The 57,671-nt window shown below is 40.5% G+C and carries 48 protein-coding genes (2 of these 48 cut by a window edge); 33 read left to right on the top strand and 15 right to left on the bottom strand.

Features of this window, described 5'->3' with window-relative positions; all coding sequences use genetic code 11:
* Together ABIS04_RS13720 and ABIS04_RS13715 are read left to right on the top strand one after the other, a co-directional pair.
* Positions 1–150 carry the 3' end of an SRPBCC family protein gene (locus ABIS04_RS13720; protein ID WP_137226401.1) on the top strand. Its footprint begins 288 nt before the window's first position, so 150 of the gene's 438 nt are visible here — the last part of the coding sequence; the start codon falls outside the window, past its left edge; its stop codon occupies positions 148–150.
* Positions 140–475 (top strand): RnfH family protein, encoded by a 336-nt coding sequence (locus tag ABIS04_RS13715; protein ID WP_140234810.1) that lies wholly within the window; start codon positions 140–142, stop codon positions 473–475. Before ABIS04_RS13720 ends, ABIS04_RS13715 begins: the two co-directional genes overlap by 11 nt.
* A gap of 113 nt (positions 476–588) precedes the next feature.
* Here the strand turns inward: ABIS04_RS13715 and ABIS04_RS13710 are convergent, their stop codons facing one another.
* Positions 589–1,092: an outer membrane protein assembly factor BamE gene (locus tag ABIS04_RS13710; protein ID WP_137226403.1), complete on the bottom strand. Its 504-nt coding sequence runs from the start codon at positions 1,090–1,092 to the stop codon at positions 589–591.
* 334 nt (positions 1,093–1,426) lie between these two features.
* Between ABIS04_RS13710 and ABIS04_RS13705 the strand changes: the two genes are divergently transcribed.
* The 5 genes from ABIS04_RS13705 (at position 1,427) to aceA (ending at position 8,768) form a co-directional block, all read left to right on the top strand.
* Positions 1,427–2,263, top strand: coding sequence for an SAM-dependent methyltransferase (locus tag ABIS04_RS13705; RefSeq protein WP_350431428.1), 837 nt, complete (start codon positions 1,427–1,429; stop codon positions 2,261–2,263).
* A 309-nt stretch (positions 2,264–2,572) separates the two neighbouring features.
* Entirely contained in the window at positions 2,573–2,785 is a 213-nt protein-coding gene (locus ABIS04_RS13700; protein ID WP_350431427.1) for a hypothetical protein, read from the top strand.
* 5 nt (positions 2,786–2,790) lie between these two features.
* Positions 2,791–4,533, top strand: a complete 1,743-nt coding sequence (locus ABIS04_RS13695) for a diguanylate cyclase (RefSeq protein ID WP_350431426.1) — start codon at positions 2,791–2,793, stop codon at positions 4,531–4,533.
* Between the two features lie 1,170 nt (positions 4,534–5,703).
* Positions 5,704–7,359: a malate synthase A gene (gene aceB, locus ABIS04_RS13690; RefSeq protein ID WP_350431425.1), complete on the top strand. Its 1,656-nt coding sequence runs from the start codon at positions 5,704–5,706 to the stop codon at positions 7,357–7,359.
* 92 nt (positions 7,360–7,451) lie between these two features.
* On the top strand, positions 7,452–8,768 hold the full coding sequence (gene aceA / locus ABIS04_RS13685; RefSeq protein WP_137226408.1) for an isocitrate lyase: 1,317 nt from the start codon (positions 7,452–7,454) through the stop codon (positions 8,766–8,768).
* An 814-nt stretch (positions 8,769–9,582) separates the two neighbouring features.
* Here the strand turns inward: aceA and ABIS04_RS13680 are convergent.
* Together ABIS04_RS13680 and ABIS04_RS13675 are read right to left on the bottom strand one after the other, a co-directional pair.
* Positions 9,583–10,173: a nuclear transport factor 2 family protein gene (locus ABIS04_RS13680; RefSeq protein WP_140234804.1), complete on the bottom strand. Its 591-nt coding sequence runs from the start codon at positions 10,171–10,173 to the stop codon at positions 9,583–9,585.
* A 57-nt stretch (positions 10,174–10,230) separates the two neighbouring features.
* A complete protein-coding gene (locus tag ABIS04_RS13675) occupies positions 10,231–11,055 on the bottom strand; it encodes a M90 family metallopeptidase (RefSeq protein ID WP_140234803.1) in 825 nt (274 codons plus the stop codon).
* 319 nt (positions 11,056–11,374) lie between these two features.
* On the opposite strand from ABIS04_RS13675, the gene ABIS04_RS13670 reads away from it, so the two are divergent.
* Positions 11,375–11,587 carry a DUF3820 family protein gene (locus tag ABIS04_RS13670; RefSeq protein WP_041413444.1) on the top strand — a complete coding sequence of 71 codons (213 nt, stop codon included), beginning with the start codon at positions 11,375–11,377 and terminating at the stop codon, positions 11,585–11,587.
* Between the two features lie 179 nt (positions 11,588–11,766).
* Here the strand turns inward: ABIS04_RS13670 and ABIS04_RS13665 are convergent, their stop codons facing one another.
* The 3 genes from ABIS04_RS13665 to ABIS04_RS13655 all read right to left on the bottom strand — a co-directional run bounded on the left by ABIS04_RS13665 (position 11,767) and on the right by ABIS04_RS13655 (position 14,545).
* Entirely contained in the window at positions 11,767–12,270 is a 504-nt protein-coding gene (locus tag ABIS04_RS13665) for a GNAT family N-acetyltransferase (protein ID WP_350431424.1), read from the bottom strand.
* 59 nt (positions 12,271–12,329) lie between these two features.
* Positions 12,330–12,632 (bottom strand): NrfJ, encoded by a 303-nt coding sequence (locus ABIS04_RS13660; RefSeq protein ID WP_137226415.1) that lies wholly within the window; start codon positions 12,630–12,632, stop codon positions 12,330–12,332.
* Between the two features lie 176 nt (positions 12,633–12,808).
* Positions 12,809–14,545 carry a bifunctional UDP-sugar hydrolase/5'-nucleotidase gene (locus ABIS04_RS13655; protein ID WP_140234801.1) on the bottom strand — a complete coding sequence of 579 codons (1,737 nt, stop codon included), beginning with the start codon at positions 14,543–14,545 and terminating at the stop codon, positions 12,809–12,811.
* A gap of 186 nt (positions 14,546–14,731) precedes the next feature.
* On the opposite strand from ABIS04_RS13655, the gene ABIS04_RS13650 reads away from it, so the two are divergent.
* The 9 genes from ABIS04_RS13650 (at position 14,732) to ABIS04_RS13610 (ending at position 23,993) form a co-directional block, all read left to right on the top strand.
* On the top strand, positions 14,732–15,853 hold the full coding sequence (locus ABIS04_RS13650) for a bifunctional tRNA (adenosine(37)-C2)-methyltransferase TrmG/ribosomal RNA large subunit methyltransferase RlmN (protein ID WP_350431423.1): 1,122 nt from the start codon (positions 14,732–14,734) through the stop codon (positions 15,851–15,853).
* 31 nt (positions 15,854–15,884) lie between these two features.
* Positions 15,885–16,670, top strand: a complete 786-nt coding sequence (pilW, locus tag ABIS04_RS13645) for a type IV pilus biogenesis/stability protein PilW (RefSeq protein ID WP_350431422.1) — start codon at positions 15,885–15,887, stop codon at positions 16,668–16,670.
* Positions 16,670–17,641, top strand: a complete 972-nt coding sequence (locus tag ABIS04_RS13640) for a RodZ domain-containing protein (protein WP_350431421.1) — start codon at positions 16,670–16,672, stop codon at positions 17,639–17,641. The genes pilW and ABIS04_RS13640 overlap by 1 nt, the downstream gene beginning before the upstream one ends.
* Positions 17,642–17,672: 31 nt before the next feature.
* Complete coding sequence (gene ispG / locus ABIS04_RS13635; RefSeq protein ID WP_350431420.1) at positions 17,673–18,788, top strand: flavodoxin-dependent (E)-4-hydroxy-3-methylbut-2-enyl-diphosphate synthase; 1,116 nt, start codon at positions 17,673–17,675, stop codon at positions 18,786–18,788.
* Positions 18,789–18,886: 98 nt separating this feature from the next.
* Positions 18,887–20,161 (top strand): histidine--tRNA ligase, encoded by a 1,275-nt coding sequence (hisS, locus tag ABIS04_RS13630; RefSeq protein ID WP_350431419.1) that lies wholly within the window; start codon positions 18,887–18,889, stop codon positions 20,159–20,161.
* 26 nt (positions 20,162–20,187) lie between these two features.
* Positions 20,188–20,808 (top strand): tetratricopeptide repeat protein, encoded by a 621-nt coding sequence (locus ABIS04_RS13625; protein WP_350431418.1) that lies wholly within the window; start codon positions 20,188–20,190, stop codon positions 20,806–20,808.
* Between the two features lie 12 nt (positions 20,809–20,820).
* Positions 20,821–22,056, top strand: a complete 1,236-nt coding sequence (bamB, locus tag ABIS04_RS13620) for an outer membrane protein assembly factor BamB (RefSeq protein ID WP_350431417.1) — start codon at positions 20,821–20,823, stop codon at positions 22,054–22,056.
* A 103-nt stretch (positions 22,057–22,159) separates the two neighbouring features.
* A complete protein-coding gene (der, locus tag ABIS04_RS13615) occupies positions 22,160–23,626 on the top strand; it encodes a ribosome biogenesis GTPase Der (RefSeq protein WP_350431416.1) in 1,467 nt (488 codons plus the stop codon).
* 157 nt (positions 23,627–23,783) lie between these two features.
* Positions 23,784–23,993, top strand: coding sequence for a DUF3565 domain-containing protein (locus tag ABIS04_RS13610; protein ID WP_140234794.1), 210 nt, complete (start codon positions 23,784–23,786; stop codon positions 23,991–23,993).
* Between the two features lie 16 nt (positions 23,994–24,009).
* Here ABIS04_RS13610 and ABIS04_RS13605 read toward each other — a convergent pair whose 3' ends face one another.
* The gene (locus ABIS04_RS13605; RefSeq protein ID WP_350431415.1) at positions 24,010–24,411 is read right to left on the bottom strand and encodes a hypothetical protein; all 402 of its coding nucleotides are present in this window, start codon (positions 24,409–24,411) and stop codon (positions 24,010–24,012) included.
* 136 nt (positions 24,412–24,547) lie between these two features.
* Here ABIS04_RS13605 and ABIS04_RS13600 point away from each other — a divergent pair, with 136 nt between their 5' ends.
* The 7 genes from ABIS04_RS13600 (at position 24,548) to ABIS04_RS13570 (ending at position 30,389) form a co-directional block, all read left to right on the top strand.
* The gene (locus ABIS04_RS13600; protein WP_350431414.1) at positions 24,548–25,114 is read left to right on the top strand and encodes a cytochrome b/b6 domain-containing protein; all 567 of its coding nucleotides are present in this window, start codon (positions 24,548–24,550) and stop codon (positions 25,112–25,114) included.
* A 131-nt stretch (positions 25,115–25,245) separates the two neighbouring features.
* Positions 25,246–25,755, top strand: coding sequence for a TlpA disulfide reductase family protein (locus tag ABIS04_RS13595; RefSeq protein ID WP_350431413.1), 510 nt, complete (start codon positions 25,246–25,248; stop codon positions 25,753–25,755).
* A gap of 4 nt (positions 25,756–25,759) precedes the next feature.
* Entirely contained in the window at positions 25,760–25,999 is a 240-nt protein-coding gene (locus ABIS04_RS13590; RefSeq protein ID WP_167496033.1) for a DUF4266 domain-containing protein, read from the top strand.
* Positions 25,990–27,288 carry a DUF3570 domain-containing protein gene (locus tag ABIS04_RS13585; protein ID WP_350431412.1) on the top strand — a complete coding sequence of 433 codons (1,299 nt, stop codon included), beginning with the start codon at positions 25,990–25,992 and terminating at the stop codon, positions 27,286–27,288. Before ABIS04_RS13590 ends, ABIS04_RS13585 begins: the two co-directional genes overlap by 10 nt.
* 56 nt (positions 27,289–27,344) lie before the next feature.
* Positions 27,345–28,241, top strand: a complete 897-nt coding sequence (locus tag ABIS04_RS13580) for an FAD:protein FMN transferase (RefSeq protein WP_350431411.1) — start codon at positions 27,345–27,347, stop codon at positions 28,239–28,241.
* A gap of 16 nt (positions 28,242–28,257) precedes the next feature.
* Positions 28,258–28,917, top strand: a complete 660-nt coding sequence (locus tag ABIS04_RS13575; RefSeq protein WP_350431410.1) for a response regulator transcription factor — start codon at positions 28,258–28,260, stop codon at positions 28,915–28,917.
* A gap of 68 nt (positions 28,918–28,985) precedes the next feature.
* Entirely contained in the window at positions 28,986–30,389 is a 1,404-nt protein-coding gene (locus ABIS04_RS13570; protein ID WP_140234789.1) for an ATP-binding protein, read from the top strand.
* A gap of 73 nt (positions 30,390–30,462) precedes the next feature.
* Here the strand turns inward: ABIS04_RS13570 and ABIS04_RS13565 are convergent, their stop codons facing one another.
* The 4 genes from ABIS04_RS13565 to ABIS04_RS13550 form a co-directional block, all read right to left on the bottom strand.
* Positions 30,463–31,884, bottom strand: coding sequence for a DUF3300 domain-containing protein (locus tag ABIS04_RS13565; protein ID WP_350431409.1), 1,422 nt, complete (start codon positions 31,882–31,884; stop codon positions 30,463–30,465).
* A gap of 179 nt (positions 31,885–32,063) precedes the next feature.
* Positions 32,064–33,389, bottom strand: coding sequence for an ATP-binding protein (locus ABIS04_RS13560; protein WP_350431408.1), 1,326 nt, complete (start codon positions 33,387–33,389; stop codon positions 32,064–32,066).
* Complete coding sequence (locus ABIS04_RS13555; protein WP_140234787.1) at positions 33,382–34,065, bottom strand: response regulator transcription factor; 684 nt, start codon at positions 34,063–34,065, stop codon at positions 33,382–33,384. The genes ABIS04_RS13560 and ABIS04_RS13555 overlap by 8 nt, the downstream gene beginning before the upstream one ends.
* 3 nt (positions 34,066–34,068) lie before the next feature.
* Entirely contained in the window at positions 34,069–34,410 is a 342-nt protein-coding gene (locus ABIS04_RS13550) for a PepSY domain-containing protein (RefSeq protein ID WP_350431407.1), read from the bottom strand.
* 304 nt (positions 34,411–34,714) lie between these two features.
* On the opposite strand from ABIS04_RS13550, the gene ABIS04_RS13545 reads away from it, so the two are divergent.
* Entirely contained in the window at positions 34,715–35,596 is an 882-nt protein-coding gene (locus ABIS04_RS13545) for a choice-of-anchor H family protein (protein ID WP_140234786.1), read from the top strand.
* A gap of 125 nt (positions 35,597–35,721) precedes the next feature.
* Positions 35,722–36,399 (top strand): OmpA family protein, encoded by a 678-nt coding sequence (locus ABIS04_RS13540; RefSeq protein WP_350431406.1) that lies wholly within the window; start codon positions 35,722–35,724, stop codon positions 36,397–36,399.
* A 118-nt stretch (positions 36,400–36,517) separates the two neighbouring features.
* Here ABIS04_RS13540 and xseA read toward each other — a convergent pair whose 3' ends face one another.
* Entirely contained in the window at positions 36,518–37,846 is a 1,329-nt protein-coding gene (gene xseA, locus ABIS04_RS13535; RefSeq protein WP_350431405.1) for an exodeoxyribonuclease VII large subunit, read from the bottom strand.
* 118 nt (positions 37,847–37,964) lie between these two features.
* Between xseA and guaB the strand changes: the two genes are divergently transcribed.
* The 3 genes from guaB (at position 37,965) to tadA (ending at position 41,801) form a co-directional block, all read left to right on the top strand.
* Entirely contained in the window at positions 37,965–39,431 is a 1,467-nt protein-coding gene (gene guaB / locus ABIS04_RS13530; protein WP_140234784.1) for an IMP dehydrogenase, read from the top strand.
* A gap of 104 nt (positions 39,432–39,535) precedes the next feature.
* On the top strand, positions 39,536–41,113 hold the full coding sequence (gene guaA / locus ABIS04_RS13525) for a glutamine-hydrolyzing GMP synthase (protein ID WP_140234783.1): 1,578 nt from the start codon (positions 39,536–39,538) through the stop codon (positions 41,111–41,113).
* 199 nt (positions 41,114–41,312) lie between these two features.
* The gene (tadA, locus tag ABIS04_RS13520) at positions 41,313–41,801 is read left to right on the top strand and encodes a tRNA adenosine(34) deaminase TadA (protein WP_350433438.1); all 489 of its coding nucleotides are present in this window, start codon (positions 41,313–41,315) and stop codon (positions 41,799–41,801) included.
* A 326-nt stretch (positions 41,802–42,127) separates the two neighbouring features.
* Here the strand turns inward: tadA and mltF are convergent, their stop codons facing one another.
* Positions 42,128–43,555, bottom strand: coding sequence for a membrane-bound lytic murein transglycosylase MltF (gene mltF, locus ABIS04_RS13515; protein ID WP_350431404.1), 1,428 nt, complete (start codon positions 43,553–43,555; stop codon positions 42,128–42,130).
* 355 nt (positions 43,556–43,910) lie between these two features.
* On the opposite strand from mltF, the gene purL reads away from it, so the two are divergent.
* The 4 genes from purL to cydX all read left to right on the top strand — a co-directional run bounded on the left by purL (position 43,911) and on the right by cydX (position 51,909).
* Positions 43,911–47,792, top strand: a complete 3,882-nt coding sequence (purL, locus tag ABIS04_RS13510; RefSeq protein ID WP_350431403.1) for a phosphoribosylformylglycinamidine synthase — start codon at positions 43,911–43,913, stop codon at positions 47,790–47,792.
* A gap of 1,277 nt (positions 47,793–49,069) precedes the next feature.
* The gene (locus ABIS04_RS13505) at positions 49,070–50,626 is read left to right on the top strand and encodes a cytochrome ubiquinol oxidase subunit I (RefSeq protein WP_350431402.1); all 1,557 of its coding nucleotides are present in this window, start codon (positions 49,070–49,072) and stop codon (positions 50,624–50,626) included.
* A 15-nt stretch (positions 50,627–50,641) separates the two neighbouring features.
* Positions 50,642–51,781, top strand: coding sequence for a cytochrome d ubiquinol oxidase subunit II (gene cydB, locus ABIS04_RS13500; protein ID WP_137226445.1), 1,140 nt, complete (start codon positions 50,642–50,644; stop codon positions 51,779–51,781).
* Positions 51,782–51,798: 17 nt separating this feature from the next.
* The gene (gene cydX, locus ABIS04_RS13495) at positions 51,799–51,909 is read left to right on the top strand and encodes a cytochrome bd-I oxidase subunit CydX (protein ID WP_137226446.1); all 111 of its coding nucleotides are present in this window, start codon (positions 51,799–51,801) and stop codon (positions 51,907–51,909) included.
* A gap of 556 nt (positions 51,910–52,465) precedes the next feature.
* Here cydX and ABIS04_RS13490 read toward each other — a convergent pair.
* Together ABIS04_RS13490 and ABIS04_RS13485 are read right to left on the bottom strand one after the other, a co-directional pair.
* On the bottom strand, positions 52,466–54,490 hold the full coding sequence (locus ABIS04_RS13490) for a methyl-accepting chemotaxis protein (RefSeq protein WP_350431401.1): 2,025 nt from the start codon (positions 54,488–54,490) through the stop codon (positions 52,466–52,468).
* A 177-nt stretch (positions 54,491–54,667) separates the two neighbouring features.
* Positions 54,668–57,671 carry the 3' portion of an efflux RND transporter permease subunit gene (locus ABIS04_RS13485; protein ID WP_350431400.1) on the bottom strand. Its footprint extends 68 nt past the window's final position, so the window shows 3,004 of its 3,072 coding nt (coding positions 69–3,072); the start codon falls outside the window, past its right edge; its stop codon occupies positions 54,668–54,670.

The following is a 57,671-nucleotide window of genomic DNA, read 5'->3' as shown; positions in this document are numbered from 1 at the left end:
GAAGATGCTTGTAAAGTTGAATTTGATTTAGATTTTGAATTTTCAAACGTGCTCGTTGATATGGCGTTTGGTAAAGTATTTAGAGAGTTAATGTCGTCGATGGTGATGGCATTTACTGACAGAGCAAAGGTGATTTATCGTGACGAATGAAACAGAAAAATTCTCGGTAGATGTCATTTACGCATTGCCTAAACAGCAAAAGATTATTTCGGTGATGGTGTCGCCGGGAACCACATTTATTGAAGCGGTTAAGCAAAGTGATATGGTTAAGTTTTTTCCTGAGATTAATCTTGAAAAGGTTAAGCTTGGGGTATTTAGCCGTCAGGTTAAACATGATGAGGTTCTTGTACCTGGGCAACGAGTTGAAATTTATCGACCGTTAATTGCCGACCCTAAAGATGTGCGTCGCAAGCGTGCTGAAAAAGCCAAAGATGAAGGCCGCATTAATAAAATTACTGGTGCTAAAGTTAATTAACCTCAATTCGTAAGACGAAAGGTTAAGTTTTTGGTGGTTATATAGCAAAAAAGCAGGATTCTCGTGAGAGGTCCTGCTTTTTTATTCACATAAATCACATGTTATTGTGTGATTTATGTTGATTCATTATTTTGTTCAGCTTGAATGTTTAACTCTGGACGTAACTCTTCAACCAAAGGTTTACTGTCGGGGCGAATTTCAGGTAAAAGCGGTTTAACTTCAGGCTCGTTCACCGATGGTAATGAACTTTCTTCAAGTGGAGTATTAAATTCCGGGCTGAGATCATAATCTCCAACAACACTCGAAATTTTGTCTCCATCAAAGTGAATGATCAATTCTTTATGCGTAATACTGGCATCTCGACCACTTTTGAAATGGTATACATAGTACCAAGTGTCATCTGAGAAGCTGTCGCGCAATACTGGGCGGCCTAAAATATATTCAGCTTGTTCTTTGGTCATGTCTATACGAAGTTTGTCGACTTGCTGTGTTTCCATGTAATTGCCTTGCGGCACATCTGGCTTGTAAATCAACCAATCAAAAACACTGCATCCGCTAAGAGATAATGTAAGCGCTACTGCGCTTACAAGGGTAAGACGTTGTTTTTTGTTTATCATTGTCTGCGCTAGTTCCTAAATTCTGTCGGTCATCATACCCAAGCTGTCCCCATTCTGACAAGGGGCTATGAGAATATGTTGTGATTTTGAGTCAATTTAACGTGCTAAGTTCCATTTTAGTGTGACAAATATATTTATCGAAAACTTTGAACTTTATTCAACCTTGTATAAATAATGTTGGTATGATGTTGTTCAAATGTGATGATATTCAATTGTTTGATTTAAACACTCGAACTAAAACTTATAAATATCAAGTACTAAATGGCGTAAGCTTTTGATTATTTGAACATATGCTTTATTTTAAACAGTAATGATTACAACATAAGAAACCACGATGACGATTGAGCAATCACAGAACACAATATTAACTAGCCCAAAGAAAGGCAATCTTGTTTGTGTTGGCACTGGATTACAACTTGCCGGACAAGTCGGTGCATTGAGTTTGAGTTATATTGAGCATGCTGATGTGGTTTTTTCACTTGTTCCAGATGGTTTTTGTGAGCGTTGGCTTAAGTCTCTCAATATAGATGTCCGTTCGCTTCAACCTTATTATGCTCAAAAAAGTGAGGTCAAAAATCGTCGTGATACTTATGCTGAAATGGTGGATGCGATCTTAGACGAAGTTCGCCTCGGTAAGTTAGTTGTATGCGCTTTATATGGTCATCCTGGTGTATTTGCTTGTGTAGGGCATTTATCCATTAAACAAGCTCGCTGTGAGGGTTTTAACGCTAGTATGTTACCGGGGATTTCTGCAGAAGCTTGTTTGTGGGCGGATTTAGGCATTGACCCCGGAAATAGTGGCCATCAAAGCTTTGAAGCTACGCAGTTAATGCTTTATAACCATGTGCCAGATCCTACTACGCACCTTTTACTATGGCAGATAGCTCTTGCAGGTGAACATACCTTGACTCAATTTGGTACGACTACAGATAAATTGCAGATTTTGGTTGAACACTTAAATCAGTGGTATCCGCTTAGTCATGAAGTGATTATATATGAAGCAGCAAATTTGCCATTTCAATCACCTGTTATTGAGCGTATGACGCTATCCATGTTACCAGATGCTAAATTAACGATGATTAGCACATTATTGATCCCCCCCGCTAGTAAGATGAGTCTTAACCACGAAATGCTGGCCAAATTAGGCATAACAGATTTAGATATTGGTTAAGTATCTTGATGGCTGCTCACTAATGATGTAATAAAAACATAGTATGCTTAAAAGGACAGCTTTTTATCCATAAGCTAAGGATGGATATTACTGAGGAACATTATTCAATATTAGCTTAATAGGCATTGTTTTTATGGATAAAAATATTTTTTAGGGTGTGTTGTGTCTGTAGTGACGATAAAGTAAATGGTTATAATTTTTTTGTCGACGGAGCGACTCAGTAAAGTTAAGGTTGTTACTAAGAATAATTACATTAATGTAAATTTTGGTCGTTAATTAAAAATATAATTTAGAATTTAAGGTTACGATATGTCGAACATGAATACATTTTTCACCAAGCTTGGAACTGACGCTCTTTTATTGGAATCATATAAGCTTGATCCTCGTGGCATTATGAAGGCGAATGGATTAACAAAAGAAGAAATTGAAGCTGTAATGTCTGGAGATAAAGCAAAAGTTAGCAAGTTGTCAGGTGATAAAGAAATGTCCATGTATTTGCTTGTAGTAAACCCCACGGAATAATGAAGTTGTCCTCAAAAATATTGTACTCTGTTATCATCGCACTGTTTTTAAGCTTTGCGGTGAATGCTGATAGCACCGATTATGATAGCGAATTAGATTCTATTGAACGGTCATTGCAGACAGATATCAATATTGCCATTGATAAAATTGATACTATATTATCCTCAGAATTATCATTAACCCCACAACAACATAGTCGTCTCTATGGGTTAATAAGTGCCAAATATATTTATTTAGGTGACTTTGCTAAAGCGGATGAAGTGTTAAATAAAGCGTTGTCGTTCAATCCTAGAGGGGAGCTGTTGACAAATATTTATTTATTTAAAATTACCGCAAATATAGGACTGAATAACTATCAAGAAGCCTTTTTTCTTTTAGAAAAAAATCTTGCTCGTATCGATAATTACCAAGATCCTAGAATAAAAATACAGTCATACAGTCGTTTAATGAATGTGTATTTAGAGCTTGGTGCTTATGATGAGATACTACGGATTGCACAATTATCATTGAATTTAAATCAAGGCAAAGACCCTAAATATCAATGTTATTTGATGTTGTACCACGCCGTGGCTCATTTAAAGTTAACTCATTTTGACCAAGCAGAAACATTATTCAAAGATACACAACTTTATTGTAAAGATAATGGTTTTCCATTGATAGAAATTATGTCTATCAAAGGACATGGTAATGTGCTGTTTGATAAAGGGTTATACGCTGAAGCTGAACCATTTTATCTTGTTGCTTTAGAACGCTATCAAAAGTTTAAATTTGAAGTCGAAATTAACGAAATACAATCTTATTTGAGCGTTATTTATTTTCATTTAGATGATTTTCAGCAAGCTGAAATGTTTGCGCAATTGGTTAATGCTTTACCTAATAAACCCAGTAATATGCAGGTAAAAAAGCGTGTTAATGAAGTGCTTTCTTTAATTGCAGGTAAGCGAGGTCAGTTTGATAAAGCATATCAGTTTCAAGTTGTTGCTTCTGCACTTGATAAGCAATTACTTGATGAACAAAAAGTAAAAGAAAATGCCTATCAAATGGCTCGCTTTGATAGCGTTGAAAAAAATCGTGAAAATACCAGCTTAATTCAAGATCATGAGCTGCTAATGAAGCAAAAAGATTTATTTATGAAAGAGAAAAGTTCGTCAGTCATGTTCTCTACCTTGCTTGTAGGTTTGTCTGTTGGATTATTGTTGTTACTGATATCTGCTTGGTTACAACGTAATCAATTCATGAAACAAGCTCAACGTGATGGATTAACTGGTATTCTTAATCGACGTGCAGGGCAAGAAATTGCCGAGAATCAGTTTGTTCAAACCCAAACTCTTGATGAACCATTTTCGGTATTATTATTAGACTTAGACTTGTTTAAACATATTAATGATCAATACGGTCATGCAACGGGTGATTGGGTATTAAAGAAAGTGACTAATATGATCAGTGACATGCTGAACCCGACTGATATTTTTACCAGAATGGGTGGGGAAGAATTTGCTATTTTTATGCCTAAGCAAACAGAGTGTGTTGCAACTGAATTTGCTGAATATGTTCGTAATGCTGTCGCCAACATTAATACTCGTTTTTCTGGACATGAGTTTACCATTACCGTCAGTATTGGTGTCAGTAGCGTTGGTAAAGATGATTTAAGCCTCGATCCTTTAATTCATCGTGCTGATATGGCCTTATATCATGCTAAGGCTATAGGGCGTAACTGCGTTGCTTGTTATACCGATGAGTTAAAATAATTCCCTTCATTGTCTGTGTTGAGTTAATGCTTAACTGGCATGACAAGCCTAAGCATTCGCGTGTTTAGGCTTTTTTATTATATAAAGGCTCATAAGCATGATTTTATCAAATGTTCTGTTTAGGCTAGAGCTTTAAAATTATTCATCCACATTTTTTCCGTAACATTGCTGGTCGCTTCTATGATAAAGCCAATGCTAGCTTACAAGCGCACACTTAAAAAATTGCTAACACCGCCTTTATCTGTGCGAGTATTTAGTTCGTTAACCCTTGCTCTGTCGGCTTAGCGTTGTCCTTCATTACCCTTATCTCATTTATCATAACTAACCGCTTAACATTCCTGCACGACTCACTCGTCCTAGCCTCTGGGTTGCTAATGCTAAAAACCTTCTTGGCGCATTTATTGTCGGTCTTTATGACATTTATTGGTTTATTTGAAAAATAATTTAATTATTTTTTCAAATAAACCAATTTACATGACCTTGTTGATCGGCCTACGTAACTCGTATTTTAATCATTAAAACACTCGATATTTTTAACGTTTACGTAAACGTAATAATTAAACGGTTGTTTGAATATTGCCATGTGGTGGGATTGCTTAATCTACTGTTTATTATGATGTTTTATTGATTACGTGCAGGTTAACTCAAAACGTTATTAAATTGTTTAATTCAATAATATAGACCAAAGTTTAGTAAACTTATGGTTACAATATGTTTTTTTATTACAACTGTTTTTACCATTTTAATGTGTTGGTAAATTGGTAAGATGAATTTAAGTTATCGTTTTTTTATAATAAGGTGTTTCATATTTTATTGTTATTTTACAATTGCCTATGGTTTTATCCTTATCTTGGTACGACCAATTTATGTGATCGTCATCAATGGTGTTTGAGTCATTTGGTAAACTGATAACTGTTGCAATTACAAACGTTTTTGGTTAGTTTTTAGTACGAAACAGACATTTGAAAGTTTTAGGTGATAACCGTTAACTTCACTTGAGTATCAATCGTTAACTGATTATTTGAACTCATTAAACGCATTCATTGTTTAAGCAGAGACATTAAGCTTTACGGATAAATGAGAGTGAGACGAATAGTAATTGATAACAAAATTCATTAATGAAGCAAGACAATTAGCATCAAAACAGACAGCATTAAGGGAGCCATTATTATGACGGCAGAACAATTGGTAGCTCAATACAGTAAGTCCACAGCAAATGCTGATGATTCGGTTAAAACCGATCTTACCTTTATCGGCCCCGCTATTAATGGGCAAGATGAAGTGTTTAACGATGGCGCAGTGGCTTTCCTTGATTCTTTATGTGCCAAGTTTGCAGATGAGGTGCCTAAGCTGTTAAAGCAGCGTAAGCAAAAGCAAGCTCGTATTGATAATGGTGAATTACCTGATTTTTTACCTGAAACCCGCGCTATACGAGATGGTAATTGGACCATTCGAGGTATACCTGCGGATTTAACTGACAGACGTGTTGAAATTACCGGTCCAGTGGATCGCAAAATGATTATCAATGCATTAAATGCCAACGTAAAAGTCTTTATGGCTGATTTTGAAGACTCTTTGGCGCCGAGTTGGCAGAAAATTGTCGAAGGACAAATTAACCTTCGTGATGCAGTGCGCGGTGATATTGATTTTACAGCGCCAGAAACAGGTAAGCATTATTCACTTAACCCTGATCCTGCAGTATTAATTGCTCGTGTTCGTGGTTTGCATCTCATTGAAAAGCACATCGAATACAAAGGTCAACCGATCCCTGGGGGTTTAGTTGATTTCGCAATGTATTTTTATCATAACTATCGCCAATTGTTAGTTAAGAATTCAGGACCTTATTTTTATATTCCTAAGTTAGAAAGCCATCTAGAAGCGCGTTGGTGGGCAAAAGTATTTGCTTTTGCTGAAGAGCGTTTTTGTTTGGAGCCCGGCACAATTAAATGTACCTGTTTAATTGAAACCTTGCCTGCAGTATTTGAAATGGAAGAAATCTTATATGAGCTTCGTTCAAATATTGTCGCATTGAACTGTGGCCGTTGGGATTATATTTTCAGCTACATCAAAACCTTAAAGAACTATCCAGATCGCGTGTTACCTGATCGTCAGGCAGTGACCATGGATACCAAGTTTTTAAGCGCCTATTCTCGCTTACTGATTAAGACTTGTCATAAACGTGGTGCATTAGCTATGGGTGGCATGGCGGCATTTATTCCTGCTAAAGATGAAGCCACTAACGAGCTAGTATTGCAAAAGGTGCGTGGCGATAAAGAGTTGGAAGCTCGCAATGGCCACGATGGTACTTGGGTTGCTCATCCTGGTTTAGCTGATACTGCAATGAAAATCTTTAATGATTACATTGGCGGCGGCAGAACAAATCAATTGCATATTACTCGTGATGTTGATGCACCTATTTTAGCCAGTGAGTTACTTGAGCCTTGTGAGGGTGAGCGAACTGAAGAAGGCATGCGTTTGAATATCCGTATTGCTTTGCAATACATCGAAGCGTGGATCCAAGGTAATGGTTGCGTACCGATTTACGGATTGATGGAAGATGCTGCTACGGCAGAAATATCTCGCACTTCTATTTGGCAGTGGATCAAACATGGCAAGAGCTTATCAAATGGCAAACTTGTCACTAAAGAATTATTTAAACAGATGTTAAAAGAAGAAACGGCCAACGTAAAAAAAGAGCTCGGTACTGAGCGTTTTGAAGCTGGCCAATTCACTAAAGCGGCAGCGTTATTTGAACAAATTACTACCTCAGATGAGTTAGTCGATTTCTTAACATTACCAGGTTATGAATTGTTGACCGCTGAATAGCAAGTTAACTATATATTTATTATAGAAAAATATATTTGGTAAGGTTAATCACTTTTACTTTGCCAACTTATTAATCTGGAAGGAGTAATACTATGACTACACAACTAACTCGTCAGCAACAGGTTGATGCAATTAAGAAAGATTGGGCTGAAAATCCACGTTGGAAAGGTGTTAAACGTCCATTTACTGCTGAAGAAGTTGTGGCATTACGTGGTTCTGTTGTACCTGAAAACACAATTGCGAAGCTTGGGGCTGCAAGATTGTGGAAATTGGTTAATGGCGGAGCTAAAAAAGGCTACGTTAACTCACTTGGCGCATTGACTGGTGGTCAAGCTGTACAGCAAGCAAAAGCGGGTATTGAAGCTATTTACTTATCAGGCTGGCAGGTTGCTGCAGACGCTAACCTAGCGGGCACTATGTATCCAGACCAATCTCTTTATCCTGCTAACTCAGTACCAGCCGTCGTGAGCCGTATTAATAACTCTTTCCGCCGTGCTGACCAGATCCAATGGGGTAAAGAAGTTAATCCTGGTGATGACAATTATACTGACTATTTCCTACCAATCGTTGCAGATGCTGAAGCTGGTTTTGGTGGTGTATTGAATGCCTTTGAACTGATGAAGTCGATGATTGATGCTGGTGCTGCTGGTGTTCACTTTGAAGATCAATTAGCGTCTGTTAAAAAGTGTGGTCACATGGGCGGTAAAGTTCTAGTACCAACTCAAGAAGCAGTACAAAAGTTAGTCGCTGCACGTTTAGCTGCCGATGTAAGCGGTGTTGATACCTTGGTTATTGCACGTACCGATGCTAATGCTGCAGATTTGATGACTTCAGATTGTGATGAATATGACCGTGAGTTTGTTACTGGTGAACGTACTAACGAAGGTTTCTATCGTGTTAACGCAGGTATTGACCAAGCTATTTCACGTGGCCTTGCTTATGCCCCTTATGCAGACTTGATTTGGTGTGAAACAGCTAAGCCTTGTCTCGAAGAAGCGAAGGTATTTGCTGATGCAATTCATGCACAGTACCCAGACCAACTGTTAGCGTACAACTGTTCTCCTTCGTTTAACTGGAAGAAGAATTTGGATGACGCTACGATTGCTAAGTTCCAACAAGAGCTATCTAACATGGGCTATAAGTACCAGTTCATCACGTTAGCGGGCATTCATAACATGTGGTACAACATGTTTGATTTAGCCTATGACTATGCTCGTGGTGAAGGTATGAAGCACTATGTTGAGAAAGTACAGGAACTTGAATTTGCTGCAGCTAAGAAAGGTTATACTTTCGTGTCGCATCAGCAAGAAGTGGGTACTGGTTACTTCGATCAAGTAACAACGTGTATTCAAGGTGGTAAATCGTCAGTAACAGCACTAACGGGTTCTACTGAAGAAGAACAGTTTTAGTCGTTAGCTCAACCGTTTTAAAAAGTTCGGTCACTTTGTGACTGTTGTCACCCGTACGGCTCACCTACAGGTCGTGCGGGTTTTTTATCCAAATATAATTGATTATAAGTAATGCTTAGTAGTTGATCTTGATTATTTGGGTACTTCCTGCCCGTAAGCTTTTACAACCACAAATTTGTGATTGCGGCTCTTGTGAGCCGTTTTTTTTTCGTTTAAATTTGAGCGAAACATGCTTAACACAGCAACTATTATTCATAATAAATTTATTTTATATTATGAGTTCTGGCATTGCGGTGAATGTTCATTTAAAAGGAAGATTAACGATATTAAATCGGAACTTTATGGCGATGGTTACAACATCGATCCATAAATGATTACAGCTAAGTATTTTTGATGGTCAATGGAGTTTGGCTATCAAACCAAACTTTGTTGATTTAACTTGATAGTTCTCTATTGATTTACTTATTGGACAAAAAGAGTTTTTGCAACAATACACCGCATAATTTATGCAAAACTCCTGTTTTAGACTCTTTTTACAAATGAAATTTTATTATTTCCACACTCAGTAAACTATAAATTATTAGGGTTGTTCTATGTCAGGTAGATAAAGTTCTGGTTTTATTTAAATAGGATAATTGATATCGTTTGACTCACTTAAATGAGCTCACCAATGTGTGTGTTAGATGGATAAAGTAGGGATGCTACTGAACAAGATGTAATGATGGTTAATCTTAGCAACAATGGTTAGTGGTTCGATCTTCAAAAAAGGGTAGCCATTATATATCGGCAATGGCTACCTTATATCCGTTAACCACTATTGCATAATTAAACTGGTAATTCGCTTCGCTTTATCGTTAGGAATTGGGAAGCTTAAATGATACTGAGCAATTTTCCAGCCATCAACTGTATGCACTAAAGCGCCCGTTCCTCGACTAACACCATAAGAAGGGCTATAAAGTTGTTCGTCAAACACGATAGTATCGTCAATTTGTAACAAGTGACGTGATTTCACATCGTAATGCCAACCCTTGGTGGGTTTAGCGTAGCCCTCAAACTCAACCATGTTCCAACGTTCTGATTGATCTGTGCCAATAAATACCGCTTGAGGGTGGTAAAGGCTAAAATAAGTGGTCCAGTCAGCGGCGGCAGCGCTTTCGTGTAATTGGTTTAATAATGCATTGACGGCTTGGCTGTCAGCTTCAGATAAGCCTTGGTTGTCAATTAACTCACTTTTCTGACTGATGTCTTTAATCACCGCTTCACTTTCGGAGCTGACTTGTTGACTCACTTGTTTGTTATTTTGCTCAGTTGTTGATTCTTCAGCTTCGATTGCGTGCAAGTCAAAGGCTGCCACAGTCGTCATTAACACGGCAATAAACCCGAGTCGGTGAATAATTGATTGCATAATATCCTTTTTAACATAATGTTCGATTGTTTTAATTTGATTATTTTACTTAGTATTTTAATGCCAATTTATGGGGTCTAGCTGATAAAATTGGCTCAATTCTTTATATAATTGTTGGTGCTGTTGGTAAAAGTCCACTGGGCGTTCAAAAAATGTTTCACTGATCACAGCAAAAAACTCAGCAGGATTGGTCGCACCATAATAGTTGAATAATGACGGGATATGCTGCTGAGCGCAATACTGTAATTGCTTAAATTCTTGCCCCAAGGTGGTAGACCATGAACGATATGAAGTGATGTCTCGTAAAGGTGGAGCACCATTTGCCGTACCATCTTCTTGATCAAGTTGGTGAGCGAATTCATGTATGACAACATTACTGCCATCAAATGGATCTGCAGCACCTTCTACTGTGCTGTTCCATGACAATACCACTTTACCGTATTCCCAAGACTCACCTAATAGGACATTACGTTGAGATGACTGTACCCCCGCGAGATCAGTTCGGTTTTGTTTAACAATAAATGCAGCTGGGTAGACTAAAACTTGCTTTAACTTAGGGTAATAATCGGTTTTACGGTTGAGTAATAATAAACAGGCTTGGGCCGCGATGGTGACTTTGACTTCGTCATTTATTTCGAATCCGTCACAACCGACAAATTGTTTCTCATTAATAAATACTTGAATATGCTTTTTTAGTTGAAGCTGCAAATCCGTCGGCATGGCTTTGAAGTAGGGAAAGCGTTTTTTTAATATATTGCGCCATAGTGTGGGGAATGGTTGGCTGGTGACAATGTTACGTTGACGGTTCAGGCGCCATTGACTACTGGTAATCCATCCTACGGCTGTTATCGATAGAACGAGCAAAATTACAATCGCGATCATAGAAGTTTCCTGATAGTCGAAGAGGGGCTTAAAATTATGATCATCAATGATTATTCATTGTCTAAGTTACAGGCCTGAATCACCGTCTTTTGTATTTATTAGGTATGTAATGATTAATGGGGCGGTTATTAAACAAATTCAAGCTTTAGCGATAACTAAATTATTATCGGTATGTAAACAATGAATCTTTGCAGTATTCATAATTTACATTTGTATAGGTTCAACAACGACTCATTACAAATATGATTGTCTCTTGGTGAAGCCTCTACGGCCAGTTACAATGACAATAGTGAACATAAAATGTTGGGAACCATAGATAATGAATGAGCAGCAATTGTTAGAGGCGATTAATCAAACCATGCCATTTGGTAAATATGCTGGCCGTAAATTATTACAGTTACCTGAACCTTACTTAGTTTGGTTTCATTCAAAAGGTTTTCCTGAGGGGAAACTCGGTGAGCAATTGGCATTGATGTATGAAGTGAAGCTCAATGGATTAGAAGAAATGCTACAACCCTTGTTGAAACGGTAATAATGGTAAGCAAGGGGAAATATTGGTAATAAGCGAAGGCTTCGATTGTGAATATACTAGATTGGCTTTGTCGCTAGTCTTTACTGGAGTGTAGAATAAGACATTTAAAATTAACGGTATCGTTTTACAAGGCTGTTGACGCTTTTATAGGATCTTGAGAACGAAGTCAGCCCTAGTATCTAGGTTGTTAATATTTTTTTCATGTAGAAACTGGTGAACATTTGCCCGCGTTTTTGTTGATAGTTTGTATGTTGCTCAGTAAAGCCCATTTTTTCAAATAACGCTTTGGATAAATATGATGCATCAACTGTTAGGTTCGGATATTGCTGTTGTAGTGCCCAGTGTTGTAAGTGTTTGTAGAGTGCGCTGGCTACGCCTTGGTGCTGATAGTTGGGATGCACATATAGGCAGTCGATGTAGCCTCGGTATTTAAAATGGGTTTCTAAACTAATAAAACCGATCACCTGTTGGTTGTCTAGCATTACCCATGCTTTATTTCGCTTGTATTGTTGTTGCCAGAATTTAGCTGAACGTGGTGCCGATGACCATACGTTGAGTTTGAGTTTTGGATATCTTGGGTGAACAATACCTTGTACCGCAGTGTGATATAACTGACTGATTTGAATTGCATATGACGCAGAAAAATCAACAATGTGCTTTGATTGTTTGATTGAGTTGTTCATAAAAAAAAGACCAATCGCTAAGATTGGTCAATTATGTAAGGTTTTATCAATAAAACGAACTATTTTTTATCAATATTGCCTACAAACATGATTTTATCAAATGTTCTGTTTAGGCTAGAGCTTTTAAAGTTATTCATCCACATTTGTTCAGAAACTTCTACTTTGTCGCCTTTGCTTACTTCAGTTTGTGGACCCGCAGCCCAATATGTTTCGTTAGCTTCTTTAAGTTGAACATAGGTATAACCACCGCTATTCATGGTGTCGAGAACTTCAGCTTGGTGTAAAGCGCCTTGAGCCCATGCAGAAGAAACACCTAAAGCCAAGGTGGCAGCGGCAGCAAATGCAATTAATTTAGCTTTCATGTATGTATTCCTATTTTGCCTAAAAAGAGTTGTTAACAAACAAATAAATTTTACGTTTGCACTATTTAACCATCTCTGCTTATCGTGGTCTGTGATCTACCGCGAATTATTGTTGTCTTTCAGCTGATAGGTGTTAGCAGTTGGTTGTTAAGTGTTAAAAGGTATGAATTTATCGTTTAATCATGATGGCTAATATAATTGACGTTTGCAAACAGTAGTCCATCAATAACACGCCCATGTTGACTGACAAAATCGATAAAAGCTTCTGGTAATGTTTGGTTGTTAATGGGTTGCTGCCAATGGGCATGGAGTAATGCTCCATATCCTTCTTTGCCTGCTGCAGTATAAGAGCTTGATACGCCTAGGTATAATTGGTTCGGTTGTAGTGGTTGCCATTGATCTTGTTTGTAGATTTCAATTTGAGTGATCCGCAGACCTTTAGCTTGCTTGCCATCATAAAAATAACGCAAACCATAAGGGTAGGGGAAACTACCTGCGCCAGTGCCCATTATGCCATTATTGGTTGCGGAGTTTATCGATGACTCTAATGCTTCGATAACATATTTACCCTGAATCTTATACAAGGTCAGTGGCAGTTCAAATGGCAAAATTCGGCCCACAACATCAGCTAATGATAATTGACCTTTGTGTAATGACTGCCTAACACCACCCGCATTATGTAATGCAAAATCGATAGCGGGTTCAATATTTTTAGCGGCTTTATACATACTTCGACTTACCCAAGGTGCAATTTCACTACCATGGGGTAAGTGCTTACTCGGTAAGCGAGTATGGACAAAGTCGCGTGGAATATGAGCAAGAATTTGGTTTTCTATCGCATCTAAAGATGGTCTATATTGAGTATGAATGACAGAGTGAATAACTTCATCATATTGTGCATCTTTAATACAGGGATGAGCAAAAAGTTGTGTTACTAATTTTGCTGCGGTAGTGCTGTCGGTGGTGTTACCTTCTTTAGTCGTTACTGTAATTTGGTCATCGATCATAAAATAATTGTTGCCTAACAATTCGATAACATTACCGTTCTGGTCAAAACATATATCCGCTAAACCAATGGTTTCTGCGTATTTCCCTGCATGCAAAATGGGGGTTGAATTGATTGTTTCGGCATACGGAATATTACTCCAACCTATATCACTTAGTTCACCTTGAAGTGTATGTGAGTGCCCGCCTACAATTAAGCTTATTCCATCAACTTTTGACGCGAGCTCCCGGTCTTGATCTAAGCCTAAATGGCTGAGTACAACAATGTGATAAATACCTTGTTGTTGCAAACGTTGTATTGTTCGTTGTGTCGTTTCTATGGCGTTAACAAAGTGGGTATCGGGATCGGGTCTAGCAATTAAGCGCATTTGGTCTAATGTGATACCAATTATTGCTATTTTAGTGTCATGAAATGGTTTAATTAACACTTTGGCCGTTTCAGTAGAGTCATCAAAATCGTACAGCATTGGATGGCCATAAAGTCGGCCTGCTTTATGGCGGTCTTCCTGGCTTAAATCCATATTACCTGCTAATACCGGAAAATCGATACGGTTTAGAAAGGCTTGAACAGGGCTGTTACCGGCATCGACTTCGTGATTACCGAGCACCATAGCATCAGGTTTTAGCAAGTTAAGTAAATGGGCGTTGGCTGCACCTTTAAATTCTCTAAAGTACAAAGTGCCTTGAAAACTATCACCGCCATGTAAAAAAAGAAAAGGTGATTGTTTGGCTATTGCTTGTTGTCTAGCTTGTTCAATTTGATAACCTAAACGCGCGTAACCACCAGAATGCGCTTCGAGGGTATAGATTTGTTGTTGATTCTCGAGACTAAACTGAACTGGACTGGGTTCAAAATTGGAATGGGTATCATTAATGTGGGCCAAGGTTAACGTGTAGCGTTGCTTCATAAATTCCCTCTTTCATTGGAAAACGATTCTAACATTGTTTTATGAATATGGGGTGCCAAATCACCTTAGAGTTTGGATTTTAATGTAATAACAAGGCTACTTTGATTACTAGCTAATCTTGGCAAGCATCTGTATAATTCGCCGCCCTGTTACAGGTTTTGGTGTTTGAGTTTTGAGGTTAGGCAGATGAGTGAAAAGAAAATCAATTTATTAGATCTTGATCGTAAAGGACTGCGAGCGTTGTTCAGCGAGATGGGCGAAAAACCATTTCGTGCCGATCAGTTAATGAAGTGGATCTATCACTTTGGCGTCAGTGACTTTGAAGAGATGAACAACATAAACAAAGTGTTGCGTGGGAAATTAGCTGCGCGATGCGAAATAGTAGCACCTGAAATTGCTAGTTTTCAAAAATCTAATGATGGCACCATTAAATTTGCTATCAATGTTGGCCAAGGCCAAGAAGTTGAAACAGTTTACATTCCTGAAGAAGACCGTGCGACCTTGTGTGTATCATCACAAGTTGGTTGCGCCTTAGAATGTACCTTCTGCTCAACGGGTCAGCAAGGTTTTAACCGTAACTTAACGGTATCTGAAATCGTTGGCCAAGTTTGGCGAGTGTCACAATTTTTAGGTTTCCATAAAGACACTGGCGATCGTCCTATTTCAAACGTAGTAATGATGGGCATGGGCGAACCTTTGCTAAACCTTGCCAATGTTATTCCTGCAATGGACATTATGTTAGATGACTTTGGTTTTAGTTTATCTAAACGTCGTGTGACGTTATCGACTTCTGGCGTGGTACCAGCACTTGATAAATTGGGTGATGCCATTGATGTTGCGCTAGCAGTAAGTATTCATGCGCCTAATGATGAGTTGCGTGACGTGCTGGTTCCAGTGAATAAAAAATATCCATTGCAAGAGTTTTTAGCGAGTATTCGTCGTTATTTAGAAAAGTCGAATGCAAATCGCGGCCGCGTGACTGTCGAATATGTGATGCTTGACCATATCAATGACAGCACAGATCAAGCGCATGAACTTGCAAAGTTAATGAAAGATACTCCATGTAAGATTAATTTAATTCCGTTTAACCCGTATCCTGGTTCTCCTTACGGTCGCTCGTCTAATTCACGTATAGATCGTTTTTCTAAAGTATTGATGGAATATGGTCTAACGGTCATCGTGCGTAAAACACGTGGTGATGATATTGATGCTGCTTGTGGTCAATTAGCCGGTGATATCCGTGATAGAACAAAACGTTTAGCAAAAAAACAAATGCAACAGAGTCAGATTTCAGTCACAATGGAATAACTTGTTGTTTGCACAGATAATAGGCTTATAAATGAAGCACGGAATGCAGAAAGTTTGTCTGTTTACCTTAATCGCCTTGTCTACCACTGCTTGTGTGACTGAACGTACTTACAGTGGTACAGATACCCCTGTAGCGGAACGTCAGTTTGATAGGCAGGGGGCTGCGAGAGAACGAATGCAACTTGGACTCACTTACCTAGGTCGTGGGAATAGTGAACAAGCAAAGTACAATTTAAATAAAGCCGTTGAATATGCGCCGAATATCAGTGAAGTACATATGGCAATGGCATATTATTATCAAACTGTTGGTGATGTTGAACGAACAGAAGCGTCATACAAAAAAGCCATTAGTCTAGATGATGTGACAGGCGATGCGCGAAATAATTTTGGGGTTTTTTTATGCCAGCAAAATAATTTTGTTGAGTCTGAAAAAATGTTTCTTGCTGCAATTGAAACACCTAATTATACCCGCACAGCATCGAGTTATGAAAACTTAGGCGTATGCAGTCGTAAAGCAGGTAATAAAGAAAAAGCGCGACAGTATTTTAATATGGCGTTAAAGTATGATAAAAGACGCAAGGTAACATTACTAGAATTAACCGAGTTAGCCATGGAAGATGCTGACTACGGCAATGCGCGCGAGCAACTTGCAAGATACCATCAAGTTGCTAGCGAATCAGCAGAAAGTTTAGCCTTAGGGATTAAGATTGAGCGGGCGGCGAATGATGTAGAGGCCGTAAAACGATTTGGCATTTTATTAATTGCGAAGTTTCCTGCATCTCCACAAGCCAAAAATTATAGAGCTAACTTGAATTAATGACTAAAGAATTCGAAGAAGAACAAGACGCTGGAAATGCGTCGTTGTTAAAAGATGTTGTTACTGCTGGTGCCATTTTAAAAGCGGCTCGCGAAGCAAAAGGTATCTCTATTGAGACCGTAGCAACCCAATTGCATTTACGCCCCAAGATCATTAATGATCTTGAAAATGATATTTTCGTTAATATTGCCTCCACGACTTATGTTAGAGGTTATATTAAAAATTATGCTCGCATTGTTAATGCGGACATAAGCCAAATTCAGCAATGTTTAAGCCATCAATTACCTGAAATTGTAGCACCAGCAATGCAAAGTTTTTCACGAAAAACCACTCATCAAGCGCGTAATAGTCGTCTTAATTTAGTGACTTACTTTATTGTTGCGGTATTAATTGCGTTGTTAGTCTTATGGTGGGTACAAAAGTCCTCGTTATTGACCAATGTTGATTTTTCACAGCCAACTGTTGAAGAAATTGCTGCTGGAAGTAACCAGCTTGAACCGCATCAGATTATGAGCAGTGAAGCCGTAACAACCAACACTAATGAGTTGAATCAGGATAGTAGTGATAATGTCACTGATAGCGCTAATAATGCCGCAATAGAGGCAGAAGATAAGCTTATCCAAACAGCGCAAAACGCGGCGAGTGCCGCTACAGAATTATCGAATAATACACTTAATACCAACCCCACATCTACAATATCAACAGATACCAATGTAGACGGTGTAGAAAGTGTATTAACCATCGAACTCTCCGGTGATTGTTGGGTTAATGTGACCGATGCCAACGGCAAAGTGATGGTTGACGGTGTGAAGAGTGCCGCATATCGTATTGAAGTCAGTGGTAAAAAACCTTTTAAAGTGATTCTTGGTGCGCCTCAAGTTGCCAGTATCAGTCTCGATGGTGAAAAGGTCAGTTTAGCTGAATTTGCCAATGGTCGAGTCGCAAGATTAACCCTGCCTAAAGCGTCATAATGCTTTAGCAACAGCAGTAGAGCATATTTGCATGTATAACGAATCCCCAATCATTCGCCGACAATCTACACGTATTTATGTGGGAAATGTGCCTATTGGCGATGGCGCACCGATTGCTGTGCAATCGATGACCAACACTAAAACCACGGATGTCGAAGCCACAGTGGCGCAAATTCGTGCATTAGAAAAAGTCGGTGCAGACATTGTCCGTGTTTCTGTGCCTACGATGGATGCAGCTGAAGCTTTTAAGATTATCAAACAGTCTGTCAATGTACCATTAGTAGCTGATATTCATTTTGATTACCGTATAGCGCTCAAAGTGGCTGAATATGGAGTTGATTGTTTGCGCATTAACCCTGGCAACATTGGCAATGAAGAACGTATTCGCAGTGTCGTTGAGTGTGCTCGTGATAAAAATATTCCAATTCGCATAGGCGTTAATGGCGGATCGCTTGAAAAAGATTTAATGGACAAATATCGCGAACCAACGGCTGAAGCATTATTAGAATCAGCAATGCGTCATGTCGATATTTTGGACCGTTTGAACTTTGATCAGTTTAAAGTCAGCGTTAAAGCCTCTGATGTTTTCCTTGCCGTTGAATCATATCGTTTACTTGCGAAACAAATTCGCCAACCTTTACATTTGGGTATTACAGAAGCGGGTGGCTTGCGCGCTGGTTCTGTAAAATCCGCGGTTGGTTTAGGTTTGTTATTGGCTGAAGGCATTGGCGATACTATACGTATTTCATTGGCTGCCGATCCGATTGAAGAAATTAAAGTTGGCTTCGATATTTTAAAGTCTTTACGGATCCGTAGCCGTGGGATTAACTTTATCGCTTGTCCTTCTTGTTCGCGTCAAGAGTTTGATGTGATTAGTACCGTCAACGAACTTGAACGCCGCCTTGAAGATATTACTACCGCAATGGATGTCTCTATTATAGGTTGCGTTGTCAATGGCCCTGGCGAAGCGTTAGTGTCTGATATCGGCTTAACCGGTGGTTATGCCAAGAGCGGTTATTATGATGACGGAGTGCGTCAAAAAGAGCGCTTTGACAATAAAAATATTATCGACGGTTTAGAAGCTAAAATCCGTGCTAAAGCGAGCATGATGGCCAATCGTATTGCGATTACCGACAAAACCGAATAATCATTAATCCTTTGCATCGCAACATAAACCTTGTAGATGTTGAAGGCATATTTACATTTTATTAGCGCGAGCTAATTCAAAAATTGGACCCGTTAACAGTGGCAAAGCAAATCCAAGCTATTCGCGGCATGAATGACATTCTGCCAACGCAAAGTCCTTTATGGCAAAAAGTTGAAGCTGTATTGCGTTCATCTGTAAGTGCATTTGGCTATAGCGAAATTCGTACCCCTATTGTAGAAAGTGCCGACCTTTTTAAGCGCTCTATTGGTGAAGTGACCGATATTGTTGAAAAAGAAATGTACACTTTTGAAGACCGTAACAGTGACAGTTTAAGCTTGCGTCCAGAAGGCACTGCTTCAACAGTGCGCGCAGGTAATGAGCACGGCTTACTTTATAACCAAGAACAACGTTTATGGTATATGGGGCCAATGTTTCGTCATGAGCGCCCACAAAAAGGCCGTTACCGTCAATTCCACCAATTTGGTGTTGAAGTCTACGGTATCGGCAGTGCTGATATTGATGCTGAAGTATTAATGTTATCTGCTCGTTTATGGGACCAATTAGGCATAAAAGAACATGTAGCATTAGAGCTTAATACGCTAGGCGATTCTGCGGAGCGTGCTGCTTATCGTGATGCCTTAATTGCTTTTTTAGAGCAGCATAAAGACAAACTCGATGAAGATAGCCAACGCCGGATGTATTCAAATCCATTGCGGGTGCTTGACAGTAAAGACCAGCAGGTGCAAGCCATTTTAGGTGATGCCCCTGCGTTGATGGACTATCTTGGTGAAGACTCCAAGACACATTTTTCAACTTTGTGTGAACTCTTAGACGCTGTAGGCATCCAATACACCATCAATCCTCGTTTAGTGCGTGGTTTAGATTACTATAACCGTACTGTATTCGAATGGGTAACCACTAGTTTGGGCTCGCAAGGTACTGTATTGGCTGGTGGACGTTACGATGGTTTAGTTGGCCAACTTGGTGGTAAAGATACGCCCGCAGTGGGTTTTGCTATGGGACTAGAGCGTATTGTATTGCTGCTTGAAACCCTCGAACTCACTAGTGACATAGCCGCTGAAGTTGATGTTTATGTCACAGCAATGGGTAATAATTGCGAAGTTGAAGCGATTAAAGTGGCGCAAGAGTTGCGTCAACAGTTGCCAACGCTTAAAGTCATGAGCCATTGCGGTGGTGGTAACTTTAAAAAGCAAATGAAACGTGCCGATAAAAGCGGTGCCCAGTTTGCGTTGATTATCGGTGAAAACGAAATAGCCAATAATCAAGTCGCTATTAAGCCGTTAAGAACAAACAACGAACAACTATTGGTTACGCGTGCTGAACTCGTAGCTAAAATTGCAGAACTGATTTAAGAATAGATTTTAAAGGGGTAGTGTAAGTGGAAATTTATAGCACAGAAGAACAACAAGTAGATGCTATCAAGCAGTTCTGGAAAGATTATGGCACGTCTATAGTCATTGGTGCCGTAGTAGGCCTAGGTGGTCTATACGGTTGGAATACTTATTCTGACATGAAAGTAACCGCTGCTGAAGATGCTTCAGAGTCATTCCAAACTATTGTGGCACAGTCGACTAATCCTGCTGCATTATTAGTTCAAGCAGAAAGCTTTGCTTCAGCACATGATTCACAAGGTTATCAATCTTTGCTCGAACTGATGGTCGCAAAATCAGCCGTGGAAGCCGGTGATTTAGCTAAAGCAGAAGCATCATTGACTAAAGTGATTGCCGCAAAACCTGGTTCTGGTTTGGGTATGGTTGCGATGATCCGTTTAGCGCGAATTCAAGCTGAACAAGACAATTTAGGTATGGCGTTGGCCACACTAGATCAAGTAACGGACAAAGCATTTTCTTCACAACGTGAAGAATTAAAAGGCGACTTTTTAGTGCGTCAAGGTGATTTGGATAAAGCCAAATTAGCTTATCAAGCAGCAGTGGATAATGGTGGTGCACTAACCAGTCCAGCGTTGACCATGAAGTTAGACAATCTAAACAAGGCATAAGGAATTTAGCCGATGAAGTCGTGGTGTAAAAATCTACTTGCCGTTGGGTTAAGTGTTGCTCTTATGTCTGCTTGCTCTTCAAGTGATGTTGAAGAAGAGCCTGTAAGTGAACTTGTTGATATTCAAGCAACCGTGTTTCCAGAAATTAGCTGGGATACAAGTGTAGGCGATGGTGTAGGCGATTATTACTCGCAGCTTCGTCCTGCGGTTCGTTATGGAAAATTGTTTGTGGCTGACCGCAGTGGTGTTGTCGTTGCATTTGACGAAACAACGGGTGATGAGTTATGGAAACAAGATTTTAATGATGCTTTTAAAGAGCAGCTTAAAACCAAAACTAAAGGTATTCGTTTAGCGGCTGGTGTTACAGCTGCACGTAATAAAGTCTTTGTTGGTGGTGAAACTGGTTTATTAGTCGCCCTTGATGAAGCAACGGGTGACGTTGTGTGGTCAGCACAAGCTAATGGTGAGTTATTATCGGCACCCACAGTGGCAGAAGATGTTGTTGCAGTGAATACCAGTAAAGGCGCATTTGAAGCATTTAATATCGATAACGGTGAAAAGTTATGGACATATGAAATGCAACTGCCAAACCTTACCTTACGAGGTACAGGTTCTGCGGCATATGAAGCAGGCGGTTTCTTTGTAGGCACTGCAGATGGTAAAGTTGCCGTTGTAGTTAAAGCTAATGGCCAAGCTGCTTGGGAACAAGCTGTTTTTACTCCAGCAGGTGCTAATGAGTTTACCCGTATGGCTGATATTGATATGACGCCATTAATTTTGGGCGAAAATCTGTATGTTGCCAGTTACAATGGTAATTTAGTCTCTATGGAGCTTCGTAGTGGTCGTGTGGTTTGGTCGCGTAAATATTCAAGCTTTAATGAGTTGGCTGCAGCGGGCATTGGCCTGTACTTAGTCGACGATCATAGCCGTATTTACTCTGTCGATCGCCGTAATGGGTTAGAGTTATGGAGTAATACTGAACTTCAAAATCGTGAATTAACCTCTCCTGCCGTGTTAGAAAATTATATTGTAGTCGGTGATTTTGAAGGTTACTTGCATTTTATTGACCGCAATAGTGGCAAAATTGTTGGCCGCATTCAAGTTGATAGCGATGGACTATATGGTCAGCCTTTAGTGGTAGGTGAGAAAATTTATGTTCAAGGTCGCAGCGGTAAAGTTGCAATTGTTACCTTGAACAAACAAGAGCAAATGAATGATGAGGAAGATACCGAAACTGATGCGGAATAAGTGCTAGCACTATTGTTGCGTTAATTAAGGTATAATGTCCTTACTAGAGCCCCTGGAAGTGTTCCGGGGGCTTTTTATTGAAAAGTTTTTTAGAGGCAAAATCATGATCCCTGTAGTGGCCCTTGTTGGGCGACCCAATGTCGGTAAATCGACATTATTTAACCGTCTTACTCGTACTCGTGATGCGTTAGTCGCTGATTTTCCTGGCTTGACACGTGACCGTAAATACGGTCGTGCATTCTTAGCTGGCTACGAGTTTATCGTTGTTGATACTGGCGGTATTGATGGCAGTGAAGAAGGGATCGAAACCAAAATGGCTGAACAGTCATTGGCCGCGATTGAAGAAGCTGATGTCGTATTATTTATGACTGACGCTCGTGCGGGTATGACGGCTGCCGATTTAGCGATTGCTCAGCATTTACGTAGCCGTGACAAAGTCACCTTTGTTGTTGCTAATAAAGTTGATGGTATTGATGCCGATTCTGCTTGTGGTGAGTTTTGGTCTTTAGGTCTAGGTGAAGTCTATCAAATGGCAGCGGCGCAAGGTCGTGGTGTCACTAACATGATTGACTATGCGTTAACGCCTTATGCTGAAGCTATGGGTATTGTTCGCCAGCTTGACGAAGAAGGCGAGCAGGTTGAACGTGAATATACTGAAGAAGAAGCTGAAGCGGAACAAGAACGTTTACAAAACTTACCCATTAAGCTCGCTATTATTGGTAAGCCTAATGTGGGTAAATCAACACTGATCAACCGTATCCTCGGTGAAGAACGTGTTGTTGTTTATGATGAACCAGGTACCACCCGTGACAGTATTTACATTCCGATGTCTCGTGAAGGTAGAGAGTATATATTAATTGATACAGCAGGTGTTCGTCGTCGCAGTAAAGTAAATGAAGTTATCGAGAAATTCTCGGTAATTAAAACCTTGAAAGCAGTTGAGGATGCTAACGTAGTCTTGTTAGTTATCGATGCGCGCGAAGGTATTGCAGAACAAGATCTTGGTTTATTAGGTTTTACCTTAAATGCAGGTCGTGCATTAGTTATTGCGATAAATAAGTGGGACGGTATTGATCAAAAAGTCAAAGACCGTGTTAAAAGCGAACTTGATCGCCGTTTAGGTTTTATCGATTTTGCCCGTATTCACTTTATTTCAGCATTACATGGTACTGGCGTTGGTCACTTATATGAGTCAATTGAAGAAGCCTACGACAGTGCTACTCGTCGTGTGAGTACATCAATGCTTACTCGTGTGATGCAAATGTCGCAAGATGATCACCAACCACCATTGGTTAATGGTCGTCGTGTGAAGCTTAAATATGCTCACGCTGGCGGTTATAATCCACCAATTGTGGTTATTCATGGTAACCAAGTTAAGAAGCTACCTGATTCGTATAAGCGCTATATGATGAACTACTTCCGTCGTTCATTAAAAGTGGTTGGTACACCAATTCAGTTACGTTTCCATGAAGGTGCTAACCCGTTTGAAGGCAGAACCGAGAAATTGACCGTAGGTCAAGAGCGTCGTCGTAAGCGTGCTATGAGCCATATTCGCGATCGTACTAAATAACTTAGTATTGGAATATCGTAGTATTGAACTACGTTATTTATTGCTCAAAAAGCCTGACTTGTTCAGGCTTTTTGGTAGGTGTCTCGCCCAAGAGGGTAGCTCTTTAATATGAGTCATTCTGAAGCAGTGCCATAGAGTCAAGATTGGATAAAACACCATGCAGCAAAAAATTGCCGGTTATCATCTGGATGAAGAACATCATTGGGTCGCTGAATTAGGCTGTGGCCATTTTCAACATGTGCGCCATAATCCACCTTGGACAGTTCGTCCTTGGGTGACGACGGTAGAAGGTCGGCAACAACAATTGGGGATGATTCTTAATTGTAAAAAATGCGATGTTGCGGCACCGCCAGATAGTCTCGGTTAAATTGAGTTTACCTATCTTAAGACGTTAAATCACCAGTGGCTCGACACCACCATAAATACGCGGCAATGTAAGTACATATCATGCTGTCCATTACCATTGATAACCAAAACCCATCGACAAAATCTTGATTGGCATGACTCAATACCAAGCTAACAAAAAACAGCTTTTCAATGAGCGCAATGCAAAATAGCGGCTTTATCCAAGTAGAACGCACCATCGCAATAAAAAAGCTACATCCCACCATTAATACCATAAATCCCCAGTGCTGAATAAATATCGTGTCACTGGGCTGATGGGTTAGTTGATTAAGATTTTCGACTGCCCACTGCGGGAATAAGGTATAAAGTCCGCCTAATGACGTGCCTATCCCTGCGAGGAATAATGCCAACTGCCGAGTTTTTTGAAAAAAATGAGTCATGTGTGATTCCGTTCATCGTTATTTTATTGCCATAGTGTCATGTTTAAGATTCTTTTTCGATTATTGTTATCCATAAGTGATTGTTAAGATTTTGGCGTGATAATGGCCCCATAATCGCAATCCTACCGAGGTTTATATGCAAACACAGACTACTTACCCGCTACTTCATCGTCTTATTCATTGGGGATTGGCATTGACCATGATGGTGATGTTATTAACCGTATTATTAAGGCTTGGGTGGATGGATAAAAACCACATGGCCGCCATAATTCATCAAGGCTTAGCGAAAATCGATGTGATGATTACCGACAAGCAAGCAGTAACGATTGCCAAAAGTATTCGTGGCGTTATGTTCCAGTGGCATATCTATTTTGGTTATGCTGTGGGGGTGTTTGTGTCAGCACGATTTATTTATATGGCCAAGTTTGGTTTGCATTATCCGTCACCATTTTCGAGCCAAGCGACAACCAAGCAAAAGTTTCAGGCATGGGTGTATTGGGTGTTCTATGCTGGCGTTGCGTTATCGGTAATTACAGGTTTGTTACTCAAGTTTGGTCCTGAAGTAATAGAACAACAGGCTGAAACAATTCATAAGTTGGCATTATGGTATTTCGTTCCTTTTATTAGTTTACATTTGGCTGGTATTTTAGTGGCAGAATCGGGTCACGAAAAAGGCTTAGTGTCGAAGATGATTGGTGGGTAACTTTTCCTGTTAATGGGTTAGGGCAATAGTTGCTCTAACTCGCTATTTAGTTTGCTCAGTTTCGTTACTTAAGTAAACCTTAAGATTGATAACTTACTTTGTTGTCTATTAAGTCATTAGGCAGAAATATAATGTTAAAGAAGTTATTTTCACACTTAGGGAAGTTTAACGTTGCTGCATTTAGTTTGGCTTTAGGGCTTGGACTAAGCATAACGGCTCAAGCCGCGCCATCATTAGATAATAAGGTGATGGATCAGCAAGGGCAGTCGGTCAGTTTACAGCAATTTGCCGGTAAAGTTGTTTATGTTGATTTTTGGGCTTCTTGGTGTGCTCCATGCCGTAAATCATTTCCGTGGATGAATGCCATCCAGGATAAATATCAACAGCAAGGTTTAGAGGTTGTAGCCATTAATCTGGATGTTGATACCGCATTAGCCCATGAGTTTTTGAGCAAGCTACCAGCACAATTTAATCTTCGTTTTGACCCTGAAGGTGATATTGCCCAAGCATTTGAGCTACAAGGTATGCCAAGTAGCTTTTTGTTTAATCGTAAAGGTGAATTAGTCCAAACTCATATGGGATTTTTTACCGAAAACATTCCCGCCTACGAGCAAGAAATCCAAATGTTGTTACAGGAGTAAATTCATGACAAAAGCGTTATATCACCCCTTTGCCAAGGCTGCAGTCGCATTAGCTATTGCCAGTAGTTTGGTTGGATGTTCTAGCCTAGGTGTACAGCCTTGGGAAAAAGACCAATTAGCTCGTGCCGATATGGCTTTGAATAGTGAAAAACTCGATCTCGCATTAGATGATCATATTTATTTTAGTAAAGAAGGAACCAGTGGTGGTCGTTCATTAGCGGGCGGAGGTTGTGGATGCAACTAACATCTAAGCAAAGTATTGCCAGTGCATTGGCGTTAGCAAGTTGTAGTTTATTGAGCCAACAGGCCAATGCTGCTGAACCTATTCCTGCCAATGATGATTGGAAGGTAGATGCTGCCATTATGTACTATGGCGAGCAAGACCGTGTACAAGCTACTGAAGCCATAGGTAACGTACAAAAAGCCTTTGGTGATACATCTCTATTGGATATGAAGATCGTTGTCGACAGCTTAACTGGTGCGTCGGCTTCAGGTGCTGTCGCTCAAGCTGAAAGCCAAACCTTTACTCGTCCATCGGGTGATGGACAATACACAGTTGCTGCTGGTGATACTCCGCTGGACGATACTTTTCATGATACTCGCGTTCAGTTAAGCGCTAATTGGCAAGAAGTGATCAATCAAGATTGGACCGGTAATATTGGTGTATATGGTTCGAAAGAATTTGATTATTTATCCATGGGTATTAATGGCGGCCTTGAGCGTAGTTTTAATAAAAATAATACTACGTTGTCGTTATCGGGTGCCTTTACCAATGATGTTGTCGATCCCGTTGGCGGTCGCCCTGTTGCAATGTCGGAAATGGTGTTTCGTGGCAATTATTACAACGATGCCGATTATCAAGCGGCCTTTGATCAAACTCGTTTAGCCGGTGATGATACTAAACAAACTAGTGATATTATGTTTGGTGTGACTCAGATTATTAATCGTAATTGGTTGATGCAAGCTAATTATGGTTTATCAAGTGTGTCAGGCTACATGACTGATCCATATAAAATCTTAAGTGAAGTTGATGTTAATGGTGTAACTCAATCCTACCGTTACGAGAATCGTCCAGACTCACGTCTAAAACACAGTGTATTTTTACTCACCAAAGGTGCATTGGATTCAGGGGTAGTTGATTTTTCATATCGCTATAGTACTGATGATTGGGAAATTCAATCGCATACTTTAGAAACGCATTACCGCTATAATTTTAGCCCAACTATATACGCACAATTGCACTTACGTTATTACCAGCAGCAAGCCGCTGAGTTTTATCAACCATTTTTGATGAGTGGCGATGCAATACCTGAATATGCCAGCGCGGATTATCGCATTGGTGATATGACGGCTTACACCATAGGGCTTAAATTTGGTCAGCATTTATCGGGTGGCCATGAACTAAGTTATCGTATTGAGTATTATCAGCAAAATCCTGAAAATAATGGCACTGAGATACCTGGTCAGCTACAAAACTACGATTTATTTCCTTCTGTGAAGGCGATAGTAGCTCAAGTGAGTTATTCGTTTTAAGATGAACGTATCATCAATAAACAGAGTAATTTAATTTGCTTGAACCAATCAAAACAATGTCAAAAGCCCCAAAGGTGATGAGCTTACAGCCTCGTCCTTGGGGCTTTTTAGGTTCATTTAGCGCTATGGCTAGTCCGTGTGAATTATTAATGGCGGTTGATGACGAGCACATAGCGAGGCAAATGCTGAACATTGCTTATGATGAAGCAAAGCGAATAGAGCATAAATTCAGCCGTTTTATTGAAGGTAACGTGGTGTGGCAGTTAAACCATGCCCAAGGTGAAACCACACCGATCGATGCCGAAACAGCGCATTTATTACAGTTTGCTCAACAGTGTTTTCAATTAAGTGAATCGGCATTCGATATCAGTGCTTGTCCATTAATTGCGCTATGGCGCTTTGATGGTAGCCATGGTGTGCCGTTACAAACTGAGATTGATGCAACCATGTTAAAGGTGGGTTTTGCTCGTATTGCATTAACTGACAACAGCGTTTGTATGCCAGCAGACATGAGTGTCGATTTTGGCGGTATCGGTAAGGAATATGCGGTTGATCGCACCGCGCAAACTTTAGCGAATCGTTGGCCAAATCATTCGGTATTAGTTAACTTTGGTGGTGATATTGCTTGCCCTATTATCAAAAGTAATGGTTGGCAGGTGGGGATTGAGAACCCTCATAAGCTTGATAACGCCGCCGCACTGTTAACCATTCGCCAAGGGGCATTAGCCACTAGTGGTAATACTCGCCGCTATATTGAGGTGGATGGTAAACGTTATGGGCATATTATTAACCCAAAAACAGGTTACCCCATAGAGCATGCACCATTGTCTGTGACAGTATTGGCGCCCAATTGCGTTATGGCAGGCATGTTAGCCACTATGTCGATGCTAAAAGGACCTGATGCGGAAGATTTTCTACAGCAACAAGGTGTCGACTCTAAGGTGTTTCGTTAATGATTAAGGATAATGAATGCGAGTATTATTAGTCGAAGATAATAAGCTTTTAGCGCAAGGTATCGTCATGAGCTTAGCTAAAGAAGGCATTCAGGTTGATCATTTAAGTTCATATCATCAAGCTCAAGTTGCCTTAAACAATGAAGATTTTAGTGCGATTATTTTGGATCTTGGTTTACCCGATGGTAATGGTGCGGATTTATTAAAACAGTGGCGCAAAAACGGTATCTCGCTACCCATTATTGTGTTGACCGCAAACACTGATTTTGACACCCGCTTAATGTGTTTAGATATTGGCGCCGACGATTATTTAAGTAAGCCTTTCGATGTAAGGGAGCTGATTGCCAGACTAAAAGCCATCGTTCGTCGTCAACATGGTTTAGACCACAACCAATTCAGTTATGGGTCATTAACGATTGATTTCACTCGCTGTGAAGTGCATTTTCGCGATCAACTCATTTCACTTTCTCGGCGTGAATATCAATTATTGTTGGAGTTTGCGCAATCAGCAGGGCGTGTCTTAACTCGAAATCAGTTAGAGCAATTAACTTATGGTTGGGATGAAGTGGGCAGTAACTCGATAGAAGTGCATATACATCATTTACGTAAAAAAACCGCCACTGAATTAATTAAAACCGTACGTGGCATCGGTTACATTTTAAATGAGATAGTGTAATTTATTAGGGTCTATTGGGCTCTGTATACTTACCAGTAAATTGATGAACTTAATGCAATAAGGATATTATGTTTTCGTTACGATTATTATTAAGTTTGATCATGCTGGTGGGAATTGTACTCACGGTGACCTTTTCGAGCATATTAAGCACCCGTGATGCCAAACATGAAGTTGAAGAGTTATTTGACGCACAAATGGTGCAAACCGCTAAAATGCTTGAACAGTTTTATGTGGATCAGCTTACAGAAGACCAGTTGGCACAATTGATCTCTCAGCCGATCTTATTTCATGTTGACGATTCGAAAATTGAAACATTTGCTGAGCAAGCCAATCCTAATACCTTGTCTTATGAACACAAATTATCCTTTCAATTATTGTCTAGTACCGGGCAGATACTGGCGTATTCTGACAGTTCTGGCGAGCAGCAATTAACCACTTTTAACCCCGGTTATGATACTCGTATAATTGACCGTGAATTATGGCATGTGTACAGTTTTTTCTCTGAGCCGCATCAGGTATGGATTGTTACTGCACAACGTGATGATGTTAGGCAAGAGTTAGTGTCATTAATCATCAGCAACACTTGGCGAGCGCCGTTAATCATTACCCCTATTATGATGTTTTTTATGTTGGTGCTAACTTATTACTTATTTAAACCGGTTAAGTTATTAGAGCGTCATTTAGACAAGCGTCCTGCCCAAGACTTAAGCCCAATTAATTTCACTTTACCAACGGAATTAGCATCAACCCAAAAAGCACTTAACAGCTATCTACTGCGTATTAGCGAGACCATGATCCGTGAACGTCGTTTTAGTGCCGATGCAGCCCATGAACTTAAAACCCCATTAGCCATTATTAAGTTACACAGCGACGGTTTAAGCGACGTGCTGAGTAGCCAATCCCCAGACGTTAAGCAAGCTACCTTGCCTTACATTGAAGCTATAGGCGAGGGAGTAAATCGTATTAGCCATACCGTAGAGCAGTTGTTGTTATTATCACGAGTTGATGCCATTGAGGCGTTAAATAAAACCGATTGTAAGCTGCAGAATATTATAGAGAATGTGATAAACCAGTTAGTACATATCATTGCCGATTACGAGTGGTATATCGTTGTGCCTAAAGATATGATCATCAATGTCGATCCGTTTTACATCGAATTAGTACTGAAAAATATTATCGAAAATGCCTGTAAATATAGCCCTACAGAATCATTGATAAGCATTAAGGTTACTCAGGACGATCAACAGACTATGATTTGTGTGGCTGACCAAGGTTGCGGTATGTCAGATGAGGAAATTGCTTTAGCCAAAAATCGATTTTATCGTGTCGATGAAAACACCTCACAAGGTGCGGGTTTAGGATTGTCTATTTGTCAGCACATTATCAGCTTACATCATGGCGAGCTGACTTTTAGTCGGGTACAACCTCATGGACTGGATGTGTGTATCGTATTACCTCGAGCACAGTCATAGGCTTTAAATCGATAAAAACAACATGAGAAAGGTTATCGACTCATATTGTTTTTATCTGCTATCTGCTATCTGTTTACTGTCTTTCTCTCGACGACTTATTTTCCCTTGACTGGCTAGTGCGTGATGATGAACTATCACGTTGCTTGCTCACTGAGCGTGAAGCTTGTTGAGGCGCAGATCTAGTCGTTGAGCGAACTTGCGTTTTTTGCGGTTGACTCCTGCTAGTTTGCTTAACTTGCTGTTGACGCGCTTTTTCAACTCGGGTGTTACGCTGAGCTTGTTGTAATGTTTGTGTACCTGGCTTACTTGTTACATTAACTACTGATTTTGCCTCATTTCTAGGGTTAGTTTTGGCAACATCGCGTTGACGACTATAGCTTGATTTTATTGGCTCACCTTTACGATCAAATGACTTAGTGTTTGTAGTCGGTTGACGTTGCTGACTTAACTCGCGTTTTAACTGGGTGCTTTTGTGTTTCGCTTGGTCATTGCGGTTCACACTTCTTACCACTGCTTTCTCGCTGCGTTTGTCTTGCTTAACGCTGTGGTTTACCTGTTGACGTTTAGGTTCACGTGAATAACTCACTGGCTGATTACGTTTTTCATAATGGCCATTGTAACGTTTACTGATCACCTGGCTGCGATACGCCACGCCCTTGCGATGTTTAGGTTTATGTTGCCAATGTTGGGCACCATTGCTGTAACTTACTTTACGTGGTGTGTAGTAACGATAGTGTTGACGTACAGGTACCACAATCACACGGCGGTCATGCCACTGGAAACCACTAAAGAAGAAGTTAAAGCTAATGCGTACTCCGCTGTTCCAATAAATGGCACTGTGGTTAGGGCGATAATGCACATAAGCTGGCGCATTCCAATAAATTGGCGGGTACCGCTTCCAGCGCCAGTTACCATAAACGATACGACTGTCGTAATAAGGCACATAAATGATTTCTGGACGAACGGATTCAATGATAATCCTGCGCTCAACTCTGGTGACTTTCACTTGTTCAAGATCAGCTAAGTTATTGGCTTCATCAGCTTGTTGTCTTAGAGTTTGAATACTGTCTAGCATTCGGCCTTCATCTTGTAAAAATGCATCGCCTACACTTTGTGTCCAGGCTAAATCATCATTTAAACGATCGAGAACATTAGGAAAAGCCACTAAGGCTTTTACGCTTGGGTCCCAGTCTTGCGACTCAACGGCCGTCATTATTTGGTTTGTGTCGTTATTACCTTGGCTTGATAACCAACGTTTGGCTTGGACAATTTCTAACGGATAAGTAGACGCAATTAAGATATGAGTTAATAAACTGTCAGGATATAGCGCAATTGGTGCGAGCATTTGGGCTAATTCAGCATCACTAACCACTTCATCTTCGGTGGTATATGTGTATGACTCTGTTGGCTGCGCCGCTTGCACACTTGTTAATGGTATGCAGACCAAGGCTAAGGCGAGTAATGCCTGAGCGGGTACGTGAATGGCTTTTTTCATGTTATCTCCAGTGTCATTGATGACTGTTAGGGTCATCATAACGAGTCGAAGATGAACATAAGCTGAAAGCTAATGACTGTAATTAATATGCTAGAACTATGGGAGAGGAATAAGCGAGAGGATGAAGCTAGATAAATAAATTAAAGAAATGATGTGTAGTCGGAACCTAAAGCAGGCGCTTACTGTTGGAAAGTAAATTCAAATTTGGCACCACCTAATGATGCCGATTGGCCTACCGTCAGTTTACCGTGATAACTGTCAACAAGATCTCTAACGATCGCCAGTCCGATCCCGTGGCCTTGAGTGTAAGTGTCAGCACGGATCCCTCGTTCAAAAATATGTTGCTGTTTATCTGTAGGAATACCTTCACCATCATCTTCAATTGTCATGCTCAGCTGATTTTCTTGCTGTGTAAGGCTCAATCTCACTTTTGTTTTAGCGGCTTTACAGGCATTGTCGAGCACGTTGCCGAGCATTTCTGTTAAGTCTGCTTCATCGCCTTTAAAGTGGGCTTGTTTGTTAGGGTGGTACTCAATGGTGAGATGCTTATTCTGGTAAATCTTCGTTAAGGTTCTGACTAATTTAACGGCTGCCTCGTCGATACTAACGCCTAAGTGCCAACCGCTACCAGCAGCACTTTGGGCTCGCGTTAGTTGGTAGGCAATAATGTGGTTAATGCGATTAATTTGCTCTGTTGAGGCTTCACTTAAATCAGCTTGAGTTTGAATAACCGCTAAAGGTGTTTTCAGACTGTGGGCTAAATCGGCTAAGGCATTGCGATAACGTTTGCGCTGATTTTGTTCGGTTTGTAATAAGGTATTTAATTGTTGAGCCACTTTTTGCAGTTCTACTGGGTAGTGAGTGCTTAACTGCATTGAATTACCTTGTTCTACTGCGCTGAGTTCTTGGCTAAATTGACCTAAAGGCTTTAGGGTCCACAATAGCCAGCTAAGCTGCACGATAACGAGCAAGGCGGTTAAAATGAGTAGCCAAGTCCACAAGGTATTAGAGAAGTTTCTGATTTGTTGTAGGTATTCTTGTTGGTCTTTTATAATGTGCAGCGTCATCGTAAAAGGCTGTTCGCTGGTGGCAAAACTCACGCTAAAACTGTATATCAATTGCGGTTTGTCATTAATTAATATTGAGTCAAATGCACTTCTACCGGTTACGGGTTTGGGTAAGTTAATCGGAGTATTTAGACCGAGAAATGAATTGGAACTCCACAGTAACTGGCTATCTTTGGTGATTAACGCATAAAGACCTGAACCAATTACATTGAACTGGTTTTCAAGTAAATGAGTTGGCATTTGTAATTGGTTATCTTCTACTTCAGCCATGGCTAAAACAGAGTAAACATAAGCTTTTAATTGGTTTTTTGCAGCCACATTTATTTGGCTTTCAAAGGCATTGTTTACGGTTATGCCGATAATGGGCAATAACACCAAAATCAGTAATAAGGCACTGATAACAATGCGGACTTTAAGTGAGTTGAGTAGTTTATGCATCTTGATCTAATTGACGCAGTCGATAACCTTGGCCGCGTAGCGTTTCGATTAGTTGATATTGATTGTCTGGGTCTAGCTTCTTACGTAAGCGACGAATAAACACTTCAATCACATTAGAGTCTAGGTCAAAATCTTGATCATAAATGTGTTCAATTAAACTGCTTTTTGAATGCACTGAACCCGGATGTAACATTAGGTATTCAAATAATTTGTATTCAGAACCACTTAAATTAATGCTTTGGAGATTTTTTTTAATTTCTAAGCTGCGGGTATTAATACTAAAGGGACCGTTTTGGATCACCGGACTGGCTTTACCTACTGAACGCCTAATTAACGCATTGATACGGGCGACTAATTCTTCTAGTTGAAACGGCTTACTTAAATAATCATCAGCGCCAGCATCTAATCCAACCACTTTGTCTTGCCAGCTGTCTCGAGCGGTTAAAATGATAATTGGGTAGCTGATATTTTGCTCACGCAATTGGCTGATTAATGACAAGCCATCGAGCTTAGGTAAACCAACATCTATAATAGCCACATCGTATTGATATTCTTGCGCTTGAAATAAACCTTCTTCACCATCGCTAGCGACATCAACAGTATACTGCGCTTCAATAAGATGCTGTTTGATATTACCTTGCAAGTTTAAATCATCTTCGACCAGTAATAATCTCATGGGCTAGTTCCTTGTGACTGATCCATTGCTGGCATCAATTGACACATAAAAAATCACCCCATCATTGGTGAGTAATTTAACTCGATAACCTGGATGTCCGTTGATGTTAGCTGATTGTACTTTTAACACTTTGCCTGAATAACTGCGTTTGGCCATTTGAATGGCTTGTTGTGAACTGGTCACGACTAAATTATTGTCTTGGCGATTATTTTTAGGGCCTGGGACAAGCTGTAACCTTGCAGATGAACTTAATGCAGACACCAGCGAAGTACCAGCAAAGCTGGGTGATGACATTACTAATATTAAGCCTAATAGAGTGGCACTGAGCTTGAGCATACGCTGCATTGTATTAATCCTAATAACCTCATTATTACTAGTGTAAAAGATCCCTTTCTATATAGAAACATCTACTTAAACTCAACTCAGTATAAGAGAAGTGATAAGTCGATATAAACCGCTTTATTTCAAACTAACCAATGTCTGAATGTTTTGTCAGTGCAGTATACGTGTTAACAGATGAACATTAACTGAATAGCGCTTATTAGTTACCTTATTGGGTGTTGAATCATGCTGCGGAGTTGATGTTCAGCTTGTGTTCATTTTGAGTGGGCTTTAATGATTGCAACATTTACGGTTGTGAGGAATAACCATGAAACAACATTCAAATAAGATGATCAACATAGCCCCAAGTCGTAAACCGTTTACATTGGGATTAAGTTTATGTGTTGCTTGTGCGTTAGGCTTAAGCTCTAGTGCGGTATTCAGTGCAGAAGTTGCTACCAGCCAAGTGATTGGAGCCTTTAGCCAAGCGCGCCAGCTTGATTCCTCAGCAATCAGTTCAGACACTGAAACTCAACAGCGAGTGGCAGAACTGCACCAGCAAGCAACGGTGTTATCTGCTAGTGCGGCAATCACTCAAAAAGTGACTCGTGAACAAATGATGGCTTTGCATCAAAAAGAGGCAACGACTAAAGAAAGCCAGCAACAGCGGGTTTTGGCTCAGCAAAATCAGGTGGTTTACTATGATTTCTCGTTCTATGGTGCCGACTCTTTTTTACTTGAAGACAACGATTATGACGGTTTTCATCAAACGTTTAGTGTGACTTTTGATGCTGATATTAATAGTAGTGCCGGTGATATTCAGAGCGATGTATTTGCTGAGTTATATTTAAGCCAAGACGGTGGTCCTTGGATCCATTATTACTCTACTGATGTTTTTAGTTTGTATTCTAATTCTGGCGATGATGATTACGAAGTGCTTACAACCTTGGCCAGCGGTTATCAAACCGATCATTATGATGTATTAATAGATTTGTATGAGTTGGGTTATGCCGATCCTGTGGCGACCATTAGCAGCGATGAGTCCAATGCTCTTTATGCTTTGCCGCTTGAAAGTAGTGATCGTGATGCGGTTTATGTAGAAGAGATTTATATCGAAACAGAACATTCAGGTGGGGCGTTGTCTTGGTTAACTGCTGGCTTATTGATGATGGTTGCAGGGTTTCGTAGACGTTTGATTAATAAAAAATAACCTAACTTTTTTACTTATCTACGTCTTAACTACGGTAGAATGCCTATTTTTGATTTTATCAGTTTTTTTGTTTTGATTTTGGCAGTTTTGACTTATTCATTAGGGATAAGTCGTTAGGAGTGAGTATGTTAGTAAAGTTAAATGCATCATTGTTATGCAGTTCATTAATTGGTTCGGCGCTGTTGTTATCTGGTTGCCAATTACCTAATCCTTATACGGGCGAATCAGAAAATGCTAAAGCAACTAATGGTGCCATTATTGGTGCCATTTCTGGTGCAGTCATTGGTGTTGCCTCATCAAGTAAAAGCGATCGCGGTAAAGGTGCGTTAATTGGTGCTGCATCAGGTGCTGCTGTCGGTGGCGGTGTTGGTTATTATATGGATGTGCAAGAGGCGGAGCTTCGTAAACAACTCAGTTCAACGGGTGTGAGTGTGACTCGCAACGGTGACACTATTGTATTGAATATGCCCAATGAAGTGACCTTTGCCGTTGATCAAACTGTCTTAAGTTCACGTGCTAAATCAGTATTAAACAGTGTTGTATTAGTTGCTAAAGAATATGATGATACTCGCTTAAACGTGATTGGTTATACCGACAGTTCGGGTTCTGATTCTTACAACTTGCGTTTATCTCAAGTACGAGCAAGTGAAGTTGCACAGTATCTCACTAGCCAAAACATCAGTGGTTCACGCGTATCGTCTACTGGCATGGGTGAGTCTAGCCCAATTGCAAGCAATGCTACCTCAAGTGGCCGAGCTCAAAACCGCCGCGTAGAAATAGTGCTAACGCCAATAGGCAAGTAGTTCGCTAAAATTTAAGTCAAAAATGGCACTAAGTGATTGATTCACTTTGTGCCATTTTTTATGATTATATTTGCTCGTTAACCAATCTATGTGGCGTGTTTACCACGACTTATCATAGCTATTTAACTATCGAAGTTAAATTGCCTTGTGCAAGTTGAGTGTTAATTTCATCACCCGATTTTACATTGGCAACATCAAATAATACTTTGCCATTATTGTCTTTCGTTATTGAATAACCACGACTTAATGTTGCCAACGGACTCACGGTGTCAAGCTGATGCGCTGCATTAGTCAGCTTTTGCTCTGATTGAGTTAATTTATGCTGTATTACATCAACTAAACGAGTTTGCAGGTAAGACAATCGATTTGTTTCCAAGGTTAGGGTATTAATCGGCGATCGTTGCTGTAAGCGATTATGTAATTGCTGGTGGCGTAGGGTTAACCGGCTGAGCTTATGCTGTAAGGAATTTTCTAAGCGCATTTGCATTTCATCAAAACGCTGTTCAAATTGTTGCAGTTTACGTTGTGGCTCATGGCGTTGCAGTTGATGGGACAACTGAGTTAATCGTCCATACTGCTGTAATTGGTAATGTTTCATACCCTGTTGCATACGCGATAACAACAACGCCAATTTTTCTGCTTTATTGCCTTTGTCTTTTGACAATAACTCTGCACCTGCGGATGGCGTTGGCGCGCGAACATCGGCAACATAGTCACTAATGGTGGTATCTATTTCATGGCCGACAGCACTGATAATCGGTAAGGCGCTGTTATAAATAGCATGAGCTAAATGTTCGCTATTGAAACACCATAAATCTTCTAATGAACCACCACCACGGGTAAGCAACAGAACATCGACTTCCATGCGTTGGTTTGCAGCGACAATCGCTTGGCAGATTAATTGACTGGCCGTGGCACCTTGCACTTGAGTAGGGTACACAATCACTTCGATAGAGGGATCCCGACGAGCTAATACATGCAATATATCTCGCAGTGCCGCACCAGTTGCCGATGTCACCACCCCAATACGTTGAATGTTATCAGGAATAGGGCGTTTGGTTTCTAATGCAAATAAACCTTCAGCAGCCAATTTAAGTTTTAATGCTTCAAATTCTTGTGCCAGTAACCCATCACCAGCAGGCAGCATCGACTCAAGCAGCAACTGATAGTCACCACGTGGCTCGTAAACACTGATTGCACCTTTTACTAATACTTGTTGGCCATTAATAGGTTTAAAACGTACCGATTGATTACGGCCCTTAAACATCGCACAACGAACTTGTGAATGAGCGTCCTTCAAGGTGAGATACCAGTGTCCTGAACTGGGTGCCGAAAAGTTTGATATTTCACCATTTAGCCAAATTTTGCCGATTTGACCTTCAAGAATATGCCTCACTTCGCTATTTAATTGCGACACACTGTAAACATTGTTTTTTGTGGCACTCATGAGAGTTCTCATTCTAACGTTAATAAATTTCTATTTTCCATTTACCAACAGCAATATGCAAGGTATAATCTCGCCGCAATATTTCACTCAAAATCCTACTTACTAGGGAGATGTTGCCATGCTACGTTTACTGAAAGATGCACTAACCTTTGATGATGTTTTGTTGGTTCCTGCCCACTCGACCGTACTCCCTAATACCGCAGTTCTTAAAACTCGTTTAACGAACAAAATTGAATTAAATATTCCACTTGTATCAGCTGCTATGGATACTGTGACTGAATCTCGTCTTGCGATCGCGATGGCGCAAGAAGGTGGTTTAGGGTTTGTTCATAAAAACATGAGTATTGAGCAACAAGCCGAAGAAGTCCGTAAAGTTAAAAGTTATGAAGCCGGTATTGTTCAAGACCCGGTTACCGTTACGCCTACAACAACCTTAACTGATTTACGTTTACTAACTGAACGTAATGGTTTTGCCGGTTACCCTGTTGTGAATGATGCACACGAACTTGTGGGCATCATTACTGGTCGTGACGTGCGTTTTGTAACTGACTGGAGCAAAACGGTTGCCGACATGATGACCCCTAAAGATCGTTTGGTTACCGTGATCGAAGGCACGAAGTTAGATGAAGTGCAAAAATTAATGCATTCTCATCGTATTGAAAAAATCTTAGTGATTGACAATAACTTTAAACTTAAAGGCTTAGTCACCGTTAAAGATTTCGAAAAAGCGGAACGCAAACCAAACGCATGTAAAGACGAATTAGGTCGTTTACGTGTCGGTGCTGCAGTTGGTGCTGGTCCAGGCAATGAAGAGCGTGTTGATGCCCTTGTAAAAGCCGGTGTTGACGTTTTATTGATTGACTCATCACATGGTCACTCAGAAGGTGTATTACAGCGCATTCGTGACACCAGAGCTAAATACCCCGATTTACAAATTGTTGGCGGCAACGTGGCAACGGCATCTGGCGCGCTTGCGTTAGTCGAAGCAGGCGTTAACGCTGTTAAAGTCGGTATTGGCCCTGGTTCAATTTGTACTACTCGTATTGTAACGGGTGTCGGTGTGCCGCAAATTACTGCGGTATCTGATGCTGCTGAAGCAGTGCTTGCGTTAGGCATTCCTGTTATTGCAGATGGCGGTATTCGTTTTTCTGGCGATTTAGCTAAAGCATTAGCCGCAGGTGCATCATGCATCATGGCGGGTTCTATGTTTGCCGGTACTGAAGAAGCGCCAGGTGAAACTGAACTTTACCAAGGTCGTGCTTATAAGTCATACCGTGGTATGGGATCTCTGGGCGCAATGGGCCAAACTCAAGGTTCATCTGATCGTTACTTCCAAAGTGACAACGCCGCAGACAAACTCGTACCTGAAGGTGTTGAAGGTCGCGTGCCGTACAAAGGTAAGTTGAAAGAAATTATTCATCAACATATGGGCGGCTTGCGTTCATGTATGGGCTTAACGGGCTGCGCTACCATTAAAGATTTAAATGAAAAAGCACAGTTTGTAAGAGTCACTTCAGCAGGTATGGGTGAGTCACATGTACATGACGTGACCATTACCAAAGAAGCACCAAACTATCGTTCATAATTACTGTAAGGGCGACGTTATGTCGCCCTTGTTTTATTAGCGCTAATTTGCCCGCATCAGTTGGATGCGAGTTATTACAATTAATTAATATGTAAAGGTTATTCATGAGTAATATTCACGATCATAAGATTCTAATCCTCGATTTTGGTTCTCAGTACACTCAACTTATTGCGCGTCGTATCCGTGAAATTGGTGTGTATTGTGAGTTATGGGCGTGGGATGTGAGCGAAGCGCAAATTCGTGAGTTTGCCCCAAATGGTATTATTTTGGCTGGTGGCCCTGAAAGTGTCACCGCTGACAATTCACCACGAGCTCCTGAATATGTGTTTACTGCTGGTGTACCGGTATTGGGTATTTGTTATGGCATGCAAACCATGTCAGAACAGCTTGGCGGTAAAGTAATTAAAGGCATTGGTGAAGGCGAGTTTGGTTATGCCCAAATAGAACTGCAAACCCCATCAGCATTGTTCAGCAGCATTGAAGACGCCGTGAGTGAAGAGGGTAAATCATTACTTGATGTGTGGATGAGTCACGGTGACAAAGTATCGGCTATTCCAGAAGGATTTGTGACAGTCGCGACCACAGCAACTTGCCCTTTTGCTGCTATGTCCAATGAAGAGAAAGGTTTTTACGGTGTACAGTTTCATCCTGAGGTGACTCATACTCGTCAAGGTCAGCGCATGCTAGAGCATTTTGCGTTAGACATTTGTAACTGTAAAGCCAATTGGAAACCGTCATCAATCATTGAAGATGCCATTGAGCGTCTTAAAAAACAAATTGGCGATGACGAAGTTATTCTAGGCTTGTCTGGCGGTGTTGATTCATCGGTTGTGGCGATGTTATTACACCGCGCCATTGGCGACAAATTAACATGTGTGTTCGTTGATAACGGTTTATTACGTTTGAATGAAGCTGATCAAGTATTAGAAATGTTTGGCGATCACTTTGGATTGAATATTGTTCACGTAGATGCCGAAAACCGTTTCTTAGATGCAATGGCTGGTGAAGCTGAGCCAGAAGCTAAGCGTAAAATTATTGGTCGTGTATTTGTTGAAATCTTCGATGAAGAATCAAAGAAATGTGCTAATGCTAAATGGTTAGCTCAAGGCACCATTTATCCAGATGTAATTGAATCAGCGGGCAGTGCAACGGGTAAAGCCCATGTGATTAAGTCGCACCACAATGTTGGCGGTTTACCTGCCGATATGAAGATGGGTTTAGTTGAGCCATTACGTGAATTATTTAAAGATGAAGTGCGTAAGATCGGTTTAGAGTTAGGCTTGCCGTATAACATGCTTTATCGTCATCCTTTCCCTGGGCCTGGTTTAGGTGTTCGTGTACTTGGCGAAGTGAAAAAAGAGTATTGTGATTTATTGCGCAGTGCAGATGCTATCTTTATTGAAGAACTGCATAAAGCAGATTTGTATAATAAAGTTAGCCAAGCCTTTACGGTGTTTTTACCGGTTCGTTCGGTAGGTGTAATGGGCGATGGTCGTAAATATGATTGGGTTGTATCGTTGCGTGCGGTAGAAACTATCGACTTTATGACAGCACATTGGGCACATTTACCGTATGATTTCTTAGGTCGCGTTTCAAACCGCATTATCAATGAAGTCGATGGTATTTCACGTGTAGTTTATGATATTTCAGGTAAGCCACCTGCAACAATCGAATGGGAATAACCCTGTAAGATTAAACCTAGTTTGATTTAAAAAAGACGCTGCGGCGTCTTTTTTATTTGCTAGAATAGTGAACATAACAATTACCTAGGTTAATAGAGTGACAGATACCCCAAAGGCAGCCGTTTCAACCGAACCTTGGCCTCTTGCTGATGTTGATAATGACATTGCCGCTCCCCAAGTGAATCATGTTCAGTTAGCCATTGATGAAAAGTGGATGCGCGTAGCGATGCAACTTGCTGAGCAAGCCGAGCAACAAGGTGAGGTGCCCGTTGGTGCTGTGTTGGTTAAAGACGATGTTTTAATTGCCAGTGGTTGTAATTTAAGTATTGTAAATCACGATCCAACGGCACATGCCGAGATGGAATGTATCCGCCAAGCAGGCAAGGTACTGGAAAACTATCGTATGCTGGACACCACTTTATATGTCACGTTAGAACCTTGCACTATGTGCGCAGGAGCTATGATCCACAGTCGCATTACCAGGATAGTGTATGGTGCAGATGATTTAAAAACAGGCGCAGCAGGTAGCGTAATTAATTTATTGCAACATCCTGCTTTCAATCATCAGCTTGATGTGACTTCTGGCGTGCTAGCCGCGCAATGTGCGGAGCAATTAAGTTTGTTTTTTAAGCGCCGTCGAGCAGAAAAAAAAGCACTCAAACAGTTAGCGATAAAGTCGCCTGATTGAGTGCTGTTCTATGTGTTTGTTCGACGGTATAGCTAAATAGTGTGTGATTAAGTTTCGTGACTGTGAATGAGTAAAAAGTGTGCCCTTATGCGGGTTCTAATACGGATTTTGTGTAGTTTTTGCGTAACGCGGCGACGTGAAATGGTATTGTTTAAAGCTCTTCTTCTCATACCGTGAATCCTTAATATTGGCTAATCTCACAGATGTTCTAAATAAATGCATACTTAACTCGCATGCTTTATATTGATAAATTCGGTGACATCATACGCTCTTTTTGTGACGATTATGCGTTAGATTTAATTGAATTCCTCTTTTATACACCATTATTATTCTGCCGATACTTTAATATTGGTTGAGTCTTCTGCAATTACTTCAATTTGTCCATTACCTTCCATCGGTTCCAACTTTTTGGTTTGATTATCGACCCAAACTAAAGTGTCATAGTAACGACGAATACTGTCGACATAATGAACCGCCTCACTGCCGCGGGCATAGCCATAGCGTGTTTGTTTGTAATATTTAGATTGTTGTAGCAAAGGCAATACTTTTTTAACGTCACGCCAAGCGCTGGGATCCATTTCCATTGATTCCGCTAATCGACGCGCATCCTCAACATGGCCTAAACCGATATTATAAGAGGCTAATGCGAACCAAATTCGTTGGGCTTCCGGAATAGAATCTGGCAACCTTTCCATCATGTCTTTTAAATAAAATGCGCCACCACGTATACTTTGTTCAGCATCTAATCGGTCATCAACACCCACATAACTGGCGGTGGGTTGAGTTAGCATCATCATGCCTCTCACCCCTGTAGGTGAGCGAGCACTGGGGTTCCAATGTGATTCTTGATAACTAGCAGCGGCCAATTTACGCCAATCTAATTCGCCTGAATATTGCTCGAAAAAGCTGCGGTATTCTGGAAGGATATTATCGATTGCACGGATAAAGGCGCGTGTATCGACATAATCAAAGCGTTTAACATGGCCAAAATATTTTTCGTTTAAATGTTCAAGAGTACCCGCGCGCCTTTCTTTATGCCAAAAGGCCAATAATCGACTCATTAAACGATCGCTATTATTAGGCGGTAACAGCCACACTACTTCGACTTTTTCTTCTAAAATCATTCCTGCGCGCAATTCAGGTAAAAAACGCTGGTTGATCAATAAGCTATTAGAATCTGAAATCGTGTAGTTAAGTTCACCATTGGCTATTAATGCAAACAATTCTTCATTGTCTTTGTCGTTGACTTGGTTCCACAACAAATCTGGATAGTCTTTTTGTAACTTAGTTAACGTGTTGACTGAAGATGAGTTAGCCATAACGGTGATTTCACCCGACAAGGTGCTAATATCTTTGGGCTCAGGTGTTCCTTCTTTATAAACCAATACTTGATTGACTTTATATAAGGTCGGTCCCATTTTAAATTGTTGACTGCGGTTTGGGGTTTTAGCGATACCAGCAGCGATAATGTCAATCTTGTTATCTTTTAATGCCGCAAAAAGTTGCTTGCGATTGGTATACGGGATCATTTTTAAAGGGAGAGATAAATAATCAGCAAAACGTTGCGCCATTTCGAAGTCGAATCCGCTTTCGCCCAGTTCTGAATTAAGATAAATCTGTGGGCCATACAAGGTCCCTACCCTTAATTCGGTACGCTTTAGTGCGGGCGCAGCAATATCAACTTTTTGAATATCAACAGGTTGACAGGCGGATAATATCCCGCAAATTAAAATGATGAATAAGGTTTTGATCATATTTATTAATTGGTTATCTTAAGTTGTTTCGTTCATTTCACGAGAGTAATACGTAAGAAACGAATGTAATACTGGTTGAATAGCCTTTAAATATGTAGGGGGTTAGGGTGTTTTTTTGGTTACTTTATCAGGAGTTTTCCTAAACGCCTATAGTTGAACGAATAAGCAGCATTTTGTGGTTGTTTTTTGTTAAAAGGTAAAGTGATTATGTTATTCAATTTATCATTACTTAGGATAGATATTTTCCCTATCAGGAAACACTGTTTTTACTGGTCCTTAAAGGTGATTTGTAGTGTGCAATTCCTTATAATAGCGCCAATTCTGATCCTCCTATATTATAAGGTGAATAGACGTGATGGAAATCATTCGCGGAGCCCCAGCACTATCTGCATTTAGAGTTCAAAAATTCATGGAGGCTTGCGAAAATGCAGCGCTTCCTGTATCGCAAATTTATGCTGAATATGTTCATTTAGCTGATTTGAATGAATCACTAGATGATAATGAGCGTCTACAGTTAGAAACCATTCTTACCTACGGGCCAGCAATTGAGTCCCATGCGCCACAAGGCACTTTGTTATTTGTTACTCCGCGTCCTGGCACTATTTCTCCTTGGTCATCTAAAGCAACCGATATTGCCCATAACTGTGGTTTAAGTAAGGTTAAGCGTCTTGAACGTGGTATTGCTTATTATGTTGAAGCCCCTGTATTAACGGCAGAGCAACAAAAACAACTGAATGGTTTATTGCATGACCGCATGGTTGAAGTCATGTTGCCAGCATTTGAAGCTGCAGAAGTATTATTTGCTCACACTGAACCAGCAAAATTCAGCAGTGTGAATATTCTTGCAGAAGGTCGTCGCGCATTAGAAGTGGCTAACGTGAAGTTAGGCTTGGCGCTTGCTGATGATGAAATTGACTATTTAGTTGAAAACTTTGTACGTTTAAAGCGCAACCCAAACGACATCGAATTAATGATGTTTGCTCAAGCAAACTCGGAACATTGTCGCCACAAAATCTTTAATGCTGATTGGACAATCGATGGCGAAGTGCAGCCAAAGTCATTATTCAAAATGATTAAAAACACTTTTGAAGTCACACCAGATTACGTGTTATCAGCTTACAAAGATAATGCCGCGGTGATGGCGGGTTCTGTTGCTGGTCGTTTTTTCCCTGATCCCGATGGTATTTACAACTACCACTCCGAACCAATGCATATATTGATGAAAGTAGAAACACACAATCATCCTACTGCAATTAGTCCATATCCTGGTGCAGCTACTGGCTCTGGTGGTGAAATTCGCGATGAAGGTGCTACAGGCCGAGGCTCTAAACCTAAAGCGGGTTTATCTGGTTTTACCGTTTCTAATTTAAAAATCCCTGGTTTTGTACAGCCATGGGAAGGCGATTACGGCAAGCCAGATCGCATTGTAACGCCACTTGAAATTATGCTTGAAGGCCCACTAGGCGGTGCCGCATTTAACAACGAATTTGGTCGCCCAGCTATTACGGGTTATTTCCGTACTTACGAGCAATTAGTCTCTAGTCATAATGGTGTTGAAGTTCGTGGTTATCATAAACCCATTATGATTGCTGGTGGCTTAGGTAATATCCGTGAAGATCATGTTCAAAAAGGCGAAATCACCATTGGCGCTAAGCTCATTGTGCTTGGCGGACCTGCAATGAACATTGGTTTAGGTGGCGGCGCAGCATCTTCAATGGCATCTGGTCAGTCTAGCGAAGATTTAGATTTTGCATCTGTACAACGTGAAAATCCAGAAATGGAACGCCGTTGTCAGGAAGTGATCGACCGCTGCTGGCAGTTAGGTGACACCAATCCAATTCAATTTATTCACGATGTGGGTGCGGGGGGATTATCAAATGCATTCCCTGAATTAGTGAATGATGCAGACCGTGGTGGGGTATTCAATTTACGTAATGTTCCCTCTGACGAACCAGGCATGAGCCCGCTTGAAATTTGGTGTAATGAATCACAAGAACGTTATGTGTTATCGGTTGCGCCAGAGAACTTACAACAGTTTGCTGATATTTGTGCCCGTGAACGCGCACCATTTGCAGTGGTTGGTGAAGCGACAGCAGAAATGCATTTAACCCTTGCCGACAGTCACTTTAACAACAAGCCTATTGATTTACCGCTTGAAGTTTTATTAGGCAAAGCACCTAAAATGAGCCGTGATGTAGTGACGGCTCAAGCGGTATCGCCAGCGTTAGATCAAACTAAAATTGAGCTAAAAGATGCCGTTAAGCGCATTTTAACCTTGCCAACCGTGGCAGACAAAACCTTCCTTATCACCATTGGTGATCGCTCCGTTACTGGTTTAGTGAATCGCGACCAAATGGTGGGCCCATGGCAGGTTCCAGTAGCCGACTGTGCGGTAACTGCATCAAGTTATGACAGTTACTGCGGTGAAGCAATGTCTATGGGTGAGCGTACTCCGTTAGCCTTACTCGATTTTGACGCCTCTGCCCGTATGGCCGTTGCTGAGTCGATTATGAACATTGCCGGTACTGATATTGGCTCGTTCAAGCGTATTAAATTGTCTGCCAACTGGATGTCGCCAGCAGGTCACCCAGGTGAAGATGCGGGTTTATATCAAGCCGTTAAAGCGATTGGTGAAGACCTTTGTCCAGAACTTGGTATTACTATTCCGGTCGGTAAAGACTCCATGTCGATGAAAACCGCATGGGAAGATAATGGTACCCAGAAAACTGTTACATCGCCAATGTCGTTAGTCATCACCGCTTTTGGTGTAGTGCAAGATATTCGTAAAACGGTAACGCCAGAGCTTCGCAGTGATAAAGGTGACAGCGCATTATTAATGCTGGACCTAAGTAATGGTCAAAACCGTTTAGGCGGTTCTTGCTTTGCGCAGGTTTACAGTGAGCTAGGTGACATAGCACCAACATTGGATATTACCGCTAACTTAGCGGGCTTCTTTGAAGTGATGCAGCAGCTAGTCGCTGATCAAGCTGTTATGGCTTATCACGACCGCAGTGACGGCGGTTTATTTACCACCTTAGTGGAAATGGCATTTGCTGGTAATACAGGGTTAACTATTGATTTAGCTAGTTTGAGTGGTACTGATTTAGAACGTCTATTTAACGAAGAACTCGGTGCCGTTATTCAAGTTAGTGCTGCTGATGTTAAAGCCATTACCGCGCGATTTGAGGCTAAAGGCGTAACGTGTCATCACATTGGTGGTTTACAAGCAACAGACAAAATTAGCATTAACGATGGCGAGCGAGTGATCTTTACCGATAGTCGTACGGCATTACGTACCTTGTGGTCAGAAACTACCTATCGCTTGCAAGCACTGCGTGACAACCCAGAATGCGCACGCGAAGAGTATGAACTTAAACAGCAAGCTGATGCGCCAGGTCTAACGGTTAAATTAGGCTTTAACCCAAGTGAAGATGTGGCCGCACCTTATATTCTTAAAGGTGCAGCACCTAAAATGGCTATTTTACGTGAGCAGGGGGTTAACTCCCATGTTGAAATGGCAGCTGCATTTGACCGTGCGGGTTTTGAAAGTCGTGACGTGCACATGTCGGATATCTTATCTGGACGAATTAGTTTAGAAGAATTCCAAGGCCTTGTGGCTTGTGGTGGGTTCTCATACGGTGACGTTCTCGGTGCTGGTGAAGGTTGGGCAAAATCGATTCTGTTTAATGATCGTGCCCGCGATGAGTTTAGCCGTTTCTTTGAACGTGATTCAAGCATTGCACTTGGTGTGTGTAATGGTTGTCAAATGTTGTCTAACTTGAAACAAATTATTCCAGGCAGCGAACATTGGCCGCATTTTGTGCGTAACCGTTCAGAGCGTTTTGAAGCGCGATTCAGTTTGGTTGAAGTACAGCAAACACCGTCGGTATTTTTTGAAGGTATGGTCGGTTCGCGTATGCCTATCGCAGTCTCTCATGGTGAAGGTTTGGCTGAATTTGCCAACGCACAAGCACTGGCAAATGCAGAAGCTTCTGGCACTATTGCGCTACGTTATGTCGATGGTCATGGTCAAATTGCCACTCAGTACCCAGAAAACCCAAATGGTTCTGCTAATGGGTTAACCGGTATTTGTACTACAGATGGTCGCGTTACGATTATGATGCCGCACCCTGAGCGTGTATTTAGAACCGTTGCCAACTCATGGCATCCTGATAACTGGGGTGAAGACAGCCCATGGATGCGGATGTTCCGTAATGCACGGGTTAAGATTGGTTAATACCAAATCAACACCCTAGCTAAAGTAAAGTACTAAGGCGACTCAATTGAGTCGTCTTTTTATTGGCTGGGTATTTAATAACTATTCAATTTATGCAGTTAGCGATGGCTGGCTGTATGATTTTCACATGATCTTGGCCGATCATGTAACGTAAATTAATACTTGGTTTAGAGCTAAGTTTAGAGCTAAGTTTAGTCTTCTGTTTAGAGCTAGGTTTGAGAAGTAGGTTAGCGCTCAGTTTAGGATAAGAGTTAGTCTAGTTCGCGGCGTTATTGTTCGTCATAAAGAAAAACCCCATAGATTAACTCTATGGGGTTTTCTGTATCGTTATATTAGGGTAATAACGATTGCCGGTTAATATGATTTCTGCGCTAACAAAAATAACCACTAACACTGTGTAGCTAAAAAAGTGATCTAACTTATTTCAATTCTTTAGCTGTAAACATTTCAGTAAAAGCACGTTTATACAAGTTGGCAATATTTTCAAATAATTGAGTCATAACTGAATCTCTTAATATTAGGTGATGATGGATTAAGACTACGACGCCTTGCTCACTCAGTATGCGTCTTCTTAACTGTGCATTAATTATACGGTTTAATATTATTGTCTTCAAGCGAGAAAAAATGATATTTGTCATTAGTTATTCTAATGCTTTTGTTTTTTTAATGTATTGTCTCATTAGTGTTGTTGTTTTTATCATCTTGTTTTTATTTAATTTATTATTTTAGTCTGATTATATTATTTAATAAATTATTCATCCTAAGTTAATAATTAATTAAATAATATACTTTGTGGTAACAATTGGCTCTAATGACCAAATAATCGGTTTTTTATTTATAGGCATTGTGGCTCCTAGCAATGGGAGGAATATTGTCAATACCTCTTGGGAGGACAAAAGTGTAGTTTGTTAATTGTAACGACTTTTTTGAGTATATAAGTATAAGTTGTCTGCTCTGGTATCGTTTTAAAGACCAGTTTTAAGCATTTTAATTATTCTAAGTTAATGATTATATAAGTAAAAAAAATATCTATGCAAAAGATCTAATGTGGGTCACAAATTTGACTAAAAAATATGATCTACTCAAGGATTATACCGTAAGATATAAGCGTTTAGGATTGGGCTTGAAAACATAGGCAAACAGATTAATTTATCATTTTTTACATTTTGGTGAGTTGTTCATTGTTTCAAAATGACCGTTTTCAGGTATAACATCATCATTATGGCAACAATCTGTTGCTGTGTCGTATTTGGTTGTACTGAAGTAAGGAGTCGCCAATGATTATCGAAGAGGTCGTTGAGCTATCGCGTTATCAATTTGCGTTTACAGCTATGTACCACTTTTTATTTGTTCCACTCACCCTAGGTTTAGCCTTTATTCTTGCCATTATGGAATCACTTTATGTGATGACCAATAAGCAAATCTATAAAGACATGACAAAATTTTGGGGTAAATTGTTTGGTATTAATTTTGCGTTAGGTGTCGCAACTGGTTTAGCGATGGAGTTCCAGTTTGGTACTAACTGGTCCTACTATTCTCATTACGTCGGTGACATTTTTGGTGCGCCTCTGGCGATAGAAGCTTTGATGGCTTTCTTCCTTGAGTCAACGTTAGTCGGAATGTTCTTTTTTGGTTGGGATCGCTTCAGTAAACGCCAACATTTAGTCGTCACTTGGCTTGTCGCTCTTGGCTCTAATTTGTCAGCGTTATGGATTTTGATCGCAAACGGTTGGATGCAAAACCCTGTGGGTTCGGTGTTTAACTATGAAACCATGCGCATGGAAATGATCGATTTTGGCGCTTTGGTGTTTAACCCTGTAGCGCAAGTTAAGTTTGTTCATACAGTCGCATCTGGTTATGTTGCCGGAGCCATGTTTGTACTTGCTATTAGCTCGTACTATATATTGAAAGGTCGAGACTTACCGTTTGCTCGTCGCTCGTTTGCCATTGCCGCAAGCTTTGGTTTGGCTTCCATTCTATCGGTTATTGTACTTGGTGATGAATCTGGCTATGAAGTCGGTGAAGTTCAGCGGGTAAAATTAGCAGCAATTGAAGCTGAGTGGCACACTGAGCCTGCACCAGCAGCCTTTACTGCGGTCGGTTTTCCTAATCAAGAAACGATGAAAACCGATTATGCCATTAAAATTCCATATGCGATGGGCATTATTGCCACTCGATCTTTAGATACCGAAGTGACTGGTATTACCGATCTCGTTAAAAATCATGAAGCACGCATTCGTACTGGTATGGTTGCTTACGGATTACTTGAAAAACTACGTGCAGGTGATAAATCTGCCGAAGTAAGAGAGCAATTTGAAGCGGTTAAAGACGATTTAGGTTATGGCTTCTTACTGAAGCGTTATACCGATAAAGTGGTCGATGCGACTGAAGAGCAAATTATTGCTGCCTCTTTTGATTCTATTCCTACTGTGGCACCAATGTTCTGGACCTTCCGTATTATGGTTGGTGCAGGTGTGATTATGCTATTTGTATTTGCTGCTGCGTTCTGGCAAAGCACTCGTCATAAAATTGCAGAGAAAAAATGGCTACTTCGCGCTGCACTTTATAGTTTACCGCTTCCTTGGGTTGCCATTGAATGTGGTTGGTTTGTGTCAGAGTTTGGTCGCCAACCTTGGACCATTTCAGAAATTCTACCAACCTTCATGTCTGCATCGAGTTTAACGCCGGCCGATTTATGGTTCAGTATTATTTCGATCACGGTTTTCTACACTATTCTGTTGGTTATAGAAGCTTACTTGATGTTTAAGTTTGCACGTCTTGGCCCAAGCAGCTTAAAAACTGGTCGTTACCATTTTGAAAACCAAGATGCTTAAGCGGAGGACCTGATTATGTTTGATTATGAAGTATTAAGATTTATCTGGTGGGCACTAATTGGTGTGTTACTTGTTGGTTTTGCTGTGGCTGATGGTTTTGATATGGGCGTGGGTATGTTATTACCGATTATTGGTAAAGACGATACTGAACGCCGTATTATGATTAACACTATCGCACCGCACTGGGACGGTAACCAAGTATGGTTAGTTACAGCTGCTGGTGCATTGTTTGCCGCTTGGCCTATGGTCTATGCCGTATCGTTTTCGGGCTTTTATGTAGCGATGATGCTAGTATTATTCGCTTTATATTTACGTCCAGTCGGCTTTGATTATCGTTCTAAAATTGAAGATCCAAGATGGCGTAAGTCATGGGATGGGGCATTATTTGTCGGCAGTTTTGTGCCACCATTAATCATTGGTGTAGCATTTGGTAACTTACTGCAAGGTGTACCTTTTAACTTTGATGAATATCTACGTGCAACTTACCATGGCGGATTCTTCGGTTTATTAAATCCGTTTGGTTTGTTAGTTGGACTTGTCAGTGTAACAATGTTTGTTATGCAAGGGGCTTCATGGTTACAAATGAAGACAGATGGCGAGTTACGGGTACGCAGTGTTAAGGCATCACAAATTTGTGGTGGTCTATTATTTGTACTCTTTGGTGCTGCTGGTGTCTGGTTAGTCAACGGTATTGATGGATACGTCATTACCTCTACACTTGATCTAGCTGGTCCGTCAAATCCAACCACTAAAACGGTCGCTATTGAAGCGGGCGCTTGGTTAACTAATTATGACAAATATCCTATTACGATGTTGTTTCCAGTATTAGGATTATTAATGCCAATATTAGTGATTTTTGCTAGTCGCTTAAATCGCAGTGGTTTTGCATTCTTATTTAGTTCACTTGCTGTTGCTGGCGTTATTTTGACTTGTGGTGCAGCAATGTTCCCATTTGTTATGCCATCATCACTAGAGCCTAATGCTAGCTTAACCATGTGGGATGCGACAGCCAGCCAACTATCGCTTAATGTGATGACCGTTGTTGCTGCCATCTTTGTACCAACGATACTTTGTTATACTGCTTGGACTTATTACAAGATGTTCGGCCGTTTAAATCGTGAGTTTATTGAAAACAATAAAACCTCACTTTACTAAATTAAGGAGCAACATCTATGTGGTATTTTGCGTGGATTTTAGGGGTATTGTTAGCGTGTGCATTCGGTATTATCAACGCCTTATGGCTTGAGAATACTGAAAATATGGATCGCAATAGCGAACTATAAACGTTATACATTCTGAAAAAAAACCGCTTTAGTGATAAAGCGGTTTTTTATTGGCTGTAAAACACACTACGCCACTAAAGTTGATAAGCTTCGAAGCAAAGTGATGGTGTAGGTTTTTGAAGATAAATCTATCAGTATAGCTAGTCACAGGTATCTGACTGGCACATTCATGATTTTTAATGCGTCATAAATACAAAGTCTGGCTTTATGTGTACTATTCGGATAATTAACTACATCGGCATTATCAATGGTTACGATTACTAATGTGGTAACGAAGTTAGTAATAATATGATGGTTGTCCTAATGATGATTGGGGCTGGTAGCGTGTTCAATTAGCGGTTATTGCTTTATATAAATTATTTAACCAGAACCCAATTGCTGGATTCTGGCGTTTATAACAAATTTCATTTAGTTAATCAGCGATAACTTAACCCTCGTCATCCTATGAGATAAGCTGGTTTTTGATAGAAACCAGCCCATTTCAAGCAATCAATATCAAGCTTGGTTTATAGCAAAGTTATACAGAGTGATAACGAGGTACTGGACTGCTTAAAAGCTATTTATCACTCTCAACTGAGCTAAGGTTAAATATACCTATTTGTTGTTTAATACTCACAGCAAGCGCAGTTAATTGCTCTGCATCAGTCACTGCTTTTGTTGCTCGTTCATCACTATTTTGTGCCAGAGTCGATATAGTATGTAAGCTTTGCGATACCTCATTTGCTACTGTGCTTTGTTGTTTGGTTGCACTGGCGATACTTGATGAAAATAATGCCATTTCAGCGATGTTTTGATTAATTTGACTTAGTTGATTGTTGACTGTATCGGCTTGCTCTGCGGAAGATATACCCAATTGCTGACACTGAACCATTTGCGTGGAGGTGTTGTTGACTTGCTTTTGTAATTTACTGATTGTTGAGTTTATTTCACTTAATGAATCTTGTGTCCTTTGCGCAAGTGAACGGACTTCATCAGCCACAACTGCAAAACCGCGACCTTGCTCACCTGCTCTAGCTGCTTCAATCGCTGCATTTAAGGCCAATAAATTAGTTTGGTCGGCAATGCCATTGATTACCTCGGCTACTTGGCTGATGGCTTGGGTTTCTGTGCTTACACTTTCAATATTTTTTTCGCTTTGAATAAGTTGTTCACTCAAGGATTGTAGCGCTATGACCACCTGAGATAACTGAGTATGCCCTTGGTGGGATGCGCTATCAACTTCTTGGGCTTGTAGGGCTCCTTGACTGGCATTTTGTGCCACATCATTAATAGACGAAGACATCTCTTCAATAGCCGTCGCAATTTGCTCTGTTTGGTTTAGCAGTGCTTTTGCTTCGTTGCCATTTAATCTTGATGTTTCTTGACTCAGATTAGCTTGGCTTTCTAAGGTGATGACAGATTGCTTTAAGGATTCAATTAATCCCGCTAAATTAGCTGCCATTTTGGTAACACTTACTGTGATACTGTCAACTTCATTAAGACTGTCTTCAGGACATTTGGCAAAGTTTTGTGAAAGATCTCCTCGGCCCAAATTAGCTATTTGACCCTGTAAAATCTTTAATGGCTGAATTGCTCGACTAATTACTATAAACAGTAAAATAGAAATAAGCACTATACCAAGTACGGCTAATATGGCGTTATTTTTTAACATTCCTATGCTTTCATTACTCAACTCTTTTTCTGGCACAAAACCGACTAAAGTCCAATCCCAACCAGGAATATTGACAGAATAAGAATACATGACTTGATTAGACAGTGAGGTATAAACCCAACTACTTTTATCTGTAAGTGCCTTTTCAAGAGATAGTCCATCAAATAATGCTTCACTAAAGGGAGCTTCTGTTTCCAATTTTTGATGAGAAATAACTTGTTTATCAGCATTACGGATGATCACATAAGAACCAGATTCTTCTAAGGTCATTTTTTTAAATAAACTTTGTATTTGTTCAACTGATTGGGTGATATCAAAACCAATAAAAAGGATCGCAATGACGCTGCCACTGTTATCTTGAATAGGTTGATAAATTGTCATGTAGTCTTTGCCGAAAAGCTTAGAGTATCCTTCGTACTTTCCACCGTTAATTAACATCTTGTAACCTAGGTGTTTAGAACCTAAATAGGTGCCTAATGCACGGTTACCATCTGCTTTTTTTAGTGATGTAGCGACACGAACAAAATCATCATTATCACGAGCAAATATTGTTGCGACACCGCCTGTGAGTTTTGAAAAATGATCAACATCATCGTTTAAATTATTAACTTGTTCATTTTCATGAAGCAGTACCGGGGTATTAACTCCTGATACTTCAACTGTACTCCCTGCTAACGAAAAATCACCGGGGTATAAGTTGCGGAGAATCTCTGCATTTCGCCTAGCTAAGAATTGCATGCTGTCGTATTGCTGTTCAATTAAATTAGCATTACTGTGCATTTGTGATTTGACCGCTTCAATGGCTTTATCGTGTAATACAGTCGTTGCAGATAGATAGGAAAACCAAGACATGGCGGCATAGATAATGATAGACGATAGTACGACTAGAGACCCAATTTGTTTTGATATAGGCCAGTTTTTATAGTTCATATGCTTTTCTCATAATTGTTTTAATTATTGATCTATAATTTTCGTTTGGACTGAATTATTCAATGTACATGGGAAAGTATACCTATTCATTGTCATAAAACAAAAAGTGTGTTCATTCTCCAATAAATAACATAAAAAGTAATGTTAAAAAATAGTAAACTTTTATAAACAACCAAATTATGTTAAGTGATTGTTAGTGTCTAAGTTAACTTTTTTTGTTTTCATCAATAAGGTATACATTACTGGCACCCAAATCAGTGACAGCATGGTGGCCAATAGCGTACCGCCAGCAATAGCGATAGCAAAGGGTGGCCAAAAGCCACCACCGGCGATAATCAAAGGTAAGAATCCACCTATGGTGGTAATGGTGGTTGATCCAATATGACGCCCACAACTGCTCACCGTACTAATGATTATTGGTATATTACCATTGCGTGCCTCGGGGATATCTTCTAATTCAGCTAAAATAACAATGGCGGCATTAATGGCTAAGCCCATTAAACCCAATAAACCGATGATGACGGTAAACCCAAACGGGTAACCAAATACATATACGGATAACAAGCCTAAACCTGCCGATTGAAATGCACTCAGTAAAATAATGGCGGTTAATCTAAACGAGTTGAAAGACAGCACTACCGTCGCTAATAACAAAGTGACCACCAACACAATATTAGACAGTAAATTACCTACAGCTTCATTGCGTTTTGCGCTTTCGCCGCCGATTTCGAGATGATATCCCGCTGGAATGGGTAAATTAGCAATAGTATCTTTAACCTCGTTTAGCACTTGTGCTGGTAATACACCACTGGTGATATAAGCCTCGATAGTATTAACGCGCTCACCATTTCTGCGGGGGATTGCACCGCGACTGACATTGATTTCATTATAAGATAATGCCGATAGTGGAATGCCTGACCCTGATGGTGACACCAAATTTATCTCGGCTAAACGCGTGGCTTGTTCGCGACTGTTATCGCCTAAACGAACACGTATTGGCAGTGATTCGGTTTGCTCTAAAATACTGCCACCAATGATGCCAGTGGTCGCCATTTGAATTTGATTAGCAATGTCGCTTAAACTTAAGCCGCTCATTAAGCTGGCGTCTTCATTCACCTGTAACCACACTTTTGGAGCGCCAGAACTGAGCGTGGCACGAGTGTGAATGACATCTGGTGTGGCGACTAAAATGCCGCGTACTTGTTCACCCAATGTTTTAAGGGTATCAAGATTAGGGCCATAAATACGCAGCTCAACAGGAGCGTTAAAAGGGGGGCCTTGTTCCAGTTTACGCACTAAAATCTGTGCTTGTGGAAATTGGGTATCAAACTCTTTTTGCAATTGTAAAATTAACCTATTGGCGGCGACATAATCAGTCACTTTAATCATTGCTTGAGCATAATGGGTTGCCCCTTGTTGCCGTTGAGTTAAGTTGTAATAGAAAGAGGGCGTATTACCGCCAACAACCCATGTAGCGGCGACAATATCGTCAATCTGTTGCAGCTTATTATCAATCAGTTTAACCTGCTCGAGAGTGTTATCAATACTGACATGAGGTGCCAAGTAGACTTCAATTTGAAACATATCGCGATCAGATGGTGGGAAAAATTGTTCAGTCATTTTCCCCGCAGCAAAAAAGCCTGCAACCGGTAATATTCCAATCACAATAGCGGTCAGTATTGGTCTTGTTAACGCAAACCTAAGGCTGGCAGTATATGCCTGACTTATTTTGGGAAATGCCATGCCTTGCTGATACCAAACCGTTGGTTTTTCACTGCGACTGAATCGACCCGCAAGGCCAGCAATAATGGTATGAGAAATAATATATGAGCCAAGTAAGGCGAACATGACTGAAATGGCAATGCCACCAACAAACTCACCCGCGGACCCCGGCATTAACACAATAGGCGCAAAGGCGAGCATAGTGGTAATGGTAGACCCCGCCAGTGGAAGCCATAAATGATGTAGTGTTTTCGATACCGCTTCCAGCTTACTCATACCTTGCTGACGGCGTTGAGCAATGGCATCAACAATCACAATCGCATTATCGACCATAATCCCCAGCGCAACCACTAAACCTGTTACCGACATTTGGTGGATCGGTAGGCCAGTATATTTCATGCAGGTAAGGGTAAATAACGCGGTTAATGGTAATGATATCGCCACAATAACCGCATTTCTCAGTCCTAATGTCAGCATCAGAACCACTAAAATAATCACAAATCCTTGTAACAGATTAATCACTAAGTCGCCTAATCGGTCACTGGTATAGCTTTGTTGGTCGAATAACCATTGAACCTTGATATTGGCCGGTAAATTAACTGAGAAATCATCTATAGCGTTGCTAACATGCTGTTGCCACACATCGACTCGATTATTATTGAGCATGCGCGCAGAGACTAATACGCCTTGTTGACTGTCGATTAAGGCGATACTTGATGCTGGGGTCTTAGCTTGGCGGGTAATATTAGCCACATCCCCTAAGCGAATAATTTGACCATAGTCATCTACTTTTAACGGCACTTGGCGGATACGATTTTGGGAATCTAACTCACCAGATACTTCAACTAAGGCTCTAAATTGGCTGTTATTAACTTCACCCGCTGAAATTTTACTGTCGGCATTATTTAAAATCGCGGCAATACTGGCGGGGGTTAAATGCAATTGGCTGATTTTATTGCCATCTAACTCAACTAAAATCTCTTCTTGTGGTGCGCCATAGAGTTTAACAAAATCAGTACCGCTGAGCAGCCTTAGGCGGCTTTGTAATTCTTTAGCATAACGATTAAGAATATCGGCTCTTACAGGGCTGTCGTCGGCCCAAACAAGCCCTAAAATAGCAGTGTTGGCATAACCTAGTTGATCATCTAATACGCTGTTTTGTGCTTCTAATGGCAACAATGATTCACTGTCGGCGATCAGATCACGAGCGCGTGACCACACCGGAGCCGTCTCTGTTACTGTGTCTTTTAACTCTAACTGGATAACCGAAATTCCCGGGCGAGAAGTAGACTGGACTAGCTTTAAATCTTCTAAACGACGTAATTGATTTTCTAACACTTCGGTCACTAGCGCTTCAACCCGCTCAGCAGATGCACCTGGGTATTGAGTGATAACAGATGAAAATCGGTTAGTAATATGTGGGTCTTCGGTGCGAGGTAGGCTTGAAATGGCACCTAAT

Origin of the sequence: Shewanella sp. H8, from assembly GCF_040285065.1 — a bacterium.
In the GTDB taxonomy this organism is placed as follows: domain Bacteria; phylum Pseudomonadota; class Gammaproteobacteria; order Enterobacterales; family Shewanellaceae; genus Shewanella; species Shewanella polaris.
The sequence above is the reverse complement of the archived record's forward strand: the minus strand, read 5'-3'. Positions and strand labels throughout refer to the sequence as shown.

Bases quoted from the DNA above. Each gene is read 5' to 3' on its own strand.
- ABIS04_RS13710 (WP_137226403.1), bottom strand. From the start codon at position 1,092: ATGATAAACAAAAAACAACGTCTTACCCTTGTAAGCGCAGTAGCGCTT.
- ABIS04_RS13705 (WP_350431428.1), top strand. From the start codon at position 1,427: ATGACGATTGAGCAATCACAGAACACAATATTAACTAGCCCAAAGAAA.
- ABIS04_RS13700 (WP_350431427.1), top strand. From the start codon at position 2,573: ATGTCGAACATGAATACATTTTTCACCAAGCTTGGAACTGACGCTCTT.
- aceB (WP_350431425.1), top strand. From the start codon at position 5,704: ATGACGGCAGAACAATTGGTAGCTCAATACAGTAAGTCCACAGCAAAT.
- aceA (WP_137226408.1), top strand. From the start codon at position 7,452: ATGACTACACAACTAACTCGTCAGCAACAGGTTGATGCAATTAAGAAA.
- ABIS04_RS13680 (WP_140234804.1), bottom strand. From the start codon at position 10,173: ATGCAATCAATTATTCACCGACTCGGGTTTATTGCCGTGTTAATGACG.
- ABIS04_RS13675 (WP_140234803.1), bottom strand. From the start codon at position 11,055: ATGATCGCGATTGTAATTTTGCTCGTTCTATCGATAACAGCCGTAGGA.
- ABIS04_RS13670 (WP_041413444.1), top strand. From the start codon at position 11,375: ATGAATGAGCAGCAATTGTTAGAGGCGATTAATCAAACCATGCCATTT.
- ABIS04_RS13665 (WP_350431424.1), bottom strand. From the start codon at position 12,270: ATGAACAACTCAATCAAACAATCAAAGCACATTGTTGATTTTTCTGCG.
- ABIS04_RS13660 (WP_137226415.1), bottom strand. From the start codon at position 12,632: ATGAAAGCTAAATTAATTGCATTTGCTGCCGCTGCCACCTTGGCTTTA.
- ABIS04_RS13655 (WP_140234801.1), bottom strand. From the start codon at position 14,545: ATGAAGCAACGCTACACGTTAACCTTGGCCCACATTAATGATACCCAT.
- ABIS04_RS13650 (WP_350431423.1), top strand. From the start codon at position 14,732: ATGAGTGAAAAGAAAATCAATTTATTAGATCTTGATCGTAAAGGACTG.
- pilW (WP_350431422.1), top strand. From the start codon at position 15,885: ATGAAGCACGGAATGCAGAAAGTTTGTCTGTTTACCTTAATCGCCTTG.
- ABIS04_RS13640 (WP_350431421.1), top strand. From the start codon at position 16,670: ATGACTAAAGAATTCGAAGAAGAACAAGACGCTGGAAATGCGTCGTTG.
- ispG (WP_350431420.1), top strand. From the start codon at position 17,673: ATGTATAACGAATCCCCAATCATTCGCCGACAATCTACACGTATTTAT.
- bamB (WP_350431417.1), top strand. From the start codon at position 20,821: ATGAAGTCGTGGTGTAAAAATCTACTTGCCGTTGGGTTAAGTGTTGCT.
- der (WP_350431416.1), top strand. From the start codon at position 22,160: ATGATCCCTGTAGTGGCCCTTGTTGGGCGACCCAATGTCGGTAAATCG.
- ABIS04_RS13610 (WP_140234794.1), top strand. From the start codon at position 23,784: ATGCAGCAAAAAATTGCCGGTTATCATCTGGATGAAGAACATCATTGG.
- ABIS04_RS13605 (WP_350431415.1), bottom strand. From the start codon at position 24,411: ATGACTCATTTTTTTCAAAAAACTCGGCAGTTGGCATTATTCCTCGCA.
- ABIS04_RS13600 (WP_350431414.1), top strand. From the start codon at position 24,548: ATGCAAACACAGACTACTTACCCGCTACTTCATCGTCTTATTCATTGG.
- ABIS04_RS13595 (WP_350431413.1), top strand. From the start codon at position 25,246: ATGTTAAAGAAGTTATTTTCACACTTAGGGAAGTTTAACGTTGCTGCA.
- ABIS04_RS13590 (WP_167496033.1), top strand. From the start codon at position 25,760: ATGACAAAAGCGTTATATCACCCCTTTGCCAAGGCTGCAGTCGCATTA.
- ABIS04_RS13585 (WP_350431412.1), top strand. From the start codon at position 25,990: ATGCAACTAACATCTAAGCAAAGTATTGCCAGTGCATTGGCGTTAGCA.
- ABIS04_RS13580 (WP_350431411.1), top strand. From the start codon at position 27,345: ATGTCAAAAGCCCCAAAGGTGATGAGCTTACAGCCTCGTCCTTGGGGC.
- ABIS04_RS13575 (WP_350431410.1), top strand. From the start codon at position 28,258: ATGCGAGTATTATTAGTCGAAGATAATAAGCTTTTAGCGCAAGGTATC.
- ABIS04_RS13570 (WP_140234789.1), top strand. From the start codon at position 28,986: ATGTTTTCGTTACGATTATTATTAAGTTTGATCATGCTGGTGGGAATT.
- ABIS04_RS13565 (WP_350431409.1), bottom strand. From the start codon at position 31,884: ATGAAAAAAGCCATTCACGTACCCGCTCAGGCATTACTCGCCTTAGCC.
- ABIS04_RS13560 (WP_350431408.1), bottom strand. From the start codon at position 33,389: ATGCATAAACTACTCAACTCACTTAAAGTCCGCATTGTTATCAGTGCC.
- ABIS04_RS13555 (WP_140234787.1), bottom strand. From the start codon at position 34,065: ATGAGATTATTACTGGTCGAAGATGATTTAAACTTGCAAGGTAATATC.
- ABIS04_RS13550 (WP_350431407.1), bottom strand. From the start codon at position 34,410: ATGCAGCGTATGCTCAAGCTCAGTGCCACTCTATTAGGCTTAATATTA.
- ABIS04_RS13545 (WP_140234786.1), top strand. From the start codon at position 34,715: ATGAAACAACATTCAAATAAGATGATCAACATAGCCCCAAGTCGTAAA.
- ABIS04_RS13540 (WP_350431406.1), top strand. From the start codon at position 35,722: ATGTTAGTAAAGTTAAATGCATCATTGTTATGCAGTTCATTAATTGGT.
- xseA (WP_350431405.1), bottom strand. From the start codon at position 37,846: ATGAGTGCCACAAAAAACAATGTTTACAGTGTGTCGCAATTAAATAGC.
- guaB (WP_140234784.1), top strand. From the start codon at position 37,965: ATGCTACGTTTACTGAAAGATGCACTAACCTTTGATGATGTTTTGTTG.
- guaA (WP_140234783.1), top strand. From the start codon at position 39,536: ATGAGTAATATTCACGATCATAAGATTCTAATCCTCGATTTTGGTTCT.
- mltF (WP_350431404.1), bottom strand. From the start codon at position 43,555: ATGATCAAAACCTTATTCATCATTTTAATTTGCGGGATATTATCCGCC.
- purL (WP_350431403.1), top strand. From the start codon at position 43,911: ATGGAAATCATTCGCGGAGCCCCAGCACTATCTGCATTTAGAGTTCAA.
- ABIS04_RS13505 (WP_350431402.1), top strand. From the start codon at position 49,070: ATGATTATCGAAGAGGTCGTTGAGCTATCGCGTTATCAATTTGCGTTT.
- cydB (WP_137226445.1), top strand. From the start codon at position 50,642: ATGTTTGATTATGAAGTATTAAGATTTATCTGGTGGGCACTAATTGGT.
- cydX (WP_137226446.1), top strand. From the start codon at position 51,799: ATGTGGTATTTTGCGTGGATTTTAGGGGTATTGTTAGCGTGTGCATTC.
- ABIS04_RS13490 (WP_350431401.1), bottom strand. From the start codon at position 54,490: ATGAACTATAAAAACTGGCCTATATCAAAACAAATTGGGTCTCTAGTC.